The 51217-nt window shown below is 68.3% G+C and carries 41 protein-coding genes; 22 read left to right on the forward strand and 19 right to left on the reverse strand.

What is annotated here, in order from left to right; genetic code table 11:
* Positions 1 to 311: 311 nt before the first annotated feature.
* Together BQ8420_RS07455 and BQ8420_RS07460 are read right to left on the reverse strand one after the other, a co-directional pair.
* Positions 312 to 803 carry an HIT family protein gene (locus tag BQ8420_RS07455; protein ID WP_087097088.1) on the reverse strand — a complete coding sequence of 164 codons (492 nt, stop codon included), beginning with the start codon at positions 801 to 803 and terminating at the stop codon, positions 312 to 314.
* Positions 800 to 1903 carry a ThiF family adenylyltransferase gene (locus tag BQ8420_RS07460; RefSeq protein ID WP_087097089.1) on the reverse strand — a complete coding sequence of 368 codons (1104 nt, stop codon included), beginning with the start codon at positions 1901 to 1903 and terminating at the stop codon, positions 800 to 802. Before BQ8420_RS07460 ends, BQ8420_RS07455 begins: the two co-directional genes overlap by 4 nt.
* A gap of 188 nt (positions 1904 to 2091) precedes the next feature.
* Here BQ8420_RS07460 and BQ8420_RS07465 point away from each other — a divergent pair, with 188 nt between their 5' ends.
* The 11 genes from BQ8420_RS07465 (at position 2092) to BQ8420_RS07515 (ending at position 10645) form a co-directional block, all read left to right on the forward strand.
* Entirely contained in the window at positions 2092 to 2292 is a 201-nt protein-coding gene (locus BQ8420_RS07465) for a hypothetical protein (RefSeq protein ID WP_087097090.1), read from the forward strand.
* A gap of 1 nt (position 2293) precedes the next feature.
* Positions 2294 to 2821: a DUF6879 family protein gene (locus BQ8420_RS07470; RefSeq protein ID WP_087097091.1), complete on the forward strand. Its 528-nt coding sequence runs from the start codon at positions 2294 to 2296 to the stop codon at positions 2819 to 2821.
* Positions 2818 to 3681, forward strand: a complete 864-nt coding sequence (locus BQ8420_RS07475) for a helix-turn-helix transcriptional regulator (protein WP_087097092.1) — start codon at positions 2818 to 2820, stop codon at positions 3679 to 3681. Before BQ8420_RS07470 ends, BQ8420_RS07475 begins: the two co-directional genes overlap by 4 nt.
* Positions 3647 to 3928, forward strand: coding sequence for a PqqD family protein (locus tag BQ8420_RS07480; RefSeq protein WP_087097093.1), 282 nt, complete (start codon positions 3647 to 3649; stop codon positions 3926 to 3928). Before BQ8420_RS07475 ends, BQ8420_RS07480 begins: the two co-directional genes overlap by 35 nt.
* Positions 3925 to 4347, forward strand: a complete 423-nt coding sequence (locus BQ8420_RS07485) for a lasso peptide biosynthesis B2 protein (RefSeq protein WP_235005986.1) — start codon at positions 3925 to 3927, stop codon at positions 4345 to 4347. Before BQ8420_RS07480 ends, BQ8420_RS07485 begins: the two co-directional genes overlap by 4 nt.
* A 48-nt stretch (positions 4348 to 4395) precedes the next feature.
* Positions 4396 to 5430: a protein-L-isoaspartate O-methyltransferase gene (locus BQ8420_RS07490; RefSeq protein WP_087097095.1), complete on the forward strand. Its 1035-nt coding sequence runs from the start codon at positions 4396 to 4398 to the stop codon at positions 5428 to 5430.
* 86 nt (positions 5431 to 5516) lie between these two features.
* A complete protein-coding gene (locus BQ8420_RS07495) occupies positions 5517 to 6644 on the forward strand; it encodes a methyltransferase domain-containing protein (RefSeq protein WP_087097096.1) in 1128 nt (375 codons plus the stop codon).
* A gap of 68 nt (positions 6645 to 6712) precedes the next feature.
* Positions 6713 to 7012 (forward strand): NIPSNAP family protein, encoded by a 300-nt coding sequence (locus BQ8420_RS07500; protein WP_087097121.1) that lies wholly within the window; start codon positions 6713 to 6715, stop codon positions 7010 to 7012.
* Positions 7013 to 7319: 307 nt separating this feature from the next.
* Positions 7320 to 7589, forward strand: coding sequence for a hypothetical protein (locus tag BQ8420_RS07505; RefSeq protein WP_087097097.1), 270 nt, complete (start codon positions 7320 to 7322; stop codon positions 7587 to 7589).
* Positions 7582 to 8193 carry a DUF6879 family protein gene (locus BQ8420_RS07510; protein WP_087097098.1) on the forward strand — a complete coding sequence of 204 codons (612 nt, stop codon included), beginning with the start codon at positions 7582 to 7584 and terminating at the stop codon, positions 8191 to 8193. The genes BQ8420_RS07505 and BQ8420_RS07510 overlap by 8 nt, the downstream gene beginning before the upstream one ends.
* Complete coding sequence (locus BQ8420_RS07515) at positions 8183 to 10645, forward strand: tetratricopeptide repeat protein (RefSeq protein WP_369825479.1); 2463 nt, start codon at positions 8183 to 8185, stop codon at positions 10643 to 10645. Before BQ8420_RS07510 ends, BQ8420_RS07515 begins: the two co-directional genes overlap by 11 nt.
* On the opposite strand, the gene BQ8420_RS07520 is transcribed toward BQ8420_RS07515, so the two are convergent.
* The 3 genes from BQ8420_RS07520 to BQ8420_RS07530 all read right to left on the reverse strand — a co-directional run bounded on the left by BQ8420_RS07520 (position 10611) and on the right by BQ8420_RS07530 (position 14139).
* The gene (locus BQ8420_RS07520) at positions 10611 to 10823 is read right to left on the reverse strand and encodes a hypothetical protein (protein WP_235005987.1); all 213 of its coding nucleotides are present in this window, start codon (positions 10821 to 10823) and stop codon (positions 10611 to 10613) included. The two genes, BQ8420_RS07515 and BQ8420_RS07520, sit on opposite strands and share 35 nt — an antisense overlap.
* Before the next feature lie 206 nt (positions 10824 to 11029).
* Positions 11030 to 13741: a DUF4132 domain-containing protein gene (locus tag BQ8420_RS07525; protein WP_235005988.1), complete on the reverse strand. Its 2712-nt coding sequence runs from the start codon at positions 13739 to 13741 to the stop codon at positions 11030 to 11032.
* Between the two features lie 2 nt (positions 13742 to 13743).
* Positions 13744 to 14139, reverse strand: a complete 396-nt coding sequence (locus tag BQ8420_RS07530) for a hypothetical protein (RefSeq protein WP_087097101.1) — start codon at positions 14137 to 14139, stop codon at positions 13744 to 13746.
* Between the two features lie 617 nt (positions 14140 to 14756).
* On the opposite strand from BQ8420_RS07530, the gene BQ8420_RS07535 reads away from it, so the two are divergent.
* The 3 genes from BQ8420_RS07535 to BQ8420_RS07545 are packed head-to-tail and all read left to right on the forward strand — an operon-like array spanning position 14757 to position 18061.
* Positions 14757 to 15029: a hypothetical protein gene (locus tag BQ8420_RS07535; RefSeq protein WP_087097102.1), complete on the forward strand. Its 273-nt coding sequence runs from the start codon at positions 14757 to 14759 to the stop codon at positions 15027 to 15029.
* Positions 15022 to 15636 (forward strand): DUF6879 family protein, encoded by a 615-nt coding sequence (locus BQ8420_RS07540; protein WP_087097103.1) that lies wholly within the window; start codon positions 15022 to 15024, stop codon positions 15634 to 15636. Before BQ8420_RS07535 ends, BQ8420_RS07540 begins: the two co-directional genes overlap by 8 nt.
* A gap of 46 nt (positions 15637 to 15682) precedes the next feature.
* Complete coding sequence (locus BQ8420_RS07545; protein ID WP_087097104.1) at positions 15683 to 18061, forward strand: tetratricopeptide repeat protein; 2379 nt, start codon at positions 15683 to 15685, stop codon at positions 18059 to 18061.
* Between the two features lie 206 nt (positions 18062 to 18267).
* Here the strand turns inward: BQ8420_RS07545 and BQ8420_RS07550 are convergent, their stop codons facing one another.
* Positions 18268 to 19815 carry an MDR family MFS transporter gene (locus BQ8420_RS07550; protein ID WP_235005989.1) on the reverse strand — a complete coding sequence of 516 codons (1548 nt, stop codon included), beginning with the start codon at positions 19813 to 19815 and terminating at the stop codon, positions 18268 to 18270.
* A 516-nt stretch (positions 19816 to 20331) separates the two neighbouring features.
* Between BQ8420_RS07550 and BQ8420_RS07555 the strand changes: the two genes are divergently transcribed.
* Complete coding sequence (locus BQ8420_RS07555; RefSeq protein WP_087097105.1) at positions 20332 to 21300, forward strand: NAD(P)-dependent alcohol dehydrogenase; 969 nt, start codon at positions 20332 to 20334, stop codon at positions 21298 to 21300.
* A gap of 85 nt (positions 21301 to 21385) precedes the next feature.
* Here the strand turns inward: BQ8420_RS07555 and BQ8420_RS07560 are convergent, their stop codons facing one another.
* The gene (locus tag BQ8420_RS07560) at positions 21386 to 22144 is read right to left on the reverse strand and encodes an SWIM zinc finger family protein (protein ID WP_087097106.1); all 759 of its coding nucleotides are present in this window, start codon (positions 22142 to 22144) and stop codon (positions 21386 to 21388) included.
* Entirely contained in the window at positions 22144 to 25356 is a 3213-nt protein-coding gene (locus tag BQ8420_RS07565; protein ID WP_200815843.1) for a DEAD/DEAH box helicase, read from the reverse strand. The genes BQ8420_RS07560 and BQ8420_RS07565 overlap by 1 nt, the downstream gene beginning before the upstream one ends.
* 119 nt (positions 25357 to 25475) lie before the next feature.
* On the opposite strand from BQ8420_RS07565, the gene BQ8420_RS07570 reads away from it, so the two are divergent.
* From BQ8420_RS07570 to BQ8420_RS07585, 4 genes are read left to right on the forward strand one after another with little or no spacing between them, the layout of a single operon-like run.
* Positions 25476 to 27023 (forward strand): TIGR02677 family protein, encoded by a 1548-nt coding sequence (locus BQ8420_RS07570; RefSeq protein ID WP_200815844.1) that lies wholly within the window; start codon positions 25476 to 25478, stop codon positions 27021 to 27023.
* The gene (locus BQ8420_RS07575; RefSeq protein WP_087097107.1) at positions 27020 to 28339 is read left to right on the forward strand and encodes a TIGR02678 family protein; all 1320 of its coding nucleotides are present in this window, start codon (positions 27020 to 27022) and stop codon (positions 28337 to 28339) included. Before BQ8420_RS07570 ends, BQ8420_RS07575 begins: the two co-directional genes overlap by 4 nt.
* A gap of 56 nt (positions 28340 to 28395) precedes the next feature.
* Positions 28396 to 32574, forward strand: a complete 4179-nt coding sequence (locus tag BQ8420_RS07580) for a TIGR02680 family protein (RefSeq protein ID WP_087097108.1) — start codon at positions 28396 to 28398, stop codon at positions 32572 to 32574.
* A complete protein-coding gene (locus tag BQ8420_RS07585) occupies positions 32574 to 33866 on the forward strand; it encodes a TIGR02679 family protein (protein WP_235005990.1) in 1293 nt (430 codons plus the stop codon). Before BQ8420_RS07580 ends, BQ8420_RS07585 begins: the two co-directional genes overlap by 1 nt.
* An 81-nt stretch (positions 33867 to 33947) precedes the next feature.
* Here the strand turns inward: BQ8420_RS07585 and BQ8420_RS07590 are convergent, their stop codons facing one another.
* The 8 genes from BQ8420_RS07590 to BQ8420_RS07625 all read right to left on the reverse strand — a co-directional run bounded on the left by BQ8420_RS07590 (position 33948) and on the right by BQ8420_RS07625 (position 44025).
* On the reverse strand, positions 33948 to 34904 hold the full coding sequence (locus BQ8420_RS07590; RefSeq protein WP_087097109.1) for a hypothetical protein: 957 nt from the start codon (positions 34902 to 34904) through the stop codon (positions 33948 to 33950).
* Positions 34901 to 35482, reverse strand: coding sequence for a hypothetical protein (locus tag BQ8420_RS07595; protein ID WP_087097110.1), 582 nt, complete (start codon positions 35480 to 35482; stop codon positions 34901 to 34903). Before BQ8420_RS07595 ends, BQ8420_RS07590 begins: the two co-directional genes overlap by 4 nt.
* On the reverse strand, positions 35479 to 37098 hold the full coding sequence (locus BQ8420_RS07600; RefSeq protein WP_087097111.1) for a hypothetical protein: 1620 nt from the start codon (positions 37096 to 37098) through the stop codon (positions 35479 to 35481). The genes BQ8420_RS07595 and BQ8420_RS07600 overlap by 4 nt, the downstream gene beginning before the upstream one ends.
* 76 nt (positions 37099 to 37174) lie before the next feature.
* Positions 37175 to 37987, reverse strand: coding sequence for a hypothetical protein (locus tag BQ8420_RS07605; protein WP_087097112.1), 813 nt, complete (start codon positions 37985 to 37987; stop codon positions 37175 to 37177).
* A 144-nt stretch (positions 37988 to 38131) separates the two neighbouring features.
* Entirely contained in the window at positions 38132 to 38833 is a 702-nt protein-coding gene (locus tag BQ8420_RS07610; RefSeq protein WP_369825480.1) for a Crp/Fnr family transcriptional regulator, read from the reverse strand.
* 357 nt (positions 38834 to 39190) lie between these two features.
* Positions 39191 to 42304, reverse strand: coding sequence for a UvrD-helicase domain-containing protein (locus tag BQ8420_RS07615; RefSeq protein ID WP_087097113.1), 3114 nt, complete (start codon positions 42302 to 42304; stop codon positions 39191 to 39193).
* Positions 42305 to 42724: 420 nt separating this feature from the next.
* Positions 42725 to 43435 carry a DUF2267 domain-containing protein gene (locus BQ8420_RS07620; protein ID WP_087097114.1) on the reverse strand — a complete coding sequence of 237 codons (711 nt, stop codon included), beginning with the start codon at positions 43433 to 43435 and terminating at the stop codon, positions 42725 to 42727.
* 98 nt (positions 43436 to 43533) lie between these two features.
* Positions 43534 to 44025 carry a DUF421 domain-containing protein gene (locus BQ8420_RS07625; protein ID WP_087097115.1) on the reverse strand — a complete coding sequence of 164 codons (492 nt, stop codon included), beginning with the start codon at positions 44023 to 44025 and terminating at the stop codon, positions 43534 to 43536.
* Positions 44026 to 44288: 263 nt separating this feature from the next.
* Here BQ8420_RS07625 and BQ8420_RS07630 point away from each other — a divergent pair, with 263 nt between their 5' ends.
* Together BQ8420_RS07630 and BQ8420_RS07635 are read left to right on the forward strand one after the other, a co-directional pair.
* Complete coding sequence (locus BQ8420_RS07630; RefSeq protein WP_087097116.1) at positions 44289 to 46127, forward strand: SpoIIE family protein phosphatase; 1839 nt, start codon at positions 44289 to 44291, stop codon at positions 46125 to 46127.
* A 321-nt stretch (positions 46128 to 46448) separates the two neighbouring features.
* Entirely contained in the window at positions 46449 to 47921 is a 1473-nt protein-coding gene (locus tag BQ8420_RS07635) for a catalase (protein ID WP_087097117.1), read from the forward strand.
* Between the two features lie 77 nt (positions 47922 to 47998).
* On the opposite strand, the gene BQ8420_RS07640 is transcribed toward BQ8420_RS07635, so the two are convergent.
* Complete coding sequence (locus BQ8420_RS07640) at positions 47999 to 48376, reverse strand: ankyrin repeat domain-containing protein (protein WP_087097118.1); 378 nt, start codon at positions 48374 to 48376, stop codon at positions 47999 to 48001.
* Positions 48377 to 48508: 132 nt separating this feature from the next.
* On the opposite strand from BQ8420_RS07640, the gene BQ8420_RS07645 reads away from it, so the two are divergent.
* Positions 48509 to 48838, forward strand: coding sequence for a hypothetical protein (locus tag BQ8420_RS07645; protein WP_087097119.1), 330 nt, complete (start codon positions 48509 to 48511; stop codon positions 48836 to 48838).
* A gap of 12 nt (positions 48839 to 48850) precedes the next feature.
* On the opposite strand, the gene BQ8420_RS31780 is transcribed toward BQ8420_RS07645, so the two are convergent.
* Positions 48851 to 50257, reverse strand: coding sequence for a DUF5685 family protein (locus tag BQ8420_RS31780; RefSeq protein ID WP_087097126.1), 1407 nt, complete (start codon positions 50255 to 50257; stop codon positions 48851 to 48853).
* Between the two features lie 125 nt (positions 50258 to 50382).
* On the reverse strand, positions 50383 to 51183 hold the full coding sequence (locus tag BQ8420_RS07655; RefSeq protein WP_087097120.1) for an SEC-C domain-containing protein: 801 nt from the start codon (positions 51181 to 51183) through the stop codon (positions 50383 to 50385).
* Positions 51184 to 51217: the final 34 nt, after the last annotated feature.

Below are 51217 nucleotides of genomic sequence, written 5' to 3' on the forward strand. Positions count from 1 at the left end.
GGCCACCTCCACCCACCCTCCATGGACCTCAATGAGGGCACCACCCTCCCCTTTCAACGCCCTCCCCTTCACGAGCAACTTCGAGCAAGGGCGTTGGCCCGCCACCGGACGCGGGCTTTGATGGGTGTGGGGCGATCACCCGGAACTCCGGATCGCCCTCTTCCACCCACGACCCCCACCCTGTGAGGAGGAGGCGGCCATGAACGACGACGGCAACAACTGACGACGACCGATAGCCGACACCTTCGGGGCGGGGCGGACCAGGTCCGCCCCGCCCCTTCCTCCTACTCGCTCCCCCAACGCGCGTCGCCTCAGATCGCCGCCACGGCCCGCACGCGCTCGGCGACCCTCGCCAGCCAATCGTCGTCCGCGCGGACGTGGTCGTGGGAGGACAAATACCCCTGGTAGGAGTCGAAGTACCCGGTGATGGGCGAAGCCACCTCACGCCAACTCTCGCCCTGGTTGCCGGCGGTGTGGTGCATGGGGAAGAGCTTGACGTGGGCGTGGTCGACCCCGTACCCCTCGTACATGATCCCGGTGCGGGCCACGTCCTCGAACGCTTCGTCCAGGAGTCGGGCCACCTGTCGGGCGGCCAGATGCAGGGCGGTGTACTCCCTCGGTTCCATCTCCACCACGTAGCTGGGCCGGTGGGCCTTGGGGATCACCACCGAGAACCCCTCGGTGTTGGGGAAGATCGACAGGAACGCCAGGTGATCGTCGTCCTCCCAGATCCGGTGGGCGGGCGCGTCTTCGGCCACGATCCGGCAGAAGACACAGTCGGGGGCGTGGGACTCGATACTCACAGGGCTCCTTGGTGTCGTGGTGTCGCGGGATGGACGTCGGCGCAGGTGACACAATGCGGGTCACGTTCGGCGGGCTGCTCCTGGATCGACAGCTCATGCGACCACACGCCCATCCGCCGGTTCAGGGCCGCCGGTACTCCGAACCCTCCCAGGTGGCGCAGGACGTCCAGCGCGGCCAGAGAAGAGGCGAGCATGTTGACCGGGCCGTTGGACGGCGCCTGGTAACGGGCGTTAACCCGTCCGATGAGCGCCGCCAACTCGGGTTCGTCGGCGGGTGCGCGTGCCGTGAGTAGTCGACAGTCCCAGCACCCGGTGGTTCCGGGGACCACCAACGGCCCCCACACCGCGACGTCGTTGACGTAACAGGCGTTCAACCACGCCTGGCCAGAGTCGACGCAGTGGGCGTTCACCAGGCCGGTCAGCCCCGGTGAGTCGGCGGAGACCAACAGCAGGTCCGCCTCCGGAAGGGCTCTCAGGTCCTCGATATCGGTCGGCGCACCGACGATGGTCCGGATACGGCACCCGGGGTTGCGGCGACGTAGTTCCCGAGCCAGGGCCCGACTCTTGGATGCACCGGCGTCGGCCTCGGTGAACAGGAACTGGCGGGTCAGGTTGCTCAGCTCCACGTGGTCGGCGTCCACCAGGGTCAACGCGCCGACCCCGGCGGTGGCCAAGGTGACGGCGACCAGGTTGCCGATCCCGCCACACCCAAGCAGGAGCACATGAGCGGAGGCCAGTCGTCGCTGTACTCGCCGTGCGTCCGCGCCGGACAACTCGTAGAACAGGGCGTGCCTGCTGTAGCGGTCCTCAGGGTCGTAGGCGGAGGCCAAGATCAAGCAGTTTCCGTGTTCCAGGGTCAGCATCACCGCCTCGGCACGGGCCGCCTCCACCCGGCAAGGGCCACGTAGGAAGTCCAGGGCCTCGGCGCGAGTCCGTGGCTCGCGGAAGTGGTCGGCGAGTTGGACCAGTGGGCGCCACAGATTCCGGTCCTGGATGCTCTGTTGCACGGAACCGAAACCGAGGAAGAGCGTGCCGTCCTGGACCCCGATACGGACGTAGGGGGCGAGTATTCGTGGGGGTGGGCCACCTGAAGGATGCACCAGGGAAACCGCCTTTCAGCAGGGCCACGGAGGCCGGGACCGGGTCACCGCCGAACGTAGAACCGGCAAGACCCCCGAACCGGAAAGTTGCTCCGAATTGCTCCCGGAGGTCATGCCAAAGCCTGGAAACGCCTGGTGGCGATCGGCGAGACTGGGTCCCCGGCCCCCAGAAGAGGAAGCCCGCACTCATGAAGCTACGCAAGATAGGCACCACCTCACAGGACGGTGGATGTCCGACGCTGTACGAGACCGACACCGGTGACATTGTGGTCCAGGGTGACCGGCTGACCGATCCCGAAGCATTGGCCCAGCTGAGCGACGTTCTGGAGGGTGAGGAGTTCATCGTCGTCCCCCGAGCCCTGCTGACGCGCTTCGCCCCCAAGGAGTGAGATGCCCCCGATCCTCAGCGGAGAGGACTTCACCGACCTCTTCCGCCGCTACCGCCACACGGCATGGCGGCTCGAAACCCGCTCCCACTACGGAAAGCTCAACGAGGATCAGCCCTTTCAGGACTGGTCGGCGGGCAAGGACCCCGGCCTGGAATGGTTCAAGCCCTGGCTGCACATGATGCGCGAGGAGCTCGCCACCGGAAAGCGGATGGAGCGGGTACGCCTCATCGACGATCCACCCTCGGACTACCTGCGTTGGGAGTTGTGGGGGACTCCCTACAACCTCGGGGTGGGTGAGGACATCCGTTATCTGCCCCGCGACCACTCGGTCGTCGCCGAGCTCCTCGACCACGACTTCTGGGTCTTCGACAGCCGCACGGTGGCTCGCCTGGAGTTCGATGGTGACCGGTTCCTCGGGGCGAGCCTCAGCGAAGACCCCGGGTACGTGTTGACTGCGCTCCAGGCACGCGACGCGGCATGGCATCATGCTCTGACGTTCACGGAGTACATGGCGACAAGGGCACGATGACCGATTACCAGACGGCTCGGGTCTCGCTCGGTGTCCGCTTGCGCGAACTCCGGGGCGAGGCCGGGCTGTCCGGCAGAGAACTCGCGGCACGCCTGGACTGGCAGCCCTCCAAGGTGTCGAAATTGGAGCATGGCAGGCAGACCGCGAGTGTGGAGGATCTGCGCTCGTGGGCACGGGTGTGCGGACGCCCACAGGCGACGGAAGGGCTATTGGCCCAACTCCGCTCCTTGGAAACTCACTACGCGAGCTGGCGCCGGCAACTCGCCGGTGGACATGGACCACGTCAACGCTCGTACTCACCTCTGGACAGTCGTACCCGGCACTTCCGGATCTTCGAGGCGGCGTGCGTTCCCGGGCTCCTCCAGACTCAGGATTACGCGAAGTTCATGTTCCGTCGGGGGGTGCGTCGACACCGCACACCCGATGACGGAGACGAGGCGGTACGCGCCCGGATGGAACGGCAGGGCATCCTCGACCTGCCCGACAAGACCTTCCACGTCCTGCTCTGGGAGCCCGCTCTACGGATCCGCCTGGGCCCGGACGTGGTCATGGTCGAACAGCTCTCCCGCGTCATCACGGAGATCGCTCGGGAAAGGGTCGAGATCGGTGTGATCCCCATGGCCATGAGCATGGACGTGGTGCCCTCACACGGTTTTTGGATCTTCGACGACGACCGGGTGTTGGTGGAGACGATCGGGGCCGAACTCTGCCTGACGGAGGAGGTCGCGGTGACGCCCTACGTGCGGATGTTCGACGAGCTGTCCCGCTCGGCGTTGCGAGGTCTGGCCGCTATCCGCCTGGTGGAGTCGGTCCGCCGCGACTTGGGTGGCGGCGCCCAAACCTCGCCCGACAGGAAGTGAACACGTCGCAGCCGACCAGGACGGCGCGGTACTCCTGCACGTACCGGATGGACTCCTCTACGGCCTCAACCCCACCGCCGCCGCTTTGTGGGAACACCTCACTCAGGGGAAGGAATCGCGCGATCTTGTGGAAATCCTGGCCGTGCGCTGGGACGTGGACCCGGACAGGATCCAAGCCGACACCGTCGCCCTCATCGAGGACCTGTCACGGCTCGGGCTGCTTTCTCCGGTGGAGGAGGAACGATGAGCAGCTCCCCCATGGCGATCCGCCCGGAGAACTCCCGACCTGTCCCCTTGCGGTACAGGATCGCGGGGGTACTCGGCTGCGTCTGCGCGCTCATTCTCCTCAGGTTTCCGGTGTCGGTCAGCCTGAAGCTCATTCGCCGACTCAACGGGAACACGTCCCGGGAGGCCTCCGTCCATGAAGCCGCGAGGGTGGTCGAGGCCGTCCGCGCGGTGGGCCGCTTCTTTCCCGGGAGGTTCGCCTGTCTGGAAAGTGCGCTGTCCTCGACCTTGGCCGCCCTGATGCTACGGCGCCGTGTCGACTGGTGTGTCGGTGCCCGCATGATGCCCTATGCCGCCCGTTCCTGGGTCGAGGCGGCCGGCGAACCGATCGGGGAACCCGAATTCTCCAACCACCCCTACCTGGTGCTGGTACGCACCTGAACACCCACCGATACGACCATGGGCGCCACTGCCCTGGCTGGGAGAAGCATGAACGACGACCGCGTCCAGGATTCCTTCGCCGCCGTCCCGGAGGAGTACTACACCCATCGCGAGGACGGAAGCCTCATCACCCAGAGCACCTCGGCCCAAGGCATCGGTGAGATGCTCGCCCGGCTGGACGTCCGCCCGGGGATGCGGGTGTTGGAGATCGGCACCGGGTCGGGGTTCTCCGGCGCGCTGCTCGGCGCGCTCGTGGGTGAGCGTGGATCTGTGGTCTCCATCGACGTCATGGCCGATCTGGTCGAACGCGCGCAGAAGCTGCATACCGCGCGCGGAGCGGACAACATCACCGTCATCACCCGTGATGGCGCGGAGGGAGCACCCGAGCACGCTCCCTACGACAGGATCGTGGCGTGGGCGAGCAGCGAGATGTTGCATTCGACCTGGGCGGACCAGTGCGTGCCGGGTGCGGTACTGGTCGTTCCGATCACCCTCATCGACCTGCCCCGTTCCAACGCGATCGTGCGGGCCCATCGCACTCGGAACGGGGAGTTGGCGGCCGACCGGCTGTGGTCCGGAGGATACGTGGAGATGCACCCGGAGGTACTCGACCAGTGGCTGGTACCTCCACGGGGTGTCGACGCTCGGTCCACCGATGCACAGGGACATCCTTGGTGGATCAGCGCCGTGTGGTCCCGAAACGGTGATGGCGTGCGGGCGGCCGAGGCACTGCTCGCGGAGTTGGCGGCCGGCGCCGAGGAACGTGAGGGTCCACTCGGTGAGGGTGAGTCGGTAGGCGATTTCCACGCCTACCTGTACGCGGCACGGCCCGAGGGCCTGAGCATGCTCGGCCTGGGAGCGCGTGGTTGGGCGCCCGGTCACTCCAGCGCGCGCGGAGCCGCCGCGCTGCTCGGCGACGGGAGCCTGGTCCACAGCGCGGATACCGGATCGGTGGAACAGGTGCACCGGTGGGCGGATCAGTGGCGTCTGACCAGGTCCCCCGGAGCCGCGTCCCTGCGGCCGGTATTGGAGGAGGTGCGCGGCGGTATGCTCGTTCGCGCTCATGCCGCGGTTCCCGCCTAGAAGAAGGAGCATACGTGAGCGGCCCGGAAACACCTCGTGCTCGGGGTGCGTCCGGTGATGGCAAGCACGAGAGGGATGACAAGTAGGTGCTCCCCCCACACCAGAAACTGGTCGCCCGCCTCGAACGGGCGGGCGTCCTGCCCCGGCACTGGCGTACCGCGTTCACGCGGGTCGAGCGCCATCACTTCCTGCCCGACCGAATCACCGCGCCCGACGGCGAGGTCGTGGACCGCTCCCAGGACCCCAAGCGCTGGCTCGACCTGGCCTACGACGACATCCCGATCATCACCCAACTCGACGACGGCACCGAGGACGGGAGCGGGTACCCGACCAGTTCCGCCTCGCAGCCCACGATCGTCGCCGACATGCTCTCCCGCCTGGACGTCCTCCCCGGAATGCGGGTCCTGGAAGTGGGCACCGGAACCGGGTACAACTCCGCGTTGCTCTGCGAACTGTTGGGGGAAGAGAACGTCACCACCATCGAGGTCGACGCGGACCTCGCCGAACAGGCCCGGGAACGCCTACTCGGCACCGGTCTCGCTCCACTCGTGGTCACCGGTGACGGCGCCCGGGGGTGGCCGGCCCGAGCCCCCTTCGACCGGGTGATCTGCACCGCCGCCGTCCAACGCGTGCCCTACGCCTGGGTCGCCCAGACCAAACCGGGAGGCCGGATCCTCACTCCGTGGGGCACCGCCTTCCACAACGGGGTCCTGGCCGACCTCCGAGTCGGAACGGACGGCACCGCGCGGGGGCACTTCGAAGGTGACGTGGCGTTCATGTGGGTGCGCGACCAACGCGCACCCAGGCGGGTCGTCCAGACCCACGTCCGCCCCGAGGAACAGTCGTTCACGACCTCGAACACGAAACTGCACCCCTACGAGCCGATCCACGACTTCGACGCGAGCTTCGCCATCGGCCTGCGCATGCCCACCGTGCTGAACCGGGTCGAGTTCGACTCAGGCGACACACAACACTTCACGGTCCACCTGGTCGACCCCGGTACAGGGTCCTGGGCCTCCTGGCATATCGACCCCGAACAGCGGTCCCCCGGCCACGAGGTCCACCAACACGGTCCCCGCGCCCTGTTCACCGAGTTGGCGGACGCCTACGAATGGTGGCGGGGGGCCGGGAAACCGGCGCACACCCGATTGGGCCTCACCGTGTCCGCCGAGCGACAAGAGGCTTGGCTGAACGATCCCCGAAGCCCGGTGTGAGCACGCGCCCACGTCTCCGATACCCCTACCGATCCATCACACATCGAGGTCCTTTGAAAGGCGTCGTCATGCCCGCCACCACCCAGGTACGCACCTACACCGTCCGCGAGGGCCTGCTCGATGAATGGGTCCGGCGCTGGCAGGAGGAGATCGTCCCCCTGCGCCTGAAGTTCGGCTTCTGCCTCGGCGGCGCCTGGATCGACCGGGAGCGCCACCACTTCATCTGGGAGATCTCCTTTGAGGGTCCCGAAACCTTCGCCGAGCGCAACCGCCACTACTGGGACTCCCCCGAACGCGAAGCGATGGCCCTGAACCCCGAGGACTACCTGCTCTCCACCGACGTCCGCGAAGTCACCCGGGTCTACTGACCCCTTCCTTCTCCCGCCTCTTGGCCCGGCCAGATGCGGACGAACAGATCACGTTCCAGAATAGAAACGCAAACCATCTCTTCCTCACTCTCAACAGACAAAAGCGAACCCTTCAAAAACACACCACACCGACACGTTCTTCCCTGTTCAACACGGCTACACCCACCATGGATCCTCCAGGGCCGGCAAGGAAGATCGGTGTGGCTCAGCGAAACAGAAAAGCCACTCGGATTCGGCTGAGTTCCGTGTTAGCTTTTTCGGCAGGCGTGCTCGACCCCCTCGACCGGAGCACGCGGAAGGGAAGGCCATGTCACGCCCTTGGGAGGCGGATCCGACCGCGGGGATGCGACGTCGGTTGGGCAGGCCACCCGCCGAGTTGGGCACCACGAACAACATCGACAAGTGTCCGGACATCTGGGAGCTCGACAATGGCGACATCGCCGTCATCGGTCGCGACCTGACCGACTCCTACGCTCCACGCCTACCTGAGGGCGTGGCCATCGCGGAAGACGAACGACTGGTCATCATCCCTCGCTCCACCCTCATCTCCGCGAAACCGGACATCGACGATGCTTGACACCATCACCTCCCTTCCCGGTGACCACCTGGACCTCTCCAGCTACGACGACGACTTCGGGCCCCGCTTCCGATCACTCCGAAACGCCGATATCCAAAAGCTCGAACGGCAGCAGGTCTTCCACCAGCCAGAGAACGAAAGCTGGCTGGCCTTCCAACGGGGCCACCGGGAGGAATCCCTGCGTCAGCTGGAAGCGGACCGTCCCGGCCTACGTGAGCTGTTCTCACGACTTGCCCGGATCGGATGCCGGGTTCAGCGGGTGCGAGTCGTGGACGAACCCATCTCCACCTACCTGCTGTGGGAACTCCACTCCCTACGGATTCGCGCCCAGTGCGGCGAGGACATCCGGGTCATCTCCTCCGAACCACTCTCGGCCTTCGAGCGGGACCGGCCCGTGCCGGAGATCGTCACCCTGGGGGAGGAAGTGACCTACCGGATCCTCTATGCCCCCCGGGGAGAAGCCGAGGGCGCGGTCCGCTACCTCGACCCCGGCCTGACCGCGCGGTGTGCGGCCCAGATCGCGTCCCTGCACCGGCGAGCCGAGCCCTTGGAGCCCTACTTCGTCCGCGAGGTGGCACCAAAGGACGTGTCGGGTGCCCGGTAGACCAGATCCCGCCGACCCTGCTTCCGATGGTGCGGCCGACGACGAACAGCGGCCCGGCCACGGCACCCGGTCTCGGATGTCCGACGTCTCCGGAAAGGCGGTCCAAGCCAGGGATGTCCGCGGCGGGGTGCACTTCCACACGGGCGGTTCGCAGCACTCCGCCTCTCCCGTACCAAGGCAGCTGCCCGCCGACGTGCGCGGATTCGTCAACCGCACCGGTGAACTCGAAGTACTCAGCAACCGCCTACCCGGTACCGGCGAACGTTTTGAGGCCACGATGCACGTCATCGTCGGCACCGCCGGTGTGGGCAAGACCGCCCTCGCCCTGCACTGGGCGCACCGGGTCCGCGACCACTTCCCCGACGGACAGCTCTACGTCGACCTCCAAGGCTACGGACCCGGCCTGCCCATGGCACCGGGCCAGGTGCTGGAGTGGTTCCTGCGAGCCTTCGGTGTCGCCACCGAATCGCTACCACCCGAAACCGAGGGCCGTGCCGCCCTCTACCGTTCCTCTCTGGCCGAGAAACGGGTCCTGGTCCTGTTGGACAACGCCGCGAACGCGACCCAGGTTCGACCACTCCTGCCCGGCTCCGCCGACAGCGCGGTGGTGATCACCAGCAGGGATCGATTGTCCGGGCTGGTCGCCAGGGACGGGGCCCAGCGGCTCACCGTTCGGACACTGGAGCCGGCCCAGGCCGTGGAACTGCTGGAGTACGTCACCGTCCACCACCGGGCCAAGGACGACCCCCGAGAAGTGGTCGAACTCGCGCGATTGTGCGGCCGGCTCCCGTTGGCCCTGCGCATCGCCGCCGAACGGGCGGCCGGCCACCCGCACATGCCCTTGTCGGACCTCATCCAGGACCTGCGCGACGAGTCCGGCCTGTGGGACGCGCTGGCCACCGATGACGAGGAGGAGGCCGACGCGGTCCGCACCGTCTTCGCCTGGTCCTACCGGGTCCTGCCCCAAGAGGCGGCGCGCCTGTTCCGCCTGCTGGGCCTACATCCTGGGAGGGACTTCGGAACCGGTGCAGCGGCCGCCCTGACCGACCTCCCCACGCGCCGGACCCGGCGCTGCCTGGACACGCTCGTCGGTGCGCACCTGCTGGAACAAAGCGGAGCGGACCGCTACCGGTTCCACGACCTGATCCGCTCCTATGCGATGGACCAGGTGCGCGACGAGGAGACTCCCGAACTACGAAGTGCGGCCCTGGAGCGACTCCTGACCTGGTACCTGCGCACCGCCTACGCGGCGGTCCAGGTCGTGGACTCCAACCTGCGCCGACCCGAGCCGGACGAGATCCTCACCAGCCACGAAACCGGCTCTCCCAGCGGGCATACCGACGTGGTCTTCACCGACAACTCCGACGCACTGCGCTGGTTCGAGCTGGAGGAGGCGAACCTGATGGCCGCCGCGAAGGTGGCCACCGACCAGGGCTGGGATGGCATCACCTGGCGGTTCCCCCACGTGCTGGGGCACTTCCCCGTACATGGAAAGCCGTGGATCAGGATGCTCGGCCACGGCCTGGCGGCGCTGCGAAGAGACCATCACCCCCGGGCCGAGTCCGACCTGTGGGAGGGGCTGGGCATAGCCCACCTCCAGGCCGGCCGGCCCGACGAAGGCATCGAGCACCACACCCGCGCGCTGGAACTGAGACGGTCACTGGGGGACGAACGTGGGGTCCTCATGTCCTCGAACGCCCTAGGTCTGGCGCGTCTACGCGATCGCGGGCTCGACCGGGCACGCGAGGACTTCGAAAGTTCCCTTACTGCCGCCAGAGACCTCGGTGACCGATTGTGGGAGGGGATCGCCTTGGGCAACCTGGTCCGCTGTCTCCTTGAGCTGGGACAGCGGGAGGAAGCGGTGGCCCTGTCCGACCAGGCTTTGCGCATCCACCAAGAGACCAAGGACCAGGCGAGCGAGTTCGCCTGTCTGACCGCCGTGAGCGCGGCCCGGAGGGAAGAGGGTCAGGCCGAGCTCGCTCTGGTCTTGACGCAGAAGACCTTGGGCATCGCCCACGACCTCGACCTCACCATCTACGAGGGGTTCGCCCACCTGGAACTGGGCCGAACGCGCGCGATGCTCCACCACCACGAAGAGGCCTTGGCCCACTTCCACGAGGCGGCGACTCTGCACCGCTCGATCGACGAACACGTCCGTGAGGCCGAGTCCTTCGAGGGCGTGGGCGAGGTCTATCAAGCCCTCGAACGCCCGGATGAAGCGGTGCGCTTCTTCCGGCAGGCGGCCAACGGCTATCGAAGACATGGGGCCCGGTGGAACCTGGCCATCTGCCTGGCTCGTCTGGCCACCGTGTTGGAGTCCTCAGATGAGCATGGCAGCGCCCTCGAACACCGGCGCGAGGCCCTCACGTCCCTGGACGGATTCACCGATCCCCGCGCCGAGCGCCTACGCGAACAGATCACCGCCCATGTCCCAGGCGACGCCACGCCCTGACACCGCTGACCGCCGGCCCTCTCCTCAGGCGCCGGAGCCGGCCCGCAATACGTTCCAGGTGTTGGACCGCTTCGTCCCCGAAGCAGGCCGGTTTCTCCAGCTCGGCGAACAGTTCCACGTACGTCGCGATGTCGGTGGTACCGGTGAGAGTGGCCGTGGCGGTTTCGGTGTCGACCATGACCTCCTGGGAACACTGCCTTCGGTGCGGTATGCCTCAGCACCCGCGCTACCCGGCTGGGCCTGCCGTACCTGGCGGGCGGGAGTTTCCCGGTGGTCCCCTCCCACGGGCACGATCGATCGCTTCTTCGACCGTGGGAGGGGATCTCTTCCGCTCGTCGAGCAGGGAGCGGAGTATCGTCCGGGCGCGGCCCGTGAACGCTCCCCCTACCCGTCCAGTCCACGGCGGATCTGCCTGGTGATGTCCACGTCCTCGATGGTGCTGTCCTTGGCCAGCATCAGGGCCTTGGACAGGATCAACGCCAATCGTCCGCCGTCCTGTTCGAAGGGCAGGAACACCCCCGGGCCCTTCTCCCTACCCGAAGGCACCACGCACAGATAGGAGTCGTCCGGTTCCATCAGGATGTTGGCGCTGCCCAGGTGGATCCGGTAGGAACGCAGGTCTCCACGCACCCGCAGGAAGCGGCCGTCGATCTCCAACCGGTCGGCCGCGCCCAGCCGTGGCAGCAGGCCCGCCAGGGCCTCGCGCCGCACCACCGCGTTCTCGGTGAGTTCACCGAAGGCCGCCTGGTGCCAGTAGGGCCGGTGGGCGCTCTCCCCCTGGTCGACCCATCGGGGGTCCGCGGCGATCGAGGACACCCCCACCGCCAGGTCCACGTCGCGCATCGCCTCCGACAGCACCAATGCCGGCACCTCCACCAGCGCGACGGCCTCCCGCTCACCCGCACGACGGAAGCGGACCTGGTCGGTGCCGCAGTACCGGACGGGGTCGGTCGCGCCCTCCTCGGGCAGGGCGATGTCGAGATCGACCTGCCAGGACGTCCCACTCTCCCGGTCGGCGCACAGACGCTCGGCGGTGCCCTCCTCGCCTCCGTGCCAACCGCCCAGCTGGTGGACGCTCCACCCGCGTTCGTTCAGCAGGGCCTTGGCCTGCCCGTACTTGAGGATGTGGGCGGCGTACCTGTTGGAGTAGACGCGGGTGGCCTCTTCCGCCGGGGTGAGCAGGTAGATCTCCCGATACGCCTGTTTGAAGGGCTGGGCGAGCTCCCGGTCGGTCAGGTACTCCCGCCACCGGTGCACCATCTCCGGGCGGCTCCGCGCGGGGTGCCACAACCGCACCCGGGCGCCGCCGTCCACGGTCGCGGTGTGGGCGGTCTCCACCCCGTCGGGGTCGACCAAGCGCCAGTGGGCCCCGTCGGATTCGGGCAGCCCGCACGTCCAGGTCCGGCCCTCGTCACCGCTCACCTCCCATAGCAGCCGCCGGGCGAGCGCCCCGGTGACCGGGTGGTCGAGATAGTGACGGACCCAGGACTCGGCGTCCCACACCCGGCCCTGGGCCAAGAACCCTTCCAGACGGACCCGTTCGGCCGTCACCACCTGACGCAGTTCCTTGAGTTCGGCTCGCAGCGCCTTGACCTCGTCGGGGTGTGATCCGCGCAGGGCGGCGGGGGGACCCGCGACGGGCCGCCCCTTCACCGAGACGAAACCCAAAGCGGCACCGCCGTCCGCCTTCAGGAGCATGGTGACAGGGTGTTCGCCCAACCGGTCGGTACGGGTCCCGTCCCGGCCCAGACCGAAGTCGGGGACGGTGCGTTCCAGCAACTGTTCCCCGCTGACGCCCAACCGGTCGGCGATCGTGTTCAGGGCCTTGTCGATCACCCTGGCCAGGGTCTTCTTCTTGACCTTCGCGCGAATACGGGCGAGGGCGGCGACCGCCTCATCGGTACCGCGCGCGGCCAGAACGCGGACGCAGGTCGAGGCCGTGCGTTCGGAGCGCAACAGCTTGGAGCCGCCCGACCCGGTCCCGGTGAACACCGCGATCCGTTCCAGAAGGGGCAGCGACCAGGCCTCGTCCTCGGATGCCTGTTCCCGCACCGCCCACACCAGGCCGTTGACGATGTTGTGCACGTGGATCGGGAAGTAGGCCGTGCTCGACTCGTGGTGTTCCCTCTCGACCCGCGGCGTGCGCAGCACCACCTCGACCAGTCGCCGCACCACGTCCTCCGCTTCGGGGAGCGCGGCCAACCTGCGCTGAAGTCCTTCGCGCCACTCACGGGTGGGCCGGGGACCCGGCGGCAGCAGGAGGTGGACGAACAGCTCCGCCAGACCGGGATGGGCTGCCAGTGAGGGTTCGCGTTCACGCAACAGATCACCGAACAGGTCGCCTTCGGGAAGGACGTGGTCCAGGGCCAAGGGGGCGCCCAACCGAAGAAGGAGCAGGAGCCCGCGTGCGTGGGGCCAGGGATCATCGGGTCCGTAGTGGAAAAGCTCCTCTCCTCGCTCCTGGCAGCGCACCCGGTGCTCCTCTAGTTGTTCCACGCACGGAGCCAGGACGGGGTCCGCCACCTGCTCACAGACATGGATGTGGCTGTCTTTGCCGACGACCCCCCGTGCTTCCGCGTGCATGAGCAGGGAGAGTAGGGCGCTGTCCCAGGGCAGAGCCGCACGGAACAGGGTGGCCACGGCACGGCAGTGGATGCGCGAGAAGTAGCGGAGGTGGCGGTCCTGTTCGTCGACCTCGGCGTGCCGGGGATGCCGGGCGTTGATCGCGAGCCAGAGCGCCAGGCGCGGCTTCAGTTCGTCGTCGCACCGATCGATCAGGGCCCGCACCGGGGTGCCCGCTCTCATCGTGGAGATCCCCTCGTACCCGTCCCAGCCCACACCCGGGACACCGGCGTGGGGCGGGGCGCACGCGCGCACGATGTGGTCGTACTCCTCGATCAGGTCCGGAAGGCCGGGGGCGTACAACCGGCCCAGGGCGTCCTCCACCTGTACGGGCAGCGTGCTCCGGTAGGCCCAGGAAGTCCTTCCCATGGCATCGATGCCCGAGGCGAACTCCTCGGCGGTTCGCTTCGCCCACTCCAACGCGGCGGTGGAAGGGCTGATCGCGGTGAAGGGTGGGGCGGCGGTCCCGGTCATGGTCAGCCACCCACCAGCGGGATGAGCTTGACGAACACGATCTCGGGTTCACCGGTCAGGTCGACGTTCTCCTCCAGGGACTCCACCTGGCGGTCACCGACGATGAGCACGAACCGCTGCTTCTCGAAGGCCCGCTCGGCCAGATCCGCCTGTTCCTCCCAGTCCAGGGCCGGCCGCCCGGTCCGCCGAGCCGCGGAGTTGAGTGAGTGCTCGGCGGCGGTGGGGGCCACCAGGCCCTGGAAGGGAAGAGACCCGTCGAGGTTGTGCCGGGCGACCTCCTCCCGTACGTGTGTCCGGATCAGTTCGCGTGCGCGGATCCGGTCGGGAAGGTCGGGCAGTTCGAGAGCGGGGCCGGGGACGCCCAGAGGGCTCTCGACTCGAAGGTGGGCTCGGGGCATGGGGGTGTTTTCCTTTTCTCCACTGGCGCGGGGCATCGCGTGCCGGGCCACGCTAACGGAGGAGACGGACAAAATCGTGGGGACCGGGAGACGAACCGATACTTTCGAGGGGTGGAGCGCGTTCCTCGGTGGGAGGGCTGGCCCGACCGCCGTGCCACGACCAACGGTCGGCATCGGAGCCCACCTCGTTCCTCCTCGATAGGGGTGTGGTGGGGCAGAGATCCCATGAGGGAAGCCCGTGGAAGTCGGCCCCGCCGCGTGGACGGCCACGGCCCCGGACAAGACCTTCCCTCTGGATGACCACCCCTTGAATGGCATTCCGACAAATCAAACGAAATGCACATGCATTGCCCCGCGCATTTTTAACGCGGGGAAACCGGACCCGCACCTGAACCCATAAAGCCGCCGGATACACAGGAACAATCTGTGAAACACCTCCCCTACCTACCATCTCGCGACATAGTCGACTCGCCTCGAACCATCCATCCCTCCGCGGAACGACCAGGCGCGAAAGGTGGATCGACCCAACAAACCGGCCACCTGTAAATTGACGAAAATTTGTGTTAATTTCAATGAGCGCATCCAACCCCCGAAAAGGTGCGTGGAGGGATCCCGCGATGACACCTCGCCCCTGGGAGGCGGACCCCACCGCGACCATGACACGAAGGCTCGGCAGATCCCCGATCGAGTTGGGCAACACGGACCGGGCCAGCGGATGTCCCGACATCTGGGAGCTCGACAACGGCGACATCGCCGTGATCGGACGCGACCTGACCCAGGCCTACGCGCGACGGCTTCCCCCAGGCTCCGCCATCGCCGAGGACGAACGACTCGTCATCATCCCCCGCAATACCCTGACCTCAGCGAAAGCGGACATTCCCGATGCTTGACACCATCGACACTCTCTGCGGTGATCGTCTGGCGCTCGACCCCTACCTCGATGAGTTCGACGCTCGGGTGGCATCGCTCAGGAACACCGATATCTGGAAGGTCGAACGGCGACAGGACTTTGATCAGCCGGAAAGTGAAAGCTGGTTGGCGTTCCGGGATGGACGACACGAAGAGTCACTCCGGCTTTTGGAGAAGAACCGCCCCGCGCTTCGGAAGTCGTTCGTCGAACTCAGCGATCAGGGGTGCACGCTCAAACGGATCCGTGTCGTGGAGAAACCCTTCACCACCTACCTCCGGTGGGAACTGCACTCCCTTCACCTGAGGGCCCAGTGCGGTGAGGACGTCCGCGTTATCTCCGCCGATTCCCTCGCCGGGTTCGAGCGCAACGGCCAGGTCCCGGAAATCGTGACTTTGGGAGACAGCCTTACCTACCGGATCCTCTATGACGCCCAAGGCGTTCTTCGGGGAGGGATCCGATTCACCGACCCCACCATCGCCGCCCGATGTCGAGAGGAGATCGCGGCGCTGCACGAAATCGGTGAGGATCTGGCGCACTACTTCCCCCGTGAAGTGGTCGAGACGGGACCTCGCTGTGGTCGACCCTAGATTCCCCGGACCGCTGGAAAGACCCGACGGAGGTACCCGGTCGAGGATGGCGGACGTCGCGGGACGTGCGGTCCAGGCCCGGGACGTCGCGGGCGGAGTCCACTTCCACGGTCAGGACTACCGATCCCATTTCGCCCCGGTCCCCCGTCAACTTCCCGGCGACGTGCACGGGTTCGTCAACCGCTTGGGCGAGATGGAGGTGCTCAGCACCCACCTGCGGGACGAGGGATCCGAGGACGGGCCTCGTGCTCCCATCCACGTCATCACCGGAACGGCGGGCGTGGGCAAGACCGCGTTGGCCCTGCACTGGGCACACCGGGTCCGAGAACACTTCCCCGACGGACAGCTCTACGTCGACCTGCGCGGATACGGAGCGGGGTCGAGCGTCGAACCCGACCACGTACTGCACCGCTTCCTGCGCGCCCTGGACGTCCCGGCCGACGCCGTTCCCGCCGACCTCGACAGCCGCTCCGCCCTCTTCCGGTCGATCTTGGCCGAGCGGTGTGTCCTCATCCTGCTCGACAACGCCGCCACCGCCGCACAAGTGCGCCCTCTGTTGCCCGGTAACTCCGCCTGCGCGGTTCTGGTCACCAGCCGGGACCGCTTGTCCGGGTTGGTGGCCAGGGAAGGGGCACGTCGGCTCACCGTTCGGACCTTGGAACCGGCCGAGGCCGTGGAACTGCTGGAACACGTCACCGAACGCCACCGGCCCCGGGACGACCTTCACGAGATCTCCGAACTGGCCCGTTTGTGCGGGCGTCTGCCCCTGGCGCTGCGCATCGCCGCCGAACGTGCGGCCGGCCGCCCCCACATGCCGTTGGGCGAACTCATCCAGGACCTACGGGACGAATCGGCCCTGTGGGACGCGCTGGCCACAGACGACGAAGAGGATGCCGACGCCGTTCGCACCGTCTTCGCCTGGTCCTACCGAGCCCTGCCGGAGGAGACCGCGCGCCAGTTCCGTCTCTTGGGTCTGCACCCGGGCGACGACTTCGACTCGACGGCCGCGGCGGCCCTGTCCGACCTCCCCGTCCGACGAGCTCGCCGCGTCCTGGACTCACTCGTGGGCGCGCACCTGGTGGAGCAGATCAGCCCGGACCGGTACCGCTTCCACGATCTGCTGCGTTCCTATGCCTGGGATCAGGCCCGCAAGGAGGAGAGCCCCAAGGGCCGACAGGAGGCTTTGACGCGTCTGCTGACCTGGTACCTGCGCACCGCCGACCTCGCGGCCCGGGCCGTGGACTCACCACTACGCCATCTCGACCCGTGCCCGGCATCGGACGTCGGCGCGCACCGTCACGTTCGCGAATTCGATGACAACGGGGAAGCGGTCCGGTGGTTCGAGGTCGAAGGTCGGAACCTCGTCGCCGCCGCCGAGACCGCCGTCTCCATCGGATTGGACTCGATCGCCTGGCGTCTGCCCGTGGTACTCAGGCACGTCCACGTGTTCCGCACCCCCATGAACGAGTGGATCGCCGCAAGCATCATCGGGCTCGGAGCCGCCCGACGCGAGAACGAACGGGCGGCCGAGGCCGACCTGTCGGAGAGCCTGGGAATGGCCTACGTGCAGTCCCATCGAAGACAGGAGGCCCTCGGCCGGCATCGACACGCCCTGAAGTTGCGTCAGGAGACCGGTGATGAGCTGGGAGAGGCCATGTCGCTGAACTCCCTGGGCCTGCTCCACCTGCGCGAGCACCGGTTGGAGGAGGCGCGCGACCACTTCGAGCGGGCGTTGGAGATCGTCAGGCACCGGGGAGAGCGGCGTTGGGAAGGGGTCGTGCTGGGAAACCTGGCCGACGCTCTACTCGACTCCGGCGAACTCCGCGAGGCGGTGGCCCTGGCGGATGAGGCGATCGAGATCCACGAGGAGACCGGCAACCGGATGAGCCAGTTCGCCTGTCTGATGTGTTCGGGGGCGGCGTGGCGGAAACTGGGGCAAATGAACCACGCTCTAGCCCGCACGCGGCGCGCGCTGGACGTCGCCCGGGAGTTGGACAACCCCGTGCGGGAAGGATTCGCCCTTCTGGAACTCGGCAGGGTCCAGGCACGTCTCGGCGACACCGAGGACGCCCTCGACGCCTTCCACGAGGCGGCGAGTCTGCACCGCGGAATCGGTGACCACGTGCGTGAGGCCGAGGCCTTCGAGGGCGTGGGCGAGGTCTATCAGGCGATCGACCGTCCGGACGAGGCCGCGAAGTTCTACCGGCAGGCGACCAAGGAGTACCGCGGCCACCAGGAATGGTGGCGGCTCGCGGTGTGCCTGGACCGGTCGGCTTCGGTGATGATCGAGGTCGGTGACGTGGCGGCGGCCCGTGGGCAGTGGCGCGAGGCACTGGCGGCCTTGAAGGACTTCACCGACCCCTGGGCCGAGCGCCTGCGCGAGCAGATCATCGCCCACCTGAACGACGCGGCCGGGTCCGGGTGATCTCACCTCTGATCGAGAAGGTCGCGTACCAACGCGTACCAAGAGGTGGATCTCGGCCCACGGGTTCCTCTCCCGGGGTCGGGTTCCGGCTCCGTGCCGTTTCGCCGATCGTTCAGCGCGCCCGATCGCGCCCGATCGCGACCGGCCGTGAACCTCCGCTCCCGGTGAGGTTCAGGGCTCGGTCACGACGAACACCCCTCCGGCCGCTACTCGGCGTTCGCGGGCTGTGAGCCGCGCCCATGTGAGTCCTTGATGAAGAAGGAGCCGACGATACCGAACACACCGATGATCGCGGCCACCAGGAACGAAACGTTCGCACCGTGGACCAGCCCTTCCGCTCCATAAACTTCGGGATCACGGGAGGCTACGGTCATGACGCTGACCAGAACCGCCGTTCCGATCGAGGAGGCGACCTGACGCATGGTGTTGTTCAGCGCCGTCCCGTGCGGAATGAGTCGCTGCGGAAGCTGATTGAGCGCCGCCGTGGTCACCGGCATCATGACCATGGAAACGCCGAGCATGCGCACCGTGTTCACCGACGCGAGGTAGGTGAACGAGGTGTCCACGGTCAGCACGGCGAGCATGAAGGTGGTGACGGTGAGCAGGGTGAATCCGATGACGGAAAGCCACTTCGCCCCGATGGCATCGAAGATTCTTCCGGTGACCGGCGACATCAACCCCATCACGGCGGCACCGGGCAAAAGGGCCAGACCCGATTCCATCGCGGTGAAGTCGCTCATGTTCTGCATGTACAGAGGCAGAATCAACATGCCTCCGATCATGGTGATGAACACGAGCATCCCCAGCACCGTGTTGAGCGTGAACATGGGGTACCGGAGCACTCGAAGCTCAAGGATCGGTTCATCCAGTTTCAGCTGACGCAGAATGAAGAAGACCAACGCGAACGCACCGACGATCAACGGCGCCAGGACCTGAGGGCTCGCCCACCCCGTCTCGCCGACCGTACCGAAGCCGTAGAGAAGGCCACCGAATCCCAAAGACGAGAGGATGATCGACAGAACGTCCAGACGTGGAAAGGTGCGTTCGGTGACGTTTCGAAGGATGAAATACGCGACGATCAGAACGATGACGGCGATCGGCAGCATCATGTAGAATAGGACCTGCCAGGGGAGGTGATCGACGATCCACCCGGAGAGGCTCGGTCCGATGGCGGGGGCGAAGGAAATGACGAGCCCGAAGGTGCCCATCGCCGTACCGCGTTTGTCCCGGGGGAAGATCGCGAAGAGAATCGTCTGCATCAACGGCATGATCATTCCACCGCTGGCGGCCTGGATCACCCGTCCGAGCAGCAGAACGGGATAGACAGGGGCCAAGGCGCAGATCAGTGTTCCGACAACGAAGATCCCTATCGCGGTCAGGAACAGGGAGCGTGTGGTGAAATTCTGGATCAGGAACGCGGTGATCGGGATCATGATCCCGTTGACCAGCATGAAACTGGTCGTCACCCATTGTGCCGCACTCGCGGTGATGCCGAAATCCCGCATGAACGCGGGCAACGCCGTGTTCAGCAGGGTCTGGTTGAGAATGACGACGAACGCGCCGGATACCAATACGGCCAGAACAACGTTCCGGTTCACCGGATTCGGGTCGTGCGCGTCAGCCGGTTTGTCGTCCCCGTTCGTCAAGGTGAAATCTTCTCTCATGCGATCATCGGCCCTGGGGAACGTGTCCGCCAGGGTTTCTGTTGTTTTCGGTGGGCTGGTGGAGTCGACGGGACGTTCCCCCTCGTCCATGTCCCACCGCTCCGTCGTGGGCCCCGTCATGGGATCACTTTCCACGACTGTCCGGCTCCGGGACGGGAGCTCACTATTCCATCTCCGAGAGGCCTCCCGGCTCCTCCCCTCACCAACCCCAGGATGCACCCCGACCTCAGTAGGTCTGCCCAGGTGAACCGGGCGACGCGCACATCCGGGTACAACCGATGCAATCCGTTCTACGCTCCCGGTCCCCGGCCGGCGCACGCGGGGTGCCGTGTGACCCGATCCCGTGCGCCTTCCCGATGAGTCGGGCGTCCACTCACCAAAAGTCCACCACCACGATCCCGCGTGCCGCGAACGCCTCCCGAGCCGCGTGGCGGATGCGGGGGCGGTATCGGGAGCGGTATCGAGGCCCATCCGAGAGGAATCAGCGGCCCTATCTCTCATATCAGCCGTAAGTGGAGGGGTGCTTCCGTTTCTGGCGTAGCGTGCGCGTCGAACCCGCACGGATTCGACGTGCGGCGGCCGAGGAAGGACCCGACAGTGGGACAGATGCGAGCGGCCCTGTACGACCGGTACGGCGGCCCGGAGGTGCTGTACGAGGGCACGGTGCCCCGACCCGACATCGGACCGGGGGACGCACTGGTGCGCGTCCACGCCGCCAGCGTGAACGGCGGTGAACTCCTGGGCCGCGCCGGCGGGTTGCGTCTGCTGACCGGGGCGATCGAAAGGGGCTTTCCCAAAAGGACCGGGATCGACTTCACGGGCGAGGTGGTCGAGGTGGGTTCCGATGTCGTCGGGGTCGAACCGGGAGCCCGGGTGTGGGGCGGACTGCCCCGAACGTTCGGCAGCGCGGCCGAATACGTGGCCGTCCGGCCCCGGCAGTTCGCCCTGGCACCGACGGGAACCGATCTGGTCGAGGCCGCGTCCCTGCTCGCCGGTGGCACGACAGCCATCACCGCGCTGCGGGACAAGGCCCGCCTCGCCCCGGGTGAGCGGCTGCTGGTGCGGGGCGCGAGCGGCGGTGTGGGGAACGTCGCCGTCCAGCTCGGCCGGGCCTACGGAGCCCACGTCACCGGGTTGGCCAGGGCCGACAACCTCGACTTCGTGCGGGATCTGGGCGCCGACGAGGCCTTCGACTACGCGAACACCGGCGCCGCCGACCTTCCCCCCTTCGACGTCGTCCTGGACACCGTCGGGACCGGGATGGCCGCCTACCGTAGGCGGTTGACCAGGAACGGACGCATGGTCTCGGTCACCTTCGACAGCGAGCGCATGCTCGCGTCGCTGTCCTACATCGCCGCATCGGCCGTCTTCGGTCGACGCCGTATCCGCGCCTTCAGCGGCAACCCCGGACATGGGCTCTTCGCCGAACTGACCCGCCTGACCGAGTCCGGGGCCCTTCGCCCCGTCGTGGACAGAGTCCTGCCCCTGGCCGACATCGCCCAGGCCCACCGGGCGCTGGAGACCGGAGGGGTCCGGGGGAAGGTACTGGTGAGCGTGGCCGGAACGGACGCCTGAGCCGTGTGGTCCGCCCCGTCTGGCGAACAGGGCACCTCGCGATCGCACCAGCGTGGTCCAGGGATCCAACCGACCGTGACGTTGTTCAAGGTGCTTTCCCGAACCCTTGCGGGCCGACTTCCTCGGGGCGGGCCAGGGCCGCGTACATCGGGGCCAGCCGAGAGGCGATCCCGGTGGTGGCTCCCTCCCAGTACGCGAGGGGATCGAATGGTCGGGGGGCGAGCGTGGCCGGCCCGGTCCCCGCTTCCCAGAAGTCGGCGGCGCGGTCGATCAGTGGCTCCACCTCCACCGACAATTCCCCCGACGACCCGCCGCCGGAGGGCCCCAGCGCGTCGAACACCGCTTCCTCGGTCCACCCCGACCAGGCGAACAACACCAGGGGTTCGTGGTCCGACCATTCGGCCAGGGCGAAGAGTACGGCGGCGCCGTGTTTGCAAGGGTGTCCGCCGTGGTCCGGGCAGTTGCACGTGATGACCAGATCATCGACGGAGTCGGGGAAGAGCAGGGCCCCATGACGGGCGAAGACGTCTTCGGAGCCCTCGGGCATCAGTCCGTCGAGCAGGTCCTCGCGGGCTCCTGAAATCCGACCCAACTCGCCCAGGGCCCGCTCCCACAAGGCGTCGTCGGCGAACGGACTACCGATGGACACCCGGTAGGGGCGTCCCCGTGAGCCTTGGACGTGGGCGCCGACCTGGCGTAGGTCGGGGTCGACGGTGAGCCTTCGGACCGCGCCGCCGGCGAAGTAGGAGCGGCCTCGGGAGCGGCGGGCCCGATCACCGTCGTCCACCCCGCGCAAAAGGCGGTCCGACCACCAGTTCACACGGTTCGGATCGTTCCAGGCCATCACGCCACCGCTTCGGGGGTCAGGCGGATGGTCTCGCGGAGCTGCTCGACGCTCATGTTGGCCAAGGGGCTCTCCCCACTGCCCACGGCCACTTCGGCCAGGTGTTTCTTGCGTTCGAGCATCTGATCCACTCGCTCCTCCAGGGTGCCCGCGCAGATCAGCTTGCGCACCTGCACGTCGCGTCGTTGTCCGATGCGATAGGCCCGGTCCGTGGCCTGTTCCTCCACGGCCGGGTTCCACCACCGGTCGATGTGGACGACCTGGTGGGCGGCGGTCAGGTTCAGGCCGGTGCCACCGGCCTTCAAGGAGAGCAGGAACACCATGGGGCCGTCGTGGTTTTGGAAGCGTTCGACCATCTCCTCACGGTGGCGACGGGACGTGCCTCCGTGCAGCCACAGGACAGGGACGTCGAGCTTTCCTTCGAGGTAGGGGGCGAGCCGGGACCCGAACTCGGTGTACTGGGTGAAGCACAGGACCTTGTCACCCCCGATCGCCATCTCGGCGAGCAGTTGTTCCAGGCGGGCCAGTTTTCCCGAACGCCCGGCCAGTCGGGAGCCGTCGCCGAGCAGGTGCGCCGGATGGTTGCAGACCTGTTTGAGCTTGGTCATGGTGGCCAGGATCAGGCTCTTGCGTCGAAACCCGGTGGCCTCGTCCACGAGTTCGGTCATCTCGTCGACGGTGGCCTTGTACAGGGAGGCCTGTTCGGGGGTGAGGGTGCACCAGACCTTCATCTGGTGTTTTGCGGGCAGGTCCTGGATGATGGATTTATCGCTCTTGAGCCTACGGAGCACGAACGGGGCGGTGACCCGGCGCAGCCGTTCCGCCGCGGCCTTGCCCGCGTCCTGGGTGGGATCACGTTGCAGGTCCGCCACGCTCCTCTCGAAGCGCTCGCGTGACCCCAACAGCCCGGGGTTGGCGAATTCCAGGATCGACCACAGCTCGCCCAGGTGGTTCTCCACGGGGGTACCGGTGAGGGCGATCCTGGAAGCGGCGGGGATCGCGCGGACCGCTTCGGCCTGCTTGGTGCGGGAGTTCTTGATGTGCTGGGCCTCGTCGCACACCACCCGGGCCCAGGTGGAGCGTTCCAGTTCGGCGGCGTCACGTACCGCCATGCCGTAGGTGGTCACGACCAGGTCGGCGTCGGTCACGGCCTTGGCCAGTTCCTCTCCCTGATGCCGTCGGGGTCCGTGGTGGACGAGTACGCGTAGCTTCGGGGTGAAGCGTTCGGCCTCCCGATGCCAGTTGCCGACCACCGAGGTCGGGCAGACCAACAGTGTGGGCGCCGGGTACTCGTTCGCGGCGCGCTCGTCGGCCAGCAGGGCGAGCAGTTGGATGGTCTTGCCCAGGCCCATGTCGTCGGCCAGGACCGCGCCGAGCCCGAGCCGGTCCAGATAGCGCAACCAGCCGGCCCCTCGTCTTTGGTAGGGGCGTAGTTCCGCAGTGAGGTTCGGTGGTTCGGTCATGGGGGTGAAGACCCGCTCGGCCCGACCATCGAGCAGGGTTCCCAGGTCGCCGGTGGCCTCGACCTCGACGGGAAACTCCTGGCCGGGTTCGGGGATCAGCACCATGCGCAGTGCCTCCCCCGCCCGGAGGGTGCCCCGCCCCTTGCGGGCGATGAGGGCGGCGGCGCGGCGGAGCCGTTCGGGGTCGAAGCGGACCCATTCCCCGCGCAGGCGGATCAGTGGACGTTTGAGTCGGGCCAGTTCGGCGAGTTCTTCGGTGGTCAGTTCGACGTCACCGAGGGCGGCGCGGTGGTCGAAGTCGACCAGGGTGGGGCCACCTCCCGTCCCGGAGGTGAAAGGTTTCGGCTCGTGTTCGGAGAGGGCGAGCTTGACACTCACGCCGATCTCTCCGACCCATGGGGGCAGGAGCACGCCGAAACCGTCCTCGCGTAGCGCCTCGGCGTGCCGGGTGAGGAAGTCACCGGCTTCATCGGTGGACAGTTCCAGGTCGCCCGGTTCCCGCGCGTCGCGTTCCGCGTCCAGGAGCCGGCAGGTGCGGGCGGCCCGGTCCAGGTCGCGGGTGATGGCCGGGGACGTGGCCGGAGGGAACCGGTCGGTGCCCTCCCCCTCCCGCAGATCCTCCAGTGGGATCATGAGGGAGGGTTCTTCCACCGACTGGACCAGGGTCTTCAGCCGCCAGGGGTGGTCCACTGGGACGTACAGACCCACGGATGCTTCGATGCCCGCATCGACCGGGTCGCCCTCGGCTTCTTCCCCCTGTGTCCCTTCCCCGTGAGCGGCGTCATCGGTATGGGCTTCATCGGTCTCCTTCGACTCCTCGACCGGTTCTCCGTCGATCTCGACGAGCGGTTCGGGGACGGGTTCGACCAGGCGGAACACGAGTCGTACCGCGCCGGCGTACCGGTGGGCGGCGGTGAACCAGGTGTGGAGTTCGTCTACGAAACGGTCGGGTGTGCTGCCCGGTATCGGATGCGGGTCCTCCAGGGCCGTGTCCGCTTCGGTAAGCGCTTCCAACCACCGATGTTGGATGCGTTGGTGGGCTGGAAGGTCCGGGTGGTGGTCGGTGAGGCGTTCACGGGCGACCAGGTCGGTGAAGGCGCACAGGGCGCCCAGGGCGTCGGCGATCGCGTCGGCGCCCGCCTCGTGCGGGGTGATGTCGGGGGTGTGGGAGGCGCGTGCCACCGGTGGCAGGCCGCGCGCGTGGTCGCGGAGCCAGGCGAGGGTGATCGCGTCCAGCAGGGGACGCCACCGGGCGTGGAGTTCGGGCACCGGGCGCGGATCCGCCCGCGGGTCGTGTTCGGCCACCAGGCGAGGGATGACGCGACGTGTATCGACCAGGGCGGTGCCCGTGGCCAGGAGTTCGGCCAGGGCGGGCAGGGACCGGCTCCGAGGCAGGACGTCGAGGTGGCGCAGGAGTGTCAGGACGTCGTCGCCGGCCAGGTCCAAGGTGGGAACCAGCCAGGGGCGCACCGTGACCTGGGTGGGGCGGAAGGGGGGCGCGGCGCGCATCGGAGGGAAGTCCGGTGGCGGGACCGGGTGCCGGGGGATACCGGGCAAGTGCAGAACCGCCTCGCCTCCGCGGGCTTGGACCACCGACAGTCGAGAAAGGCACTCGGTCAGGCCGTGCCGGTCCAGGGCGTAGGGGTGGGGACGGATCCGTTCCTGGGAGCGGGTGGTGGCCAAGAGCGTGGAGTCCAGACCCCACAGGCGCAACCGGTCCGTCTCCCAGAAGGCTTCGATGATGCGCACCCGTCCATTGTGGATGACGGAGCGGGGTGGTGTGGATGGTTTCGGTGGAACGCCGTGCCGGTCGGCCCTGGCGGGTACTTTGGGCGAAAAGGGCGTCACGGAAGCGGGAGCAGGCGACGGTGCGTGGATTCGAACGACTGCCGGCACGGATCTTCGACTTCACCACGGGTGGTCGACGCGACCTGTACTTCGCGATCCTGCACGTGTTCAACGACGCCAACGAGCGGCTGGAGACCTCGCTCCTGTTGGAACAGGTGCGCTCCCGGCTGTTCGAGACCGGCTACACGGACCCCGTCGAGGAGGCCGAGGTGGAGACGGCGCTGCGCCACCTGGAGTCGCTCTTTCTGGTGGAGTCCTCCCAGAGCTACACCGCCGTGTACGCCACCGCCGCGGAGTTCGAACGCAAGAACGTCCAGTACACCCTGACCGTGCGAGGTGAGGCCGAGTTCGCGGGTGTGCGGCTGGTCCTGGAGCGGTTGCGGGAGCGCGGAGCGCTACAGACGGCGGTGTTGGACGCCATCGCCGACCGGTTGGACGGCCTACACGCCTTGCAGGCCGATGAGGACCCGGGGTTGGACAGTCGTGTGTTCACCACTCTCCAGGAGTTGGAGGGGCACTTGGACTCGCTGCGGGACAACACCAAACGGTTCAACAACGAACTCCAGCGGCTGTTGCGCTCCGAAGGCGCCGATCTGGACACCTTCCAAGAGGTCAAGAGGGCCACGGTGGGATACCTGGACGCGTTCGTGGACAACCTGGAACAGCGTGCGCGGACCATCGCCGACGCTCTGACCCGGGTGGAGGGGCGTGGCGTGGAGCGGTTGTTGGAACGGGCCCTGAACGGGGCGAACCTGCCGCCGAGCGCCACGGAAGCGGTGCGCGCGGAATGGTCACAAGCCCGGCGCGCCAAGTGGTCGGGGTTGCGCTTGTGGTTCGCGCCCACCGAGGACGGCCAGGAAGGGGTGCGGCGGCTGCACGAGGTGGCGCGTCGGGCCATCGGTTCGCTGTTGGAGTCCTTGGAACGGATCACCGAGTCCCGGCGGCGTGCCTCCAGCACCGCCGAGGACCTGAGGACGGCGGCCCGCTGGTTCGCGGCGGCCGACTCGACCGAGGACACGCACCGGTTGTGGTCGGCGTTGACCGGCCTGTCGCCGGCGCGGCACGCGGTTTCGGGACACGCCGATGGTGAACTCATCCCCGCGGGGACCTCGTGGTCGCGAGCCGATCCGGTACCGGTGTCGGCGAACCTGCGTTCCTCGGGCCGCTCGGGGCGCGTGGCCCGGACCGCTCGGGTACGTGACGTGGCTGCGACGGCCCGGATCCGGAAGGAACGGGCGCTGGCCCAGCGGGCACAGGTGGAGCGGGCGCGGCGGTTGTTGGCCACCGATGGCCCGGTGCGCCTGTCGGCCTTCGAAGAGTTGGATCATGAGGTGTTCGAGGAGTTGTTGGCGCTGCTGGGGCGAGCGTTGTCCGAACCGGCCGATGGTGACGGCGACCGGCGCGCCCTGACCTCGGACGGGCGGTTGGAGATCGTGTTGTCGGCACAACCGGACGATCGCGAGGCGAGGTTGAGGACCCCGCGCGGGATACTCACCGGCCCCGACCACATGGTGTCGATCCACGTTCCCGGGAGCGCCCTCGCGGCCGAGGCGAAGGAACGCCCATGAGGGTGCGACCGCCGACCCGCGCGGCCAACCGTCGGGTGACCCAGACCAGGGACGAGATGGCGTTGGGTATCCGTGCGCTGCTCACCTCTCCCCTGTTGACTCGTGAACACGACGAGGTCGCCTTCACCACGGTGCGGCGTAGGCGCACCGAGTTGATCGCCTGGTTCGACTACTTCTGTGGATGGACGTTGACGGTGGAGCCCCGTCAGGGGTACGCGCGGTTGGCCAAGGTGCGCTCCGATGATTCCCACGTGGCGATGCCGCGTCCGGCTCGGCGGGTGCGAGGCACGGGGGCGCCCTTCGACCGACGTCGTTACACGTTGCTGTGTCTGGTCGCGGCGGAGTTGACGGTGGTGGGACGAACCACCATCGGGTTGCTCGCCCAGCGGGTGGCGCACACCTGCGCGCTGGAGGAGGGCATCGCCGACTTCGATTCGTCTATGCGGGCCGAACGCGCCGCTTTGGTGGACACGCTCTTGTTGTTGGAGGACTACGGTGCGCTGACGGTGGTGGACGGTAGTACCGAGTCCTACCTGGCCGGTGATGACGCCCTGGTGTTGTATCGAGCCGACACGGCGCGCCTGGCCCGGTTGATCAGCGCCCCGGTGTCTCCTTCCCGTATCGGTGGGTCCCGCCCGGACCCGGCGGGGTTGACGGTGGAGGAGCGGTACGGCCCTTCGGTGGAGGACTCCGGGGAGGCCGAGGGGCCGGAGCCGGTGGAAGGTTCCAGGGAAGACGTGGACGAGCTGTTCCTCCAAGACGACGCGAGGGTGACGCCCACCCACAACCAACGGTTGTTGCGGGCCCGGCACCATCTGATGCGCCGTCTGTTGGACGACCCCGTCGTGTACACGGCGGACCTGAGCGTCGCGGAGGCCGAGTACGCGGCGACCTTGACCGGCCGGGGCCTGCTGCGCAGGGCGGCGGCCGAGGCCGGGTTCGTCCTGGAGGAACGGGCCGAGGGGTACCTGCTGGTGGATCCGCAAGGGTGGGCTACCGACGACGTGTTCCCCGGTGAGGGCAACGTGAAGCAGACCGCCCTGTTGTTGCTGGACGTGTTGTTGGGCGCGGACGATCCCCTTGCCTGGAGCACCCTGGTCGGTGAGGTCGAGGGGTTGTTGGAGCGTAAACCGGCGTGGGCGCGTAGCTTTCGTGGTGAGGGCGGGGCCGAGCGGTTGACCCGGGAGGCCTTGGCCGTCCTGGTCGATCACGGTCTGGTCCGGGGCGCACCGGACCCGGCCGGTGGGGCGCACCCTCGTTACCGTCCACTGCCCGCCGCCCACCGCTACGCCGTCGACCGGGCGGCCTTCGCGTGAGCCGATCTCTCCGGAGCCGGCTCGACGCAATCCTGACCACGTGAAAGAGGGAAGGCATGACCCACACCCCCGTGGAAGCGTTCGAGACGCGGTGGCGTCCCACCCGCGCGGGCATCCTCAACGTGTGGCGGTACTACCGGGAGGTCTTCACCTTCCACCGGGGCCGTCTGTTGTTGCGGGGGCGTAACGGCACCGGCAAGTCCAAGGCCCTGGAGTTGTTGCTGCCCTTCCTCTTGGACGCGAGTCTGCGACCCAACCGGTTGTCGACCTTCGGTGGCAACGAGCGCGCCATGCACTGGAACATGATCGGGCACGGCCACCCGAACGCCACCCGGGTGGGGTACGTGTGGTTGGAGTTCGAACATCCCACGGTCGAGGGCCCCGAGTACCTCACCTTGGGCGCCCGGTTGCAGGCCACCCGGGACACCACCTCGGTCAAACCGACCTACTTCACCTCGACCGCGCGGGTGGGCCGGGAGCTGTCCCTGCTCACCCCCGAACAACAACCGTTGACGGTCAAACAGCTCAAGGTCGCCGTGGAGGAGACCGGGTTCGGGACCGTTCACCCCGGCCCGGAGGAGTACCGCTCCACGGTACGTTCCCTGCTCTATCCCCGCCTGGACCAGGCCCGTTACGACGCGCTCATCACCGCGCTGTTGCAGTTGCGCACCCCCAAACTGTCCGAACGTCTGGACCCGGGCCTGTTGTCCGCCCTGCTCTCCAGCGCGCTTCCCCCGTTGGGGCGCGGGGAGTTGGCCGACATCGCCGGTGGGTTCGAGCGGTTGGATCGGCACCGGGAGCGGTTGCGGGACCTGGCCGAGGAGGTGGGAGCCGCCAAGGTCCTGGCCGACCGTCAGCGTGTGTACGCCACCAGGGTGCTGCGCGGCGCGGCGGCCGAACTCACCACGACCACCACCGAGATGGGTCGGCGTTCCGAGGAGCTCAAGAAGGCCGATGCCCGCAAGACGGAGGCCGAGGAGGAGCTGACCCGGCTGGCCGATCGGGAGAGCGAACTCGAAGGGCTCTCCGACACGGTCTCCGGGGAACTGCGAGGTCTCAGAGAGAGTGAGGCCTACCGGGCCGGAACCGGTATCGAGGTCCTACGAAGTCAGTCGGACCGGGCGACGGAAGAGGCTCGGAGACTGGCCGGGGAGAGTCGGCGGCGCCGGTCGGTGGCCGAGACCACGGCCACACGAGCACGGGATCTGACGGAGGAGGTGGCCCGCACGGAGCGGGGTGTGGGCGCCGAACGTACTCGGACCGGCCAGGCGGCGTCACGCGCGAACCTGGCGGAGGTGTTCGAGGAGTCCGAACGGGTGTTGTCGGCCCGCACGGGGGTGCCGCAAGCCCGTCGGTTGCTGCGCTCGGCCCTCACCCACCGGCAGGGACTGGTCCGCGAGGTGCGTTCGGCGTTGGACCTGCATGGGAATCGGTTGCGGCGCCGCGCGGAGCTGGAGTCGGACCTGGGTGAGGTGGTCGAGAGGTTCACCGAGGCCGAAGAGGCCGAGGCCGTCGCCGAGACCGCGCACGAGGCCGGGGTGGCGGACCTGGCCGAGGCCTTGGCCGCGTGGGCGCGCGATCGCGTCGAACTTCCGGTGTCGGATGTGGAGGCGTTGGTCGCGGGGATCGACGTCGAGACGGGGACCGGGCCGCACGGTGTGGTCTCCGCCGCCAAGCAGAGGGCCGGTGAGGAGCTGGCGACGCTGCGACAGCGGGTTCGTCAGCGCGCCGAGGCCGTCGAACGGGAGCGGGAGGAGGTGGTCGAGCGCATCACCGATCTGGAACGGATGACGGTGGTCGATCCACCGGTCCCCCACACACGGACCGCCGACCGTTCGGGGCGCCCCGGTGCGCCGTTGTGGCGGTTGGTGGGGTTCGCCGATGGGGTTCCCGAACACGTGCGGGCGGGCGTGGAGGCCGCGTTGGAGGCCTCCGGCGTGTTGGACGCCTGGGTGATGCCGGACGGGTCGGTGCCCGACGTGGTCGGTGACACGGCCCTGTCGTCTCTGGTGTCGCCGGTGTCCGGCCCCGCCTTGACGGACGTGTTGGTGGTGGAGGAGGACGCTCCGGTCCCGCCTGAGCACGTGCGCGCGATGCTCGCGGGGATCGCCTACGTTCGGCCGTCCGAACCGGGGGCGGCGGTGGCTCCGATGAACGGACATGACGATCCCCTCGGGATGGGTGCGGACGGCCGGTGGTGGTCGGGGCACCTGCACGGACACGCGGTCAAGGAGTCTCCGACACTGATCGGTGCGCGGGCCCGTGAGCGCAACCGTGCGCGCATGGTCTCCGAACTCACCGCGAGACTGACCGAGATCGACGACGAGGCGGAGAACATGGCCGATCAGGAGCACACCCTGGTCGAACGACGCCGATGCCTGGACACCGAGGTGTCCGACCTGCCTTCCGACGCGGACACGAAGAAGTCGGCGGGTGGGTGGCGATCGGCCCAGGAGCGGGTGGCTCTGTTGGGGGCGGACGTCGAGCGCGGGCGCGGGCGCCTGACCGAGCACGAACCCCTGGTGGTCCGGTCGGAGCGGGAGTTGCGAACGGTCGCGGATCGGCACCGTCTCCCGGTGGAGCACGCGGCATTGGATTCCGCGGGTTCGGCCCTGGCCACTCTCGGTACGGCGGTGGAGGACTGGTTGGATGGGCGGGCGCACCTGTTCGACCTGGTCGAGAACCTGGAGCGGATCCGGGTGGAGGCCACCACCGCCGAGGAAGAGGCCGAGTCGGCGGTGAAGGCCGCGGTGGGGGCCGAACGTGAAGCCAAGGACCTCGGCACCCGGCTGGCCGCGATGGACTCCACCCTGGGCGTGGAACACCGTCGGGTTCAGGAACGGGTGGCGGCGGCCGAGCGCAGGTCCAGGGAACTGCGTCACGAGACGGGCGAGGTGCGTTCGCGACAGCGCACGCTCCTCGGGGACCACGGTGAGCTGTTGTCCGAGGTCCGTGTTCTGACCGACCGGAGCGAAGCCGCCCTCATCGCACGGGACACCGCCGCCGATCACTTCCGAGAACTGGTGGCCACGTCCCTGTTCGAGGATTCGGGCCTGAACGTGCCCGTGGACGAGATGTCGACTGTACGGGGCGTGTTGGACGCCGCTCGGGCGGTGGCGGCCACCTCACCACGGGCCGATCATTCTCCCGAGCGCGTCAGCGGAGCCAGGGCCAAGGTGGCCGAAGCCGTGCACACCGCCCGGGACGTCCTGGCCGGGCGCACCCACCTGGAGTTGGTCACCACGGGTCGCACGCAACGGGTCAGTGCCCTGCTGGACGGTGTACGCGTGGGTGCGCGAGGTCTGCACGAGGCGCTGGTCGAGGAGCGAAGGGTCAGGGCCGCGGACCTGACCGAGGAGGAACACGAGCTGTTCGATCGGGTACTGACCGGGGACACACGGCGGCACCTGGCCGAGCGGATCCGACGGGCGACCGACCTGGTGACGGGGATGAACGAGCGCCTGGGACGGGTGCGGACCGCCTCACGGATCTCGGTTCGGCTGCGCTGGGAGGTGGCCCCGGACGCACCGGAGGGCACCGAACGGGCACGTGCCCTCCTGCTCCGGGACCCCCGCAACCTGGACGACACCGATCGAAAGGTCCTGCACGGCTTTCTGCGGGAACGCATCGACGACGCGCGTGCGGAGGATTCGGCCACGGGTTGGGAGGACCACCTGGTCCAGGTGCTGGACTACACCTCCTGGCACCGGTTCACCGTGGAGTTGGATCGTGACGACGGTCGAGGGTGGCAGCGGCTGACCCGACGTGAACACGGTGGGCTCTCCGGCGGGGAGAAGGCGATCGCACTGCACCTGCCGTTGTTCGCGGCGGTGGCCGCGCACTACGCCACCGATCCGGGGGCGCCGCGCTTCATCCTGTTGGACGAGGTGTTCGTGGGGGTGGATTCGGCCAACCGGGGACAGATCTTCGCGTTGCTGGTCGACCTGGGGCTGGACCTGGTGTTGACCAGCGACCACGAGTGGTGCACCTACGCGGAGTTGGACGGGATCGCCATTCACCAACTGATCCCCGCCGACCCCGGCGAGAGCGACGACGCGGTGACCACCGCACGCTGGGTCTGGACGGGGTCCGCCCTGGTGGAGGCCGAGTCGGTACCGGAGGTGACCGCGGAAGGCGAGGGAGGGTCCGGGGCTCCTCCGAGGGACGAGGAGGACGCGCCTGAGCGGACGAACCCGGGCGTGGGCACGGCGACCTCCGGTGAGGTGTGGGGGTGATGGAGCGTCCCCACGCGCGCCCTGAACCGCACGGCGAACGGCACGGCGACGGCGAAGGCGGGCTTTCGAGAGTGCCCGCGCACCTGACCGGGAAACCGCTGCTGCCCCTGTGGCGGGCGGTGCACGAGCGGTTGTCGTCAGGACGTCCGGTGCGGTCGGTGACCTTGCGTGACCTGGACGAGGAAGCCCAGGCGGCGCTCGCGGACCTGCTCGGGTCGTCGTCCTATCCGGGTTCCCGAGTGATCGTGCGGCTGGACCGGTTGGACGCGGCGCTGGCACCGCTCGGGTTGGACGGCCGTGCGGTGGCGAGCGCGGCCGTCGGCCCGATCGGGAACCGGGCGGCCGAGCGCGAACGTCACGCCCGAGAACGCACCGGGCTGTGGTCCTGGTTGTCCGCCCATCCGGTGGTGGTTCGTCAACCCGCCCTGGTGGAATGGGTGGACCGGTTGCGCGCGGACGGGGTACCCCGGGAGGGCGCGGCGCGGCTACGCGAGCGATGCGAAAGGGCCTTGGCCGTGTTGGAGGTGCTTCCCTTGTCCGAGAGCCTGCCCCTGCCCACCCTCGCCGCGCGCGAGGTCGGCGACCCTCACGCGTTGGACGACACCGCGGCGCTGCCCTCCCTGGTGCTGCGTGCCCTGGCTACCTTGCGGGGACTTCCCGTGCCCGGCAACGCCCAGGATCGACGCGCCCTGTGGGGCGCGTTCGGGGTGGACTGTGATTCCCATTCCACCTCCGTCCTGGCCTTGGGGTTGCGCCCCGTCGGCGATGGCCCCTTGGCGACCACCCTTCGGGTGTGGGCCGACGCGGGGCACGCCGTCTCCATCACTTTGGACCAACTGTCGGGGAACGATGATGTGCGACAACCGTTCCCGGTGGTGCACGTGGTGGAGAACCCCTCGGTGTTGGCCCTCGCACAACGACGGCTGGGTACGGAGGCTCCCCCGCTGGTCTGTGTGTCCGGTTGGCCCAACAGCGCCGCGGTGGCCCTGTTGCGCCGGTTGGGCGAGGACGGAGCACGAGTGCGCTATCACGGGGATTTCGATGGGGAGGGGTTGCGGATCGCGGCCCATGTGATGGCGCGGACCGGGGCGGTGCCCTGGCGGATGGGCGCTTCGGACTATCTGGGGGCCCTGCGGGAGGCCGGCGCCGTGGGTCCCGAGCCGGGGAGGATGAGCCCCTCGCCCTGGGACGCGGAACTGTCCGACCTCATCGGCGAACAGGGGGTGGCCGTACCCGAGGAACGGGTGGCGGATCTGCTGGTCGATGACCTGGCGGCCGTGACTCGTGGGTGAGCGGGGGCCGGAGGGTACTCGTGGAGGGGCGGGGCCCGCCGGCGGGCGCTCATCCGCCGACGGGTGTCCAGGGTGGTCCGGTCAGTCCTGCTGTGGTTCTCCGATTCCCGGGGTGAAGGTGGACCTCGCCAGTTCCAGGGTGTCCTGGATCGTGTCACGCGCCTCCTCGGGACCGGCGGAGACCATCACGTAGACCGGCCCGTCCCCTTCCTGGAAGGCGATGGCCAAGGCACGCTCGGTCCCCTCGTCTCCGGTGGAGAGGTACTCGAAGGCGACCTCCTCCGGGTTCCAGGCGTCCTCCGTGACCAGGGAGACCTCCTCGAAGCCGTCGGCTTGCCGGCTCGGCTCGGCCACGCGCTGCTCCAGTACCTCCAGAGGGGTCGCCTCGGTCTCCGCCTCCCAGAGAACACGTAGGTGGAAGGCCTCGTCGGTAGGGTCGACGAACACCGCCTCGGTCTCCCCTTCCGGGTGTCGCTCCCATGACGTGGGAAGGCCCAGGGCGAAGTCGGCGGGGTCCACGAAGGGCTCTTCCTCCCCGGCCTTCTCTTCGAGGGTCCCCTCCTCGCCGGTCTCTTCTTCAGCGGGCTCCGCATCCACCGGGGAAGAGGCGGAGGCGGAGTCCTCGTCGGAATCGTCATCGGGCGAACCGGTGCCATCGGTTCCCTCTGGGCCCGAGTCCGAAGACCCCGTGCCGGGACCGTCTCCGCCCGAACCACCACTTGTGCTGTCCGGCGTACCGGAGCCGACGCCGTCGGTCCCCGCGGTCTCCTCCGGCGGCGTGGTCGAGAGGTCCCCTTCCTCGTCGCCGATGGGGGACCTCGGCCCGATGGAGGAGTCCCCATCGGCGACGTGGACCTCTTCCGGGGCCACCATGCCGGCCAGCGCCGGGGCGACCCCGGTCAGGCACATCGCCGCCGCCAGGCCCACGATCACCCCCGCGGGGGTGCCGTGCCGACCGATGGCGGGTGCCTCGCGCTCCGGTGCGCGTTCCCAGCGCTGCCGTTCCTTGTCCCATCGGACGGTGTTCGTGCTCTTCACTTGCTCTCCGCTCCATTCTCGTCTGGATTCGCGTCCAGGAGCAGGAGCGAGTCGCGCAACCTGTCCGCGAACTCGGCTCCCCTCGCGACGTTCCGGAGTACCGTGCTGCCGCCGTTGAACAGCCCCAACAGGCGTTCGATCAGCCCTCGCCCGGCCCGGCCCTTCTCGTGGATCTCCCTCGCCACGGTTTCCAGTTCTTCCATGACGGCCCGGACCTCGAAGGTGCTCCGAAGCCCGGCCAACTCTCGCCGGATCCTCGCCAGTTCGGCCAGCAACTCCCCCGACCTCGAATCCAGCCGGGTGGAGGCGTCCACCGCGGTGCCCCCGGCCCCCGTGACCAGGGCACCGCCGGTGACGTGTCCGCCCACCCCCACCACGTTCGGTGGGAGCGACGCGGGGAACACCGTGGGCGGCGCGAGTTCCTGTGCCGAGGGCGGTCCCGACCGCCTGCTGCGGTCCTCGGCCCGTCCCTCCTTGCCGGTGACGATGGCGCCGCCGGTCATCGAGCCGCCGATGAAGACACCTCCACCCACCTCGTCCTCCTCGTCTTCGGGGTCGTGGGAACACTCGTCGTTCATGAGCCCTTTCCTCCTGCGAAGTCGACACCGCTCTTGTGGGTGGCGGAGGAGTTGTCCTCCGCCTTGGTGTCCTTGCCCGTGGCGATGGCGCCGTTGTGGAACGAACCGCCGACGAAGACCCCGCCGGCGCCGATGCTGATGATCTGTCGTTGGAATTCCTCGGTCCCGTATCCCGCGCGTGCCAGGGCCTGCTCGACCCCTTCACCGATCCGGACCTGGAGCGTCTTGACGTACCGGGTCACGTCCATCTCCTGGAAGGGGGTGAGGCCGTTGGAGGCGACGATCTCGCGCAGGCTGATCAACGGTGGGCGCACCACCTCCGGTTCGTCGTCCCGGCGTCGGTACCCGAGCCGGCCATCGTCGTCGAACCGGCTCGCGGCCCGCGCCATGGCGAGGGGGTTCCTCGACGTGGACAGGCATCGCTTCAAGGCTTCGCGCACGACCTTCTCGTCGTCCCGGTCCACGATGTTCGTGAGCGCGCCCACCAGGACGCCTCTCGCGTGGAACTCCTCCTGTAACGGCGTCAGCAGGTACGGGGAGATCTCGACCAGGAGCATGCGCCCCTGGGTGTGCACGCGCAGGAAGACGGTGACCACCACGCCCTCGCCCCAACCGCCCACGCGGACCCGCAGGAAATGTCGGCGCTGCTCGCCGCCCTCGCCCACCGATTCCCGGAGGTGGTCGGCCACCGCGTCGGCGGAGGCGTCGCCCACCGGCAGGTCCTCTCGTCGGTACCCGCGCGGGAGAGGCCCCGGCAACAGCACGCACTCGGCGATCTCCAGGCGGCCGAGACGGTCCTGGCTGGGCGCGACCGCGGATTCGGCCAGGGATTCCAGTTGCGGCCGGACCAGGTCGATGACCTCGCGTTCAGTGAGCGGGTCGGTCTCGGACCGGTCCTCGGACGGGCGCAGTTCCAGGGCCAGGGACTGCTTCGCCAACGCCATCCCGGCGCCTTGGAAGGGCGAGCGCGGGTCGTAGACGGTCACCGGCGAGTACTGTTCTCGGCCCACCATCGCGAGAGCGCCCCGGTAACGGAGCTCGACCGTTGGCGGGTTACCGGTGAAGGTCTCCTCGCTGAGTTCGGTGGCCAGCACGTGCGCCACGTGGTCGCGGTGGGCCGCCACCGTCAGGGTCGGCAGGAACCAGGCGCCGACCTCGTCCATGGTCACGCGCAGCCGCTCCCGGTTCTCGCCTTGCAGGACCTGGAGAGCGCCGAAGGGCAGTAGGAGGGCGATCAGTAACAGCAACAGGCTCACCTGCCAGCCGTTGGCGCCCGCCGCACCGAACGTGGCCGCCAACGCGCGAATGAGCCACAGGACCAGGACGAAGAGCAGCAGGGAGCCGAGGATCCACGCCCGGAGGACCTTGGCCGCGTACTCGCGGTCGAGTTCTCGGGCCCGGACACAGTGGGCGAGCACCGGCACCAGGTCGAAGCCGAGTGAGGGAGGCACCACGTGCTTCGACGACCCCAGGATCAGTCCGAGGACCCCCGTGCGGTAACCCTGGCTCAGGTAGGCGCTCACGCACAACAACCGGGTCACCTCACTGGGGGCCTCCTCCGGTCGTCTGTGCTCCCCGATGGGCACCGTGTGGTCCAGGGGTGTCTTCGCGGTCATGCCGGCTCCGTGGGTCTTCGTGCGCACTGGGTCGTGCGAACTGGGTCGTGCGTACTGGGTCACGTGATCAAGGGGGTCACTCCCGGTTCGGGAGGGGCTCGAACACCACGCCTCGGCGAGGACCGCCGCGTCGTCGCCCGCCCGATGCGGCCCGGCCGGTCGCCCCTGTCGGCGCCGGGTTCGGTGCTGGTTCCGGCGGCGTCTCCTCCGTCCAGGAGACGCCGCCGGAACCGGTCGAGGGTTGGGGGATGTGGAGGTGGCCGCGGGCCTTGTAGTCCTTGGCCCGCAGGTCCACCTCGATCTCCCGGAAATGGCCGGGCGCCAGGGCGGTGTAGCCGCCCAGGACCGCGTCGGTGTGGACGCGGTCGGTGAGCGCCGCGACCAGGAGGGTGATGTCGGGGTCGGCCTCGTCCAGGGCCCGGCGCAGGGCGGGGGCGTCCAGGAGCCGGTGGGTCTCGTTCATCGCGCTGCCGACACCGTCGCCGTACTCGACTCCCCCGCTGTCGGGAAGCGGGCCGAGCCCGAGGGACAGGCGCATGCGCAGCCGCAGGTTCCGGTCCACCTGGGTCAGCGTGGGTTGGGCCTCGGCGAGCACCTCTTGCATCCTGCCGAGCAGGGGGTGGATCAGGGCGGGGAGGTGTTCGGTCGGGACGCCGACCACGTAGCCGTCCCCGGTGTGCTGGGGGAAGGAGGCCGCGTCCCACAAGTCCACCAGCCCGGACCGGACGAAACCCTCGCGCAGCACCGACCACACCATGCCGTTGAGCAGCTGTTGGTGGCGTGAGGGGAAACGCGAGTACTTCTCGGCGTCCACCGCCATCACCGCGCGGTAGGGCGGCATCGGTGCACTCGTGCCCTTCTCGGGCAGCGGAGGGTAGGGGGTCGACATGCTCTGGGCTCCAAAGGGAGGAACATCGGGCGGTTTCGGACTGCGCAAACCCACTTTTATGGGTTTCGGCTTGGGGCGGTGTCCAGAACTGGACACACGCCCGGGTTACTTACGAAAGTCGTGCGGTGAAGGCGGTAAGCGGGGTCATTCCTTGGGCGCGGCCAGGAGCCGAAGTCTCTGTACGTCGTGGATCACCATGACCTCACGGCCGGTGGAGACCACCCCGTCGCGACGCAGACGCCGAAGTTCCTCCTGGACCCACGAACGCGATCTCCCCACGACGCCGACCAGTTCCCACTGGCTCAGTCTCAGTTCACGCGTGTGGCCCACGTCGCCGGGCTCGGGGGCCGTGGAGAAGCGGAGCATGGACGCCGCGAGTCTTTGTCGTGGGTCCAGCGCGAGGAGCTCGGCGCGCAGCTCCTCGCTCTCCTCCTGGCGGCGCACGATGTGCTTCCACAGCAGGCGGTCCAGGTCCATGCTCCTGACGAGGGCGCGGAACCGGTCCCCCTTCAGGGCGAAGGTCGTGCACCGGCCTCCCGAGGCCCGCACCGTCGCCGTCCGTGGCAGCCCGGAGAGCGCCGAGAACTCCCCCAGCGCCTCACCGGCTCCGCGCAGGGCCACCAGGGTCTCGATTCCGTCCGAGCGCGTCACGGACACCTTGACGTTTCCCCGGTCGAGAACATAAACACTGTCGTCCGGTTGCCCTTGGTGGATGATCTGCTCACCGGGCTGGAAGACCCGCATTCTCCCCGCTTCGATCAGCGTTTTCCATTGTTCGTTTCGAAGGAGACCTCCGAAACCCAGCCGTCCCACCCCACACCCTCCGCGCACACAGTCCATCGGCATCCACTGTGGTCGCCGAGTTCCTATTTTCCGCCGGCGGAAGCACCCGGAGCAGGACTTCCGCGAGGAGTTACCCAGCTGTGACCCATGGGATGTTCGGCGAACATTGATTTCGCAAGGCGCCTATGCGAATGGAATTTTCCGACACTGGACCGTTCTTGTCGGATCACCTTGGAAGGTGAAATTCATTCACTTTAGGAGAGGGCGAGAAAGGGAAAGAAGTGATCCTCGGTAATCGGGGAGACCCGATCATCCCTCGTTCCCACCGGGCCTCTCGCCCGCGCGCGGCAGACGCCGTGACCTCTCCCCGGGTCACGGCGTCGCCCTCCGGTGGGACCGGTCAGAGGGAGCGGTCCGGGCTCAGCCGGAGGCACTCGCCATCAGCGAGGTGACGGCCTCGCCCCGCCACTCGTCCTCGACGTGCCAGATGACCGCCACGCCCACGGTTCCCGCGAGCGCGGCGACCGCCCACGCCTCCTCGGGTTCCTCCGACAGGACCAGACACACCCGATCGGCCTCCGTCCCCCGGAGCCAACGCCTCTCCAACGCTTCCCAGGCGGCCTCGCGCAACCGTCCGTAGCCGGTGTTCGTATCGGGCAGGATCCGGTACAGCACCGACCCACCGGCCGACGCGCAGAGCACGTCGCCGCCCTCCGGTTCGATCGGCAGATGTCCCGCCTTGTACAGGTCCGCCATCAGGCTGTGGCGCAGGAAACCGGCCGCGCCCTGGTCGTGCGCGCCCCTTCGCTGCTCGATCCCGGCCAGGAACGACCCCAGGTGTTCGGCGACGGTGGGGTCCTGGGGGCCGCCTCGCGGTGGAACCGGTGGGGTGTGCGCGCTCATCCGCTGTTCTTCCGTCCTCTCGGCGCTGGTCTCCTCGTGGGCACGCGAGGAGACCCTGGAGGCGACCCCGGCCCGGTACTGAAGCCGGCTGCGTTCGGCGTGCACGGTCTGGTAATCGACCACGGAGGCGGCTGCGCGGTCCAGGATCAGCCGATAGCCCTCGTGGCCCAGGTACCAGCGGCCGTCCGCGCCCTGGGCCTGGCGTCCTTCGGCGAGGAAGTCCGTGAGCATGGCGCGGATCTCGACCTGGGCGTCCCACGCCCCCGCCCTGTGCAGGACCGCGAAGCGGGCACGCGCCGAGGCCTCGACGGTGATCTCCTCCGCGCGCACGCCCTCGTCCAGACGTGCGGTGGTGTCCAGCCCCGCGGGTGAGTCCAGGACCATGGACGGGGGTTTCGTGAGCGGAGGTCGTTCGGTTCGGTAGCCGTCGCACCCCGGTTCCCGACACCATCCGTCCGGAGAGTTCGTGCGGTTGTCACACCGCCGGCCGTCGGCGTGGTGGCGGGTGCAGGCACGTTCCTCACGGTCTTCCGGCGCGTTCGGGTCGAACAGGCTATCGGGGAGCGTCTCGGCGTACAGGATCGACAGTGTCTGGGTGCACCGGGTCAGCGCCACGTAGAGCCGGCCACGTCCTCCCGGCCCCGAACGGGTGATCTCTCGGGGCTCCACCAGCACCACGTGGTCGAACTCCAGACCGCTGACGGCGGACGCGCCGAGGACACGGACGTTGTCGCCGGAGAGCGTGGGGTCGGAGTCCAACGCCTGTGCGATCTTTTCCAGGTGGGTGGAGGCGTCATCGACGATGACGGCCACGGAACGCTCCCCCGTCCGGGCCAACAGCTCGTGTACACGTCGCCGGACAGCGTCGACCAGGGCCTCTCCTCCCACGCGGGCCATGGTCGACTCCCCGTCCCGAGGCGCCCGGAGGGTGGTGGGAAAGGTCGTCAGGTCGGAAGCGGCCACGGCTGCGGGAACCGCGGTGTGCATCACCTGACTGGGGATCCGGTATCCGAGGGTGAGTTCCTCCTGTTCCCAGCTGTCCGGCAGGTCCAGGTGTTCGGTGAGCCCCGACCAGTCGGGATAACAGTGCGTTCCGGTGGACTGGGCGAGATCGCCCAGGAGGGTGAAGGAGCCGTTCGGACAACGACGGGCCAGAGCGCGCAGCTGCATCGGGGCGAGGTTCTGCGCCTCGTCGACGACGATGTGTCGATGGCGGCCGGGGGTCTGCCCGCTGAGCAGGATCCGAAGTTCCTCCAGGCAGGGCAGGTCCGCCCGGGTCCAGCTCTCCTGACTGGCCGGTCCGACCGCGCGACGGTGCAGGACCGAGCGCTCCCGGTCGGTGAGGACGCCTTCGGACACCCTCTTCAACAAGTCGGCGTCGTCCAGGAGACGGCGGTACAGACGGTTCTCGGAGACCTTGGGCCAGGTGGCGTTGACGGGGCCGGCCAGCAGGGCCGTGATGCGCTGACGCAGCGCCCGACCGTGTCCGCGAGGGCGGTAGGTGACTTGCTCGATCAGGTGGTCGACGAGCAGATCGGTGAAGCGCTCGCGACGGATGTCCAGGGGCGCTTCCAGGTCCCGAACCCGATCGAAGAACCGTTGGATCTCCGCGGTGTCGGCGGCGAGGATGTCGTCATCGATCCGAACGACGAGTCGGTCCTGGTCGAGGAACTTGCTCCAGGCGCCCTCGTTCACCGTGTCGTGGACGGCTCGGCTCAGGACCCGCGCCATGCGGGCGTCGGACTTCACCTGATCCTGCTCGGTGGTGTCCTGGCCGCCGATACGGCCCGGGCACAGGTCGTCCACGCGCACCGATGTCACACCACGTGTGCCGAGGGAGGGCAGCACCTCGCTGACGTAGTCGAGGAAGTGTCGGGTGGGACCGACCACGAGGATCTGTTCCGGGGTGAAGCGGTCGTTGTCCAGCAGCCACGTGACACGGTGCAGGCCGATGGCGGTCTTGCCGGTTCCCGGACCGCCCTGGACCACCAGTGCGCCCGGTCGGTCGTGGCAGACCAGGTCGAGCTGGTCACGGTGGATCGTCTCGACGATGTCGCGCATCAAGCCGTCACGGGAGCGTTCCAGCTCCTCGTGGAGGAAGGGGTCTTCGGGCATGCCCGATTCCTGCTCCCTGCGGGCTTTGACGATGGACGCGACCCGCGCCGGGGACGGTCTTCCGTCGACGGGCTCGCCGAGGTCGCGGACGAGTTCATCGTGGAAGTCGACCACTTGTTCACCGCGACAGCGCAGGCGTCGGCGGAGCGCGACCACGCCCTTGTCGGAGCCGCGTTCACGCCGCCAGCGGACGGCCGCGGGGCTGGTCCACTTGACGACGAAGACCCCACCGTGTTCGTCCCGCACGCTCTTACGGCCGATGTAGAAGGTCTCGTCCTTCTTCTTCCCCTCGCGCAGGTCGACCCGTTGGACGACGAGCTGCCGTTCGTCGAGCCGGTACTCCTGCGCCCAACGTGTGAACTCGGCGTGCTGGGCCACCCCGTCCTTGGCACTGGCCGCGGCGTTCATCCCGGCGAGCTGTTCGGTACGCGCGCGTTGTCGTTCCAGACATCGGTGGGCTCGGTCCACCGAGGCCTGTTCCTGCTCGATGATCCGCTCTCTGGCCGTGCTCCCCATGGCTTGGCCTCCTTCGACGAGGAAGATGCGATGGGCGGCGCCACTGGGGGTCGGCGCCGCGTGCGGAGTCAGGGGCCAGGGACACAGCCGTGACGCCATGCGTGCCCACCGGCCAAAGTTTTCAGCTACTACGCCACAGTGTAGACGATGTGAACATGGTCAACCAGAGACTATTGGGCACTTGTTCTTCGCGGAGAACCGTGTTCGCGTTCGCCACCCGACCCGACCCGCTCCCGGTCCCGTGCCTCCCTCGACCGGGCCGACCGGTGGAGCATCTTCGTCGGCCGGTGGGCCCCGCCTTCTTCGCTCTGGGTGTCGCTCTACGGCTTGAGGAGAAGAGGTAGCGCCCAAGAAGGGAAGGGGACCCGACACGACCGTGTCGGGTCCCCTTCCCTTGGTCGGCCGTGGGCGGCGGAAGCGTCAGCCGCCGGCGCCGATCTTGGCGATGGCGGCGTCGACGCGCTCCGCCATCTCGATGTCCCGGGTGGTCACCGCGCCTATCGAAGCGGTCCGCACGGTGAAGACGACCCCGGTGCCGGTGGTGTGGTGTTCGAAACCGTGACCGAGTTCGCGAGCCGCCTTGTGGGCCTGGTTCAGCAGCGGCGTGAGCCGGTCGACCGGCAGGTCCACGGACCTGGTCAGACCCTCGGTGTCTCCCCGCCAGTCGGGAAGCCCCTCCAAAGCCCGTTCCACGCCGGTCTGGTCGAGACGGCTGGGCGTGTCCGTCTGTCCGGTATCGGCGCGCCCGCGCGCGCCCTGAGGGTCGCGGGCCCATTCTGCGAGTTCGTCGGGAAGCTGGGAGGCCAGTTCCTCGGCGAGTCGGGGATCGCTCCGGTGGATCCCGGAGAGCACGGCTCCCATCAGGCGCACGCCTCTCTCCGGAGGGCAGCCGATCCGTCGGGCGACCTCCTGGGAGAGTTCACCGCTCTCCAGGGCCGGCGCACCCGGCTGCTCGGGGATGTGGTCGCGCAGCGTCGCGGGGAGTTGTTCGCGCAGGTACTCGCGAGTGTCCGGGTCGGTGTGCCGGGCCAGCACCTCGGCGGAGGCCTCCAGCGCTCGGCGCGCCTCCTCGTTGTCGGAGGTGTTGCCTTCGCGGGCCACGTGTTCCATGAGTTCCTGATAGGCGATCATGTTCCCCCCTCGCGTCGAGCGATGATCGACTCTCGTGATCCTCCTAACCTGCGGTTTCGCCGGCAAAACCCACCTTGCCCCGAGGTGTGGGGCCGGGTTCAGGGCTTCCTCTCCGGCTTGGGGACGATGCTGATCATCCCGTTCGGTTCCAGGTAGGCGCGGGCGATCATGTCGAATTCGCTGTAGCCGTGGAGCCGCAGTTGGGCGAGCACTTCCTCTTCGGTGATGAACTCGCGCCGCATCACCCGGCGGTCGAGGATGCCGTCGAGGATGAGCGGCCGAGGTCGGGGCTTGAGCAGGTGGGAAAGCGCCGGCCATCGGTAGGCGATCGCGTCGATCGCCACGCTCCAGAACAGCATGGTGACCACCAGCACCAGGCCGTCGCCGATCGTGTCGGCGTTCCCGGTCATGCCCGCGCTGGCGGCGTCGGCCACGAGCACGACCACGAGAAGATCGGTGATCCCCAGGCCGCCGGACTCCCGTTGGCCGACGACACGCATCAGCAGGACCAGCACGAGGAAGGTGACGGTGCCGCGCACCATGAGTTCGAGGATCGACTCGCTCGGCGGAAAGACCTCACTCCAGGCCATGGGCGCCCTCCTCGACGATGACGGTGGAACCGTGGTTCACGTGCCCCAGTCTCGCCCCGTCGGCCTGAACCGGGTGGAGACGACACGAGGGTCCGGCCGTCCGGGTTGGCGGGAAGGTCCGTTGCCGGACCATGGTCACTTACCGAGATTTTGCGTGTACCTACCGTTCGATCGGGTATTCCGATGCGACCCGACGTGGTCCGGGGCGGGACCGGCGCGGGCCCAGGGGAAGTTCCACGGCGTGGCCACCGGAGGTGAGGACGATGGGCGACACCGGTGGACCACCGGAGACCGACATGCTGCGCGCGGTGTTCGACGGGGTGGGGGCGGGGCTGGTCATCATCGACTCCGCCGGCCGCATCACCGCGTCCAACCCCTATGCGCGAGAGATCGTGGGTCGCGACGAGGAACAGCTGCTCGGCGCCGACCTGCATGATCTGATGCACCGAGACGCCGACGGCAAAGAGGTCCCGCGCGAGGAGTGCCTCGCCCAGAGTGTGCTGCACAGTGGTCGGCGCGCCGAGGGCAGCGACGAGTTCTTCCTGCACGGGGACGGCACGCTCGTGCCCATCATCTGGGCGGCCACCCCCCTCCAGGAGGTGGATCGGACGGTGGGCGCCGTCATCGTCTTCCACAACTTCAAGAAGCACCGGGACGCCAGGGAGCAGACCGCGGCGCACCTGGCGGCGTTGGAGGAACTCACCGCGCGGCTGACCATGGTCGCGGAGAGCTCGGTCCTGCTCATCTCGACCTCGCACATCGGTGAGGCGTTGGACCAACTGGTGCGGTTGTTGGTGCCGGAGCTGGGCGACTGGGCGGTGGTCGATCTGCTTCCGGAGGGCGACACGGAGCGGCGGATGCGGCGTGTGTCCGTCCATTCCTTGGACGCCCCCGACGTCGACGAGTCGTTGAAGGGGCCGTTGCCGCCGCCCTCACACCCCTCGCGTTCGGCGTTGGCGCGGGCCCTGCGCGGGACCCATCCCGTGCTGCTGGACGCCCAGGCCCAGGCGGACGAGCCGGACGAGCCGTTCGCCCGCGCGCATCGGTGGTTGTTCGAGGTCTTGGGGGAAGGGACCGCGGTGGTGGTGCCGCTGTACAGCCGCAGGAAGGTCTTCGGCGCGCTCACGGTGGGGCGCACCGGTGTGGGGGCCGGCCACACCGACGCCGAGATCCTGGTCTTGGGCGACATCGCCCGACGCGCCGGCCTGGTCATCGAGAGCACCCGTCTGTACGAGCAGCAGCGCGACATGGCGGTGACCCTTCAGCGGCAGCTCCTGACCCCGCTGCCGCAGATCGACCACCTGAAGTTCGCCGCCCGCTACCAGCCTGCTCAGCGGGCCTCGGAGGTCGGCGGGGACTGGTACGACGTGTTCCTGCTTGCCGACGGGGTCACGACCATGGTCATCGGGGACGTGGTCGGGCACGACCTGCACGCGGCGGCGCACATGGCGGAGGTGCGCAACATGCTGCGCGCGCTGGCCTGGGATCGACAGGAGCCGCCCAGCGGGATCATGCGGCGCCTGGACGAGGTCATGACCAATACCAGCGACGCGCCCATGGCCACCGTCGTGATCGCCCGTATCGAGGGGCCCGACGGCGGCCCGTGGAGCCTGCACTGGGTCAACGCCGGGCATCCTCCGCCGTTGCTGATCGATCCCGACGGGAACGCCCGGTACCTGGAGGAGGGACACGGTCCCCTCATCGGCATGAGCGCCGCCCTGCACCTGGGGTTGGAGTGGCCCGACGCGCGGGTGGAGCTTCCCCAGCGGTCCACGCTGCTGTTCTACACGGACGGTCTGGTCGAGAACCGCTATGAGCACCTCGACGCGGGGTTGGAGAAGCTGCGCGGGCACGCCATGGACCTGGTCCACCTCGGGTTGGAGGACTTCCTCGACGAGCTCCTGGTTCGGATCGACCCCAGTGGTGACGACGTGGCCCTGTTGGCGCTACGGATTCCGGAGGCGGGTGAGGGCGTCGGGGACGACGTGGCCCCGCCCCAGCACGCGCACAATCCTGCCGCCCCCGATCGGAGCGCTCCCGGTTCCCTGGTGGAGGACACCCCGGTGCGGGACACCTCCGAACCGGAGTCCGCTCCGGGTTAGCGCAAGGGCGGGGCCGGGGCGGGACCACCGGCCGGGCCATGGAATGGTGCGCTTCCCTGCGACTCCCCCGAGCATGATCCACGTCACATTCTCCGACCCGATCCGGGCGATGGGCGCGCCTTGCCCCAAAACGGATCTGCTCCTAGTTTGGAATCAATCCAGAAAACTGATTCAATACTGGAAAGCACCAGAGCGGTCCCGGCCGGCGGCGTCGAGCGTGGCACGACGACCTTCCCCGCGAAGACCGCTCGCGTGGGTGTCACGAGGCCCGACACCACTCGTCGGTGATCCCACCGCCTTCCGTGGAGGTACAAGGAACACATGTCTTACCAGGACAACACCAACCCCCTGACCACGGCGAACGGTGCACCCGTCGCCAACAACCAGGACAGCCTCACGGCCGGTCCGCGCGGCCCCATGCTGCTGCAGGACCTGTGGTTCCTGGAGAAGCTCGCCCACTTCGACCGCGAGGTGATCCCCGAGCGGCGGATGCACGCCAAGGGTTCCGGTGCCTTCGGTACCTTCACGGTCACCAAGGACATCACGCAGTACAGCAAGGCCGCGCTCTTCTCCGAGGTCGGCAAGCAGACCGAGATGTTCGCCCGCTTCTCCACCGTCGCCGGTGAGCGTGGTGGCGCCGACGCCGAGCGCGACATCCGCGGCTTCTCCCTGCGCTTCTACACCGAGGAGGGCAACTGGGACGTCGTCGGTAACAACACCCCGGTCTTCTTCTTCCGTGACCCGCTGAAGTTCCCCGACCTCAACCGCGCCGTCAAGCGCGACCCGCGCACCAACATGCGCTCGGCCGAGAACAACTGGGACTTTTGGACCAACCTCCCCGAGTCCCTGCACCAGGTCACCATCGTCATGTCGGACCGCGGCATCCCCGTCGGCTACCGCAACATGCACGGCTTCGGTTCGCACACCTTCTCCTTCATCAACGAGGAGAACGAGCGCGTCTGGGTCAAGTACCACTTCCGCACCCAGCAGGGCATCAAGAACCTCACCGACGCCGAGGCCGGCAAGCTCGTCGCCGACGACCGCGAGTCCTCCCAGCGTGACCTGTACGAGTCCATCGAGCAGGGTGACTACCCCAAGTGGACCATGTACATCCAGGTCATGACCGAGGCCGAGGCCGATGAGTACCGCATCCACCCCTTCGACCTGACCAAGGTCTGGCCCAAGAAGGACTTCCCGCTCATCGAGGTCGGTGAGTTCGAGCTCAACCGCAACCCGGAGAACTACTTCGCCGACGTGGAGCAGGCCGCCTTCACCCCGGCCAACCTGGTCCCCGGCATCGCCATGTCCCCGGACCGCATGCTCCAGGGCCGCCTGTTCTCCTACGGTGACGCCGCCCGCTACCGCCTGGGTGTCAACCACCACCAGATCCCGGTGAACTACCCGCGCGGCGCCAAGATGGTCAACACCTACCACCGCGACGGTGCCATGCGTGTGGACGGCAACCAGGGCAGCGTCCCCGGCATCGAGCCGAACTCCTACGGCCGCTGGCAGGAACAGCCCGCCTTCGCCGACCCGACGCTGAGCGTGGGTTCCACCGCCGACCGGTTCAACTACCGCGAGGACGACGACAACTACTTCGAGCAGCCCGGTGACCTGTTCCGCGGCATGAGCTCGGAGCAGCAGCAGGTCCTGTTCGCCAACACCGCGCGTGCGATCGACGGTGCGACCGACGCCACCATCGAGCGCCACATCGCCAACTGCACCAAGGCCGACCCGGCCTACGGTGAGGGCGTGCGCAAGGCCGTCGAGGCCCACAAGGCCGGCCAGCTGTAACGCTTTCCGGTCTTAGCGAGAAGAGCCGGCACGGGCGACCGTGCCGGCTCTTTCGTGTTCGGTGCGGGTGGTCGGGGTCAGGAAAGCAGTTCGGTGCGGTCGAACATCTGGGCGGCGGCACGGGCGCTGGGTGTGCCGGCGTCCAGGTCGGCCCCGGCCTCGACCAGGGTCTTGACGATCTCGTCCTCACCCTTGAAGAGCGCGCCGGCCACCGGTGACTGATCCCGGCCATTGCGCAGGTCCACGTCGGCTCCGCGTCCGATGAGCCCTCGGACGGTCTCTCCGTGGCCGTGGTAGGCGGCGAGCATCAGCAGGGTGTTGCCATCGTTGTCCCGGACGTCGACGGCGAGCCCATGGTCGAGGAACTCCAGGAGTTCGGTGGTCTGACCCTCGCGGGCCATGTCCATGGCCAGGGCGATCACCCGGTCGACCTGTTCTGGTGACAGTTCGTTCATGGATCCCATGCTAGAAGCCCTGACCAGGCGCCCCGACGTTCTGGGCGGAGTTTTCCACAGGCCCTCTGCGAGATTTCCCGCAGTGGTCCATCCTGGAGGGACAGTCACTTTCCGTCACCCTTGTGAGCGGCGATGATCACGACCTCGTTCCCCTTCGACCCAGCTCCGGCCCGGCTGGAACGCCTGGCCCTGGAGTACGCGCGCGACCACGGTCTGACCGACGGGGCACACCCACCGATCGCTCGACTGGTCGTCGACTACCTACTGCACGAGTGCACCGATTACCACCTGCACCGCAGCAGGCCACGGCATCGGGCGGCCTGCGAGGTGATCGGACAGCGTTTCCCCTGGTTGGCCGAGGAATGCGGTCGGCGGATCGCCCAACGGGTTCGGGAGGGGCAGCGCGATGGCCACGGTGGCCAGGCGGGCGCCGGGCCAGGGCGTCCGATCCGCCCGAGGTGAACCGGGTCGGGATCAATCACAGCAACTGCAGTCGCAGTCCTTGCAGCGACCGCAACAGTCGCAGCAGTTGCCGCAGGCGTTCCCCACACATTCGCAGATGTCGCACCAGGCCTCCCGGGGTTTGCCCGTCCACGGGCCGGGGTGGGGGCCACGGCAGCAGAGCTGGCAGGTGCAGCACATGAACAGAGCGGCGGCGCAACCGGCGAAGAAGCCACGAGAGCGGGGTGGTGTCTCCAGGGCCGGGGTCTCACAGGTGCAGGCGGTGCAGCAGCCACCCTTGTTCTGGTGGCCGCCATCGTCACCGGAGCCGTGGCCGCCGTGACCGCCGTAGCCGTGCCCCGAACCCGAACCCGAACCCGAACCCGAACCGCCACCGTGGTCGCCGTGACCACCGTGGGAGTGTTCACCGGAGCCGTACCCGGGGTGGTGCCCGCCTGAGCCGGGCCCGTATCCAGGGTGGCCCGCACCGTATCCGGGCTGACCGGGCTGTCCAGGGCCATAACCAGGCTGTCCGGGGCCATACCCGGGTTGACCGCCGGGGTGGCCAGGACCGTAGCCGGGATGGCCGGCATGGGAGAAGGTACGTGAGACGGCTCGGCGCAGTTCGGTGACGAGCAGGGCGCGGACCAGGCGGTCGTCGGTGAACTCGGTGGCGTCCAAGGCCAGTCCCACCCCCAGGACGGCGTCGTCGCAGAGCTCACGGGCGCGCTCGGCACCGGTTTCGGTGGCGGTCAGGGGGTTCCAGGAACCGTTGGCGAGGTCCTCCTTCTGATCCTCGACGGCGTCCAGCAGGTGGGCGATCCGCCCGAAGAGCCGGCCGGCCTCGTGGAGCGGCTCGGCGTTATCGGGGCGCTCCGCCAGCACGGCGGTGTGCGCGAACGCCTCCGCGGTGGCCTCCTCGGTGGGCGCCGTCACGGTGAGGACGTCGGTGCCCGGGCCGGCCGTCGACTCGACTTCACGTTGGCGATCGACGACGGCGGTGAGGGCGGAGGTATCGAACCCCAGGTCGGTGCCGGCCGCCCGCGCGTCCCGCTGCCAGCGTCGGGCCATCCGGCCGGCGACCACGCGCACACCGGGGCGGGCGAGGCGACCGTCACCGTCCTCGATGTGGTCGCTGATCTTGCCGGAGGCGAGCATCAGCGACACCGTGGCGGCCAGGTTCGCACCGGTGCCATCGGCGACCCGTGCCGTACGCATGCCGCGCAGCGGGCAGGGGCCGACGGCTCTGGTTCCGGCCCGGTCCCGGGACTGGGCGGCGGTCAGCACGGAGATGACCAACCCGTCGTGATTGGTGGCCAGGCGTGAGGTCTGGCCGTGCCCATCGCGCAGGGCCAGGCAGAGCCCGCACAGATGCGACATCCACTCCGTGGCCAACCCGCCGGGCAGACTGTGCCGACAGGGCCGCAGGATTCCGAACACGACCGCCCCCATTTTTTCTCACCATGTCCCCACCTGGGAACTCTCACGCAACGGTGTACGACTCCCGTCACTGGCGTTCGGTTCCCGATATCCCGTTTTCGGCCCGTGACACCCTTCTTGGCAGGTCAGCGCAGGGCAGGGGCTCCACAGCACTTCTTGTACTTGCGCCCCGATGCGCACCAACAGGGGTGGTTGCGTTCGGGCGGCCAGGGCATGCGGCGGTCGGAGTCGCCGGGGATCTCGGCTTCGCTCCACGACATCAGGGTGACCGCCTCGGAGGGGTCGAGTCCGCTGCGCTCCGTGTAGTCCGCCACCTCGGCCACCTCCGCGGTGAGCACGATGAAGTGCACGTCGGGATGTTCCTGCGCCTCGGCGCGCAGTTCCCTCTCGGCGTCCAGGAAGTAGGTCGCCTCGGTCCTTCCGGGCGCGACCCACCCGCGTTCGAGGGCATCGGGTAGCGCCCGGCGGGAGAAGATCGCCTGGACCGCGACGAGCTGTGCGGGCGGCTCCTCGTCGTCGTGTTCGAGGAGTTCGTCGAACAGGTCGGGTTCTTCCAGTGGGTTGGCGGGGAGGAGCTCCTGGGCGGCGATGGTGGACACGTCGTGTGCGTCGGCGGGTATCCCGAGCGCCCGCCGGACCCGTGCCCGACCCTGGAGCGGAAGCAGCTCGTAGGCGCTCAGGTCGGCGATCCGCGCGGCCGGGAGCGCCAAGTGGTCGCGCGCTCCGATCTCGAAGCAGTGCAGCGCCTTGCCGGTTTCACCGTGGGCCTCGAACTGTTCGGCGAAGAGCGCGGCGGGTCCCGGTTCCAGGTCGTCCAGGTCCGAGGCCTCAAGCAGCAGCCGGGTCGCCTCCTTCTCGTCCCCCTCGTCCTCGTACTGGCAGATGAGGTCGAACAGGGCGTACTGCCCGTCCTCGGGGGCTGACACTTATACACATCTCCGAGCCCACGAGACGGAGCTA

Source organism: Nocardiopsis sp. JB363 (assembly GCF_900143625.1).
Classification (GTDB): domain Bacteria; phylum Actinomycetota; class Actinomycetes; order Streptosporangiales; family Streptosporangiaceae; genus Nocardiopsis.

Excerpts from the sequence above, each read along its gene's own strand:
- BQ8420_RS07630 (WP_087097116.1), top strand. The coding sequence starts at position 44,289 with ATGGGCGACACCGGTGGACCACCGGAGACCGACATGCTGCGCGCGGTG.
- BQ8420_RS07500 (WP_087097121.1), top strand. The coding sequence starts at position 6,713 with ATGCCCGCCACCACCCAGGTACGCACCTACACCGTCCGCGAGGGCCTG.
- BQ8420_RS07510 (WP_087097098.1), top strand. The coding sequence starts at position 7,582 with ATGCTTGACACCATCACCTCCCTTCCCGGTGACCACCTGGACCTCTCC.
- BQ8420_RS07530 (WP_087097101.1), bottom strand. The coding sequence starts at position 14,139 with ATGCCCCGAGCCCACCTTCGAGTCGAGAGCCCTCTGGGCGTCCCCGGC.
- BQ8420_RS07560 (WP_087097106.1), bottom strand. The coding sequence starts at position 22,144 with ATGGCCTGGAACGATCCGAACCGTGTGAACTGGTGGTCGGACCGCCTT.
- BQ8420_RS07615 (WP_087097113.1), bottom strand. The coding sequence starts at position 42,304 with ATGGGGAGCACGGCCAGAGAGCGGATCATCGAGCAGGAACAGGCCTCG.
- BQ8420_RS07605 (WP_087097112.1), bottom strand. The coding sequence starts at position 37,987 with ATGTCGACCCCCTACCCTCCGCTGCCCGAGAAGGGCACGAGTGCACCG.
- BQ8420_RS07545 (WP_087097104.1), top strand. The coding sequence starts at position 15,683 with ATGGCGGACGTCGCGGGACGTGCGGTCCAGGCCCGGGACGTCGCGGGC.
- BQ8420_RS07535 (WP_087097102.1), top strand. The coding sequence starts at position 14,757 with ATGACACCTCGCCCCTGGGAGGCGGACCCCACCGCGACCATGACACGA.
- BQ8420_RS07645 (WP_087097119.1), top strand. The coding sequence starts at position 48,509 with ATGATCACGACCTCGTTCCCCTTCGACCCAGCTCCGGCCCGGCTGGAA.
- BQ8420_RS07585 (WP_235005990.1), top strand. The coding sequence starts at position 32,574 with ATGGAGCGTCCCCACGCGCGCCCTGAACCGCACGGCGAACGGCACGGC.
- BQ8420_RS07580 (WP_087097108.1), top strand. The coding sequence starts at position 28,396 with ATGACCCACACCCCCGTGGAAGCGTTCGAGACGCGGTGGCGTCCCACC.
- BQ8420_RS07555 (WP_087097105.1), top strand. The coding sequence starts at position 20,332 with ATGCGAGCGGCCCTGTACGACCGGTACGGCGGCCCGGAGGTGCTGTAC.
- BQ8420_RS07465 (WP_087097090.1), top strand. The coding sequence starts at position 2,092 with ATGAAGCTACGCAAGATAGGCACCACCTCACAGGACGGTGGATGTCCG.
- BQ8420_RS07610 (WP_369825480.1), bottom strand. The coding sequence starts at position 38,833 with ATGCCGATGGACTGTGTGCGCGGAGGGTGTGGGGTGGGACGGCTGGGT.
- BQ8420_RS07470 (WP_087097091.1), top strand. The coding sequence starts at position 2,294 with ATGCCCCCGATCCTCAGCGGAGAGGACTTCACCGACCTCTTCCGCCGC.
- BQ8420_RS07540 (WP_087097103.1), top strand. The coding sequence starts at position 15,022 with ATGCTTGACACCATCGACACTCTCTGCGGTGATCGTCTGGCGCTCGAC.
- BQ8420_RS07490 (WP_087097095.1), top strand. The coding sequence starts at position 4,396 with ATGAACGACGACCGCGTCCAGGATTCCTTCGCCGCCGTCCCGGAGGAG.
- BQ8420_RS07640 (WP_087097118.1), bottom strand. The coding sequence starts at position 48,376 with ATGAACGAACTGTCACCAGAACAGGTCGACCGGGTGATCGCCCTGGCC.
- BQ8420_RS07575 (WP_087097107.1), top strand. The coding sequence starts at position 27,020 with ATGAGGGTGCGACCGCCGACCCGCGCGGCCAACCGTCGGGTGACCCAG.
- BQ8420_RS07600 (WP_087097111.1), bottom strand. The coding sequence starts at position 37,098 with ATGACCGCGAAGACACCCCTGGACCACACGGTGCCCATCGGGGAGCAC.
- BQ8420_RS07485 (WP_235005986.1), top strand. The coding sequence starts at position 3,925 with ATGAGCAGCTCCCCCATGGCGATCCGCCCGGAGAACTCCCGACCTGTC.
- BQ8420_RS07595 (WP_087097110.1), bottom strand. The coding sequence starts at position 35,482 with ATGAACGACGAGTGTTCCCACGACCCCGAAGACGAGGAGGACGAGGTG.
- BQ8420_RS07525 (WP_235005988.1), bottom strand. The coding sequence starts at position 13,741 with ATGACCGGGACCGCCGCCCCACCCTTCACCGCGATCAGCCCTTCCACC.
- BQ8420_RS07520 (WP_235005987.1), bottom strand. The coding sequence starts at position 10,823 with ATGGTCGACACCGAAACCGCCACGGCCACTCTCACCGGTACCACCGAC.
- BQ8420_RS07635 (WP_087097117.1), top strand. The coding sequence starts at position 46,449 with ATGTCTTACCAGGACAACACCAACCCCCTGACCACGGCGAACGGTGCA.
- BQ8420_RS07625 (WP_087097115.1), bottom strand. The coding sequence starts at position 44,025 with ATGGCCTGGAGTGAGGTCTTTCCGCCGAGCGAGTCGATCCTCGAACTC.
- BQ8420_RS07505 (WP_087097097.1), top strand. The coding sequence starts at position 7,320 with ATGTCACGCCCTTGGGAGGCGGATCCGACCGCGGGGATGCGACGTCGG.
- BQ8420_RS07475 (WP_087097092.1), top strand. The coding sequence starts at position 2,818 with ATGACCGATTACCAGACGGCTCGGGTCTCGCTCGGTGTCCGCTTGCGC.
- BQ8420_RS07550 (WP_235005989.1), bottom strand. The coding sequence starts at position 19,815 with ATGGACGAGGGGGAACGTCCCGTCGACTCCACCAGCCCACCGAAAACA.
- BQ8420_RS07620 (WP_087097114.1), bottom strand. The coding sequence starts at position 43,435 with ATGATCGCCTATCAGGAACTCATGGAACACGTGGCCCGCGAAGGCAAC.